Genomic DNA, 56,303 nt, shown 5'->3' on the forward strand with positions numbered 1-56,303 from the left:
CCAGGCTGGACGTTCAATAACAAACAGCCGTGCCTGGTGCGCTGAAAAGGCCCCCGACCTCCTGCGCAACCCCTGTGGGAGCGGGCTTGCTCGCGAAGGGGGCCTGCAGCCACTGTCAATGTCGACTGTCACACCGCTTTCGCGAGCAAGCCCGCTCCCACATCGGACCTGTGGTGATCCTGATTCAGGACCACCACAGCCATCGGCAACTAACCCTCCGGCCGCAAGATCAACACCGCCAACGGCGGCAGGTTCAGTTCCAGCGACAGCGCCTGGCCATGGCTGGGCACTTCCTCGGTGGAGGCTCCGCCACCGTTGCCATAGTTGGAACCGGCGTAAGTGTCGGCGTCGCTGTTGAGTAATTCCACCCAACGTCCGGCGAACGGTACGCCGACCCGGTAGCTCTCGCGCGGCACAGGCGTGAAGTTGGCGACCACCAATACCGGCCGTCCCTCCTTGCTCCAGCGCAGCCACGCATAGACGCTGTTCATCGCATCGTCGCCAATCAACCATTGGAAGCCTTGCGGCGCATCGTCCTGGTCATGCAGCGCCGGCTCCTCGCGGTAGAGGCGGTTCAAATCGCTGACCAGTTGCTGCACCCCACGGTGCTCGGCGTATTGCGTCAGGTACCAGTCCAATTGCTGGTCGTGGTTCCATTCGCGCCACTGGCCGAACTCGCAGCCCATGAACAGCAGTTTCTTGCCCGGATGGCCCCACATGAAACTGAGGTACGCCCGCAGGTTGGCAAATTTCTGCCAACGGTCGCCGGGCATCTTGTCGATCAACGAGCGTTTGCCGTGGACCACTTCGTCATGGGAGATCGGCAGGACGAACCGTTCCGACCAGGCGTATACCAGGCCAAAACTCAGTTCGTTGTGATGGTGAGCGCGGTACACCGGGTCCTGCTGGATGTAATGCAGCGAGTCGTGCATCCAGCCCATGTTCCACTTATACGCGAAGCCCAGGCCGCCCTGTTGCGTGCTCTGGCTGACGCCGGGCCAGGCGGTGGACTCTTCGGCGATGACCAGGGCACCGGGTGCCTCCAGCGCCACCACATCGTTGAGGTGCCGCAAGAAGTCGATGGCCTCCAGGTTCTCGCGTCCGCCGTGGCGGTTGGGCACCCACTCGCCGGCCTTGCGCGAATAATCGCGATACAGCATCGACGCCACGGCATCTACCCGCAGGCCGTCAACGTGGAAATGCTTCAGCCAGTGCAGCGCCGAAGCCAGCATGAAGCCATGGACTTCGGTACGCCCCAGGTTATAGATCAGGGTGTCCCAATCCTGGTGGAAGCCTTCCAGCGGGTTGCCATATTCGTATAGCGCGGTGCCGTCGAACTGGGCCAGGCCGTGGGTATCGGTGGGGAAATGCGCCGGCACCCAGTCGAGGATCACACCGATGCCGGCCTGGTGGCAGGCGTTGACGAATGCGGCAAAGTCATCCGGCGAACCATAACGCGCCGTCGGGGCGAACTGCGACAACGGTTGATAACCCCACGAACCGCCAAACGGGTGCTCCATGATCGGCATCAACTCGACATGGGTGAAGCCCAGCTCCTTGACGTAGGGGATCAAACGCTCGGCCAGTTCATGCCAGTTGTATTGGCGAGACACCTCCCCTGCCTCGTCGATTTCGCATTGCCAGGACCCGGCGTGCAGTTCGTAGATCGACAACGGCGCGCCGGGTAGCTGGCGCTCGCGTCGATGCTGCATCCATTCATCGTCCTGCCACTCGATCTTCAACGGCGTGGCCACTTTCGAAGCGGTATCGGGTGGCATCTGGCTGGCCAGCGCCACCGGATCCGCCTTGAGGGGCAGGATGCCGTGGGCGCCGAGAATTTCGTATTTGTAGGCTTCCCCGGCGCCCAGGCGGGGGATGAACAACTCCCAGACGCCCGACGGGTAACGGATGCGCATCGGATGGCGACGCCCGTCCCAGACGTTGAAATCCCCCACCACCGAGACCCGCCGCGCATTCGGCGCCCAGACGGCAAAGCGCACGCCTTCGATGCCATCGACGGTGGTCAATTGTGCACCGAGGCAGGAACTGAGGTCGCGATGATTGCCTTCGGCGAACAGGTAGAGGTCCATTTCCCCCAATAACGGCCCGAAGCTGTAAGGGTCCTCGGCCAATTGCTCGCCCCCGGCCCAGCGAGTGCGCAGCAGGTAGGCCTGGGCGCGGTCGAAATGCCCCACGAACAGACCCGGTGTTTCGGTCAATTGCAGTTCACCCAGTTCTTCACCTCCGTCACGGGCGACGACCTGCACGCTCAGGGCACCGGGCAGGTACGCCCGGATAAACTGTCCGCCAGCACCATCGCTGTGAGGTCCCAAGATGGAAAACGGGTCGTGGTGTTCGGCGCGCACCAACGCGTCGATGTCACGCAGGGACGGCAGCAATGACTCCTTGGCCTGCCCCTGTGGATCCTTGTTCGAGACACTCATGATTCTCTCCACTAATTCGGTCCGGCTAAGTCGGAAAAGGGTTTTAGCCCACTCAACAACCCGTACAGACCGTGCAACGGCACGGGCAGCCAGGCGGGGCGATTCTCGGCTTCATAGGCCACTTCATAGGCCGCCTTCTCCAGGCCGAACAACGCCAGCGCGGCGTCTTCGCCTTCAGCATCCTTCCACTCATGGGCAAGACTAGCTGCCGCCAGCCTATATGCCTGGACAAATGCCTGGCGGGCCTCTGTCAGATAACGATTGGCTACCCGTTGCCGGGCCGCGTCGGCATCGGCCGTGCTGTCGACGGTGTGCAAGTGAATCGCCATGGCTGCCGCATAGTCGAAAGAGCGCAGCACGCCGCTGACGTCCTTGTACGGGCTGTGCTTGCCCCGCCGCTCATGCAACGGCCGCGCCGGCTCGCCTTCGAAGTCGATCAGGTAAGCGTCGCCCTTGATGACCAGCACTTGCCCCAGATGCAAATCGCCATGGACGCGGATGCGCAAGCCACCGGCAGCCTTGCCGGCGAGTTCCTGTACATGGGCCAGAACGGTTTTCCTGTGTTCCAGCAAGCGTGCGACCATCGCCCGGTCCGTCGGGTTCAATTGGTCCTGGTGCTGTTTAAGCAGGCGCAGGGCATTTTCCACTTGGGCGGCCACGTCCTTACCGATGGCCTGGGCATCCTTGGCAGTGGTTTTCTGCGCAGCGAAATCCGGATTGTCGGTGGCCTGGGCCAGTACCTGGTGCATTTCCCCCAAGCGTTGACCGAGCATGCCGGCAAAATCCTTCAGTTCGCCCAGGGCGTTGTAATGCTGCTCCTGCTCGGAGACCGCATCGGCCAACTCATCGCGCAAGGCCCGCTCCAGGTTGTTCTGGGTCCATTCCCAGGCGTCACCCTGATTGCTCAGATAGCCCTGGGCAATCATCAGCAACGCATCCTCGCCCTGGGCGTCGCGGCGAATCACCGCCCCCAGCAGCGGCGAGATATTGCTGAAGCCCGCCGCCGTCAGGTACGCGCTCATCTCCAACTCTGGATGCACGCCGGACGCGACCTTGCGGATCAGCTTGAGGACGAGACTGCCGCCCACTACCACCGAGCTGTTGGACTGCTCGGCGGACAGGTAACGCACCTCCGGCACGTCCCCGAGGTTCAGCGCAGCCAGCCCTTCGGTGGGTTCGAAACGCAGCTCACCGTCCGTGCAGGGCAACACCGTACCGGCCTGCATGTTTTGCAGCACGGACCGTACGAAGGTTTCCAGGCTGAACGCATCGGTAATCAGCCCCACCTGGCGACCTCGACGAACCCGCGACAGCGCCAGTTGCTGCGGCAACGCCGCCCCCACCTGATCCTCGGCCAACAGGCCGAACGGCAATTGATAGCGCAGCGTCTGCCCTGCGCTGGTCACGTCGATTTCACTGAGCAGCACCGGATGCTGTGGCTCGCCAAAGCGCACGCCATAGACGATGTCGACTTTCTCGATAGCACTGTCCTTGCCGGCGAACCAACGCCGGTTTTGCAACCAGCTCGGCAGGATGGTTTGCTCCAACGTGGCGCGCGCCGGGGCTTCGAGCAATTCTTCCAGGCGTTTCTTCAGCACCAGCGTGGTGAAATCCGGCAGGCTTTGGGCCGGTTCCACATGCCAGCTCGGCATCTGGTTCTCCGCCGCCAGGGCAAACCAGTAGAAACCGTACGGTGCCAGGGTCAGTAGGAAATTCAGCTGGCCAATAGGCGGGAACGCGTTGCCTCCCAGCATCTCCACCGGGACCATGCCCGCATAAGCGGATAAATCCAGCTCGGCGGCCTGAGCGCTACGGGACACGTTGGCCACGCACAGGATGATTTCGTGCTTGCCGTCGGGCCCGGTGTACTCGCGGGTATAGGCCAGAATCCGGCGATTGCTCGGCGACAGCATCTTCAAGGTGCCACGACCGAACGCCTTGGATTGCTTGCGCACCGCCAGCATCCGCCGCGTCCAGTTGAGCAGCGAATGCGGGTCGCCGGACTGAGTCTCGACGTTGACCGACTGGTAGCCGTACAGCGGGTCCATGATCGGCGGCAGCACCAGGCTGGCCGGGTCGGCCCGGGAGAAGCCGCCGTTGCGGTCGATGGACCACTGCATCGGCGTGCGCACGCCATCGCGGTCGCCCAGGTAGATGTTGTCGCCCATGCCGATCTCGTCACCGTAATACAAGGTCGGCGTACCGGGCATCGACAACAGCAGGCTGTTGAGCAGCTCCACACGGCGACGGTCGCGCTCCATCAACGGCGCCAGGCGTCGACGAATCCCCAGGTTGATCCGCGCCCGCCGGTCGGCGGCGTAGTAGTTCCACAGGTAGTCGCGCTCCTTGTCGGTGACCATCTCCAGGGTCAACTCATCGTGGTTGCGCAAGAAGATCGCCCATTGGCAGTTGGCGGGAATTTCCGGGGTCTGGCGCAGAATGTCGGTAATGGGGAAACGGTCCTCCTGGGCCAGCGCCATGTACATGCGCGGCATCAACGGAAAGTGGAACGCCATGTGGCATTCGTCGCCGTTGAGGCCCTGGGCATCGACATCGCCAAAGTACAACTGGGTGTCTTCCGGCCATTGGTTGGCCTCGGCCAGCAGCATGCGGTCCGGGTAGTTGGCGTCGATCTCGGCGCGGATCAACTTGAGGACATCGTGGGTCTCGGGCAGGTTCTCGTTGTTGGTGCCGTCACGCTCGATCAAATACGGGATCGCGTCCAGGCGCAGGCCGTCGATGCCCATGTCCAGCCAGTAACGCATTACCGACAACACGGCCTTGATGACCTGTGGGTTGTCGAAGTTGAGATCGGGCTGGTGGGAGTAGAAGCGGTGCCAGAAGTATTGGCCGGCCACCGGGTCCCAGGTCCAGTTGGATTTCTCGGTGTCGAGGAAAATGATCCGCGTGCCGTCGTATTTGTGATCGTCATCGGACCAGACGTAGAAATCCCGCGCCGCCGAGCCCCGCTTGGCCTTGCGGGCGCGCTGGAACCACGGGTGCTGGTCCGAGGTGTGGTTGATGACCAGCTCGGTGATGACCCGCAGGTTGCGCTTGTGGGCTTCGGCAATGAAACGCCGGGCATCGGCCATGGTGCCGTAGTCCGGGCTGACGCCACGGTATTCGGCGATGTCGTAGCCGTCGTCGCGCCGGGGTGATGGGTAGAATGGCAGCAACCAGATGGTATTGACGCCCAGATCGGCGATGTAGTCGAGCTTCTCGATCAACCCGGGAAAGTCGCCGATGCCGTCGTTGTTTGAATCGAAATACGATTTGACGTGGACCTGATAGATCACCGCATCCTTGTACCAGAGCGGATCCTTGATGAATGTGGCGGACCGCGGTTTTTTCGCCATTTGCAACTCCTGATGAATTCAATAAGGCCGTTGGGGCACTAGGGCTCATTTGTGGCGAGGGGATACATCCCCTCTCCACAAAGGCCCTCGCTGGCATCTCTCGTTGCACAGCCTTACGCCGCGCTGATCCGCCAGATCCCGAACGGCTGGTAGGCCGGGTCGATGCGCATGAACTGGTATTTGCCGTACCAGGTCCAGCGGTGTCCATTCATCAAATCCTCGCCCTGGGTCTGGGCGTCGTCCGGCAAACCCATTTCCCACAGTGGCAACTCGAAATTCGCTTCCTGGGGGTTGTGCGGGTCCAGGCTCACCGCCACCAGGACAAAATTGCTGCCATCGGGCGTGCGCTTGCCGAAAAACAGAATGTTGTCGTTCCAGGCGTTATAGATTTTCAGACCCAGATGGGTGTGCAGCGCCGGGTTCTGACGGCGGATACGGTTGAGCTGGGCGATCTCGGCAATGATGTTGCCCGGCGCGGTGAAGTCCCTTGGACGGATCTCGTATTTTTCCGAGTCAAGGTATTCCTCCTTGCCCGGTACCGGCGCCGATTCGCACAACTCGAACCCCGAATACATGCCCCACAAACCCGAGCCCATGGTCGCCAGCGCCGCGCGGATCAGAAAACCCGGGCGTCCCGACTCATGGAGAAAGGCCGGGTTGATGTCGGGAGTGTTGACGAAAAAGTTCGGCCGGTAGCACTCGCGCAGGGGCGATTGGTTGAGCTCGGTGAAGTAGGTCGCCAGCTCGGCCTTGGTATTGCGCCAGGTGAAATAGGTGTAGCTCTGGGAATAACCGACCTTGCCCAGCCGCGCCATCATCGCCGGCGTGGTGAAGGCTTCGGCGAGGAAAATCACTTCGGGGTACTGCGCCCTCACATCGGCGATCAACCATTGCCAGAACGGCAGCGGCTTGGTGTGTGGGTTGTCGACGCGGAACATCTTCACGCCTTCTTTGACCCAGCCCACCACGATATCCCGCAGCTCCGTCCACAGGCTGGGGATGGCATCGGCCGCATAGAAATCGACGTTGACGATATCCTGGTATTTCTTCGGCGGGTTCTCGGCGTACTTGATCGTGCCGTCCGGCCGCCAGCTGAACCAGCCCGGATGTTGCTTGAGCCAAGGGTGATCCTGGGAACACTGGATAGCGAAGTCCAGGGCGATCTCCAGGCCGTGATCCGCGGCAGCCGCCACCAGGCGCCGAAAATCCTCCAGGGTGCCCAATTGTGGGTGGATCGCCTCGTGTCCGCCCTCCTCGCTGCCAATGGCATACGGACTGCCCGGATCGTCGGGCCCGGCGGTCAGGGAATTGTTCGGCCCCTTGCGGAAGCTGCGACCGATGGGATGGATCGGCGGGAAATACAGCACGTCGAAACCCATGTCACGGATCATCGGCAGGCGCGAATGCACGTCATTGAATGTGCCGTGACGGTTGGGATCGTCGGTTATCGAGCGGGGAAACAGCTCATACCAGCTGGCGAACTCGGCTTCTTTGCGCTCTACGTCCAGCGGGTACTCGGGACTGATGCTCAGGTAGGGTCGATGATCGGCCAAGGACATGAGATCGGCACTGCGTGGTGCGAGAAACAGCGCCACCTGCTCCTCGGGCAACAGGCCCGAAAGCTCATGGTGCAACGCTGCCAACTCCTCGCTCAATTCGCCGTCGCTACGCTCGGCGGCCAGTTGCACCTGGTTGCGCCCTTCCTGCAATTCGAGGCTGATGGGTACCCCAGCGCCGTACTTCTTCTCCAGTTCATAACGGAAGCTGGCGAACTGATCGAACCAGGCCTCGATACAGAACACGTAACGGCCCTGTTCGGGTACGTTGAACTGGCCTCGCCAGCTGTTGTTGCCAAGGTCGGTCATGACCTCGCTGTTCCAGACCTCATCCTCCAGCGCCCGCCAGCGGATCCGCACGGCCAGCTTGTCATGACCGTCGGCGAAGACCTTGCTGGTCACGGTCACATCCCGCCCGGCGACGACCTTGGCGGCGAATTGCCCACCGTCGATCACCGGCATGGTGTTCTCAATGGCGATACGTGGCAGCAACAAGGCGTGGGACAGTGGCAAGTGCGGGTTGTACGCCAAGTCAGTCGGGTGTTCAGCAGTCATCGAGCATCGCTCCTTTTACGCCCCATGGACGTGCTTGTGACGATAAAAAACTCACTTAACCTCCGAACCGGGCCGGCAACCAAAAGTTCAGCGAGATTTACCCGGGACACCTGGGGGGATCGAACCTGGTCCCGGATGGTCAACAAGGATAAGCACGACTCAAGCCATGTGCCTCACGGAGACCCGTCCCGATGAATATTCCCATCCCGGCCGAAACACCTGATCCGAACATCGACGACCCCACTTTGCCACCGCCTGGCCCCGACCCGGAGCCCATACCGGAAAAGGACCCGCCCCTCGACCCGCAGCCGCCCGTGGGCGACCCGCCGAACGAGAATTCGCCGGAGCGGGTTTGAGGCATCATTCATAAGCATCATGGGGCGTTAGCGGCAACGGACTGTCAGCCACCGTCAAGGACGGCTGGCAGGCCACGTCGCCAGCAGTTCTGTGCAAGATGGCCATGAAATCAGGGTTTGTCGTCCCGCTCCTTTTCCAGGGCCCGGACAATCACCGGCATCACGCTGAAGATCGCCAGTGCCAGCACCGTGCTCAATACCGCCGTTCCTTCCTTGCCCAGGCCCGCCGCCACGCCGATGGCCGCAGTCATCCACAAGCCGGCGGCCGTGGTCAGGCCCTTTACCTGGCCTTCGTCGCCTTCATTGTTTTTCAGGATAGTGCCGGCGCCGAGAAAACCGATGCCCGCCACCACGCCCTGTATCACCCGGCTCATCGCATCGGCCTGGGAACCGGACATCTGCGGTACCAATACGAACAGCGCAGCCCCCAGGGCAACGAGCATATGGGTGCGCACGCCTGCGGCCTTGCCCTTGTGTTCTCGCTCGAACCCCAGGATGCCGCCCAGCAGCGCGGCCATCACCAGGCGCACGGTGACCCGGGTCATCTGTTGTGTGTCGCCGATATCGGCGAATTCCGACTGCATAGTGATCCAGACCTGATGCCACCAGGTTTCCATAGGTGCCTCCTCTTTCAGTCCATGAACGATGGACCGCAAACGACGCCAGAGGTGCGCCCGACCGCTGATCCGACGCAACGAACCCTGCCTTGCCGGCGACGCCTAACGCTTATCAACGTGAAGGAGTGACACCATGACTATGAACATCACTGACGGCATCTGCGAATTCCAGACAGCCGACGGCACGCTGGAGTGTTCCGCCAGCGAGCTGACGATCATTACCGACGCCGATAAAGCCATGTCAGCCGTGGACCTCAACGGCAAACGGATCTACCTCACCGAGGCCGAAGTCGACGCATTGACTGTAGCCGGAGCGAACGATGGGCGCCGCAACCTCAAGGCCACCGACAGCGGTTCGGCCATTTGAGACCCCCTGCGGGGCTGCCCTTCTTCCCTGGCACCCGGGTGGCAGGCGCAAACAGGATGGCAGCCTCGAGCAGATCAATCAGGGTGCATCAAAGTGTCGCAGGGCCTGGGCTACAGGCCATCTGATCCGGTTTTAATCGAAATACCTGAGCCTGTTATGCAAACAGTTTCGTGGTCATAGTGCCCCGGCCAGATAACGGCTGATGAGCGACCGACCATGAGCGACCGAATCCCCGTCCAGTTGATACAGACCTTCGACCCCACTCCAGGCAAGATAAAGGCCCGGAGCACCGATAACCTGATCCACACCCGCAGCTTCACCGGTTTGTTCCGCACCTTGCGCATGAGCGGCGCCGGGTTTCTGTTCCTGCTGTTCTTCGGCACCGTATGGTTGAACTGGGGCGGCCGCCAGGCGGTGCTCTGGGATCTGTCGGAAAGCAAGTTCCACATCTTCGGCGCGACGTTCTGGCCGCAGGATTTCATCCTGCTGTCGGCGCTGTTGATCATCGCCGCCTTCGGCCTGTTTGCGATCACCGTGTTCGCCGGGCGGGTGTGGTGCGGCTACACCTGTCCGCAAAGCAGTTGGACCTGGATCTTCATGTGGTGTGAAAAAATCACCGAAGGAGATCGTAACCAGCGGATCAAGCTGCAAGCCGCGCCCTGGAGCCTGAACAAGCTGCTGCGCCGCTCAGCCAAGCACACGCTGTGGCTGGGCATCAGCCTGCTCACCGGCCTCACCTTCGTCGGCTATTTCACCCCGATCCGGCCTCTGGCCGAAGCGTTGCTGACGTTGCAGATAGCCGGTATCAGCCTGTTCTGGGTGCTGTTCTTCACCGGCGCGACCTACCTCAACGCCGGCTGGTTGCGCGAGGCGGTGTGCATGCACATGTGCCCCTACGCACGGTTCCAGAGCGTAATGTTCGACAAGGACACGCTGACCATTTCCTATGACGCCGCCCGTGGCGAGATCCGCGGCCCGCGCAAACGCGAGGTAAACCCGGCCAATATCGGCCTGGGCGATTGCATTGACTGCCAGATGTGCGTGCAGGTCTGCCCCACCGGCATCGACATCCGCGACGGCCTGCAGATGGAATGCATCGGTTGCGCGGCGTGCATCGACGCCTGCGATTCGATCATGGACAAGATGGGCTACGCCCGTGGCTTGATCAAATACACCTCCGAACATCAGTTGCAGGGCGGCAAGACACACCTGCTGCGACCTCGGCTGATCGGCTATACCGCCGTGCTGTTGGTGATGATCGCGGCGCTGACGATAGCGCTGGTGCAGCGGCCCATGGTTTCGCTGGACGTCAGCAAGGACCGCGGCCTGTTCCGCGAAAACAGCCAGGGCCTGATCGAGAACATCTACAGCCTGAAGATCATCAACAAGACCCAGCAGCGCCAGGATTACCACCTGTCCCTGGTGGACGGCGACGGCTTCGTCCTGCAGGGCAAGATGCAACTGAGCCTGGCGCCAGGGGAGATCGTCGACGTGCCGGTGTCGGTGGCGATGCTCAGCGAAAGGCCCCGCAGCGGCTCGCAGGAGATGACTTTCAAGGTGGTCGACAGTGACGAGCCCGAGATCTACAGCGTGGCCAAGAGCCGTTTTGTCGCGCCGATGAACCGGTGAGGCTTTAAGATGCGATGCCATTGTCTGTGGGAGCGGGCTTGCTCGCGAAATCGGTGTGCCAGGTTGTACCAATGCTGAATGTACCGCCATTCGCGAGCAAGCCCGCTCCCACAATTGGTGCGCAAGCCACGCACTACCCTGAACCGTACAAGACCGGACCCGCCATGAAGCGCTACGAAAAATTCGCCGACGACATCGCAGAACTGATCCGCTCCGGCATGCTGGGGCCGGGACAGCGCGTGCCGTCGGTGCGTTATGCCAGCCAGACCTATGGCGTCAGTCCTTCCACGGTGTTCCAGGCCTACTACCTGCTGGAACGACGCGGGCTGATCCGGGCCCGGCCGCGCTCCGGCTACTTCGTCAACCACCATGCGCCGAGTCCGTTTTCCGAGCCGGTGATCAGCAGCCAGGTGCACGAATCCACCGAAGTCGACGTCAGCGAGCTGGTGTTTTCCGTACTGGAGTCGATCAAGGACCCCGCGACCATCCCCTTTGGCTCGGCGTTTCCCAGCCCGACGTTGTTCCCGCTGCAACGCCTGTCCCGCTCGCTGTCCAGCGCCACGCGGGACATGGACCCGCGGGTGGTGGTCACCGACATGTCGCCTGGCAATCCGCAACTGCGCCGGCAGATAGCCCTGCGCTACATGGTCGGCGGGCTGATGCTGCCCATGGAGGAATTGTTGGTCACCAACGGCGCCCTGGAAGCCTTGAACCTGTGCCTGCAAGCCGTGACCGAGCCCGGCGACCTGGTGGCCATCGAGGCGCCGGCGTTCTACGCCAGCCTGCAGGTGCTGGAGCGGCTCAAGCTCAAGGCCGTGGAAATCCCCGTGCATCCGCGCGACGGTATCGATCTTGATGTATTGGAACAGACGCTGGAGCGCCATCCGATCAAGGCCTGCTGGTGCATGACCAGTTTCCAGAACCCCATGGGCGCGACCATGCCCGAGGAGCGGAAAAAGGCGCTGGTGGCGTTGCTGAGTCGTCATCAGGTGCCCTTGATCGAGGACGACGTCTACGCCGAACTCTATTACGGCCAGCAGGCTCCAAAACCGGCCAAGGCATTCGACACCGAAGGGTTGGTGATGCATTGCGGTTCGTTTGCCAAGAGCCTGGCGCCAGGCTACCGCATCGGCTGGGTCGCCGCCGGTCGCTATGCCCGCAAGATCGAGCGATTGAAGCTCATGACGTCACTGTGCGCCTCGATGCCCGCCCAGGCCGCCATCGCCGACTATTTGCAACACGGCGGCTACGACCGGCATCTGCGCAAACTGCGCTACGCCCTGGAGGAACAGCAGAGCGCGATGCTCGCCGCCATCGCCCGCCACTTCCCGGCCCAGACCCGCGTCAGCCAGCCGGCGGGCGGCTATTTTCTGTGGTTGGAATTGCCGGAGCAGATGGACTCTCTGAAACTGTTCCAGATGGCCCTCGCCCAGGGCATCAGCATCGCGCCGGGCCCGATCTTTTCACCGACCCGGCGGTTCAGGAACTGCATCCGGTTGAACTATGGCAGCCCGTGGACAGAAGCGTCGGAGAAGGCCATGGAGACGTTGGGGCGGATTATTCGCTCATTTTGATATTGGGTTGCCTGTGCCGGCCTCATCGCGAGCAGGCTCGCTCCCACATTTGAATCGTTTCGACAATGAATTTGCGGTTGCACGCGGTCCAGTGTGGGAGCGAGCCTGCTCGCGATGAGGCCAGACCAGACAACCTAGATCTCAACGCCCCCCACCCAGCTCCACGAACGTCCCGGTCGCATACGACGCCTTGTCCGACAGCAACCAAATGATCGCTTCGGCCACTTCGTCCGGACGACCACCCCGGGCCATGGGAATGGCCGACTCCAACTTGCTGACCCGGTCAGGATCACCACTCAGGGCGTGGAAATCGGTGTAGATGTAACCCGGACGCACCGCGTTGACGCGGATACCTTCGCCGGCCACTTCCTTGGACAGGCCGATGGTGAACGTATCCAATGCGCCCTTGGATGCGGCGTAGTCGACGTATTCGTTCGGCGACCCCAGGCGCGCCGCCACCGAAGAGACATTGACGATGCTGCCGCCCTGCCCGCCATGCCTGGGTGACATGCGCAACACCGCATGCTTGGCGCAGAGAATCGGCCCCAGCACATTGGTTTTCATGATTTTCAGAATGCGGAATTCGGACATTTCGTCGAGCCGGGACTTGTGGGCCACCGTCCCGGCATTGTTCACCAGGGCCGTCACGCGCCCCAGTTCAGCGTCCACCCGATGGAACAGGCCGACCACCTCGTCCTCGATGCTGACGTCGGCCCGCACGGCGATCGCCTGGGCGCCCTTGGCGCGGACCTGTTCGAGCACGTCATGCGCGGCGTTCTCGTCGGACTGGTAGTTGATGCAGATCCGATACCCCTGCTCGGCAGCCAGCAGCGCCGTGGCGGCTCCGATGCCTCGGCCGCCCCCGGTGATGACAATGACTTTATCCACGATTGCTTCTCCCGTTCCCCGGATAGACGTCCGGGCCAAGAATAGCGTTCACGCCGCGCTTTGCACAAACCGCTGCGCTTAACGGGCCAGGGCCCGCAGATCCAGCCGTCCGTCCAACAGTGGCGGGCACCAGTAGTAACCACCGGTGATCGGCCGACTCATGCGATACAGCCCGTCGGTGATGCCGTCCTCCAGGCCGCTCATGCGCCGCAGTTGGGCTTCGAAGGCATCGAGGGAGAAGCCGAAGGCCAGGAACATCAGGCCAGCACGGTCGCCTTCGATCCATGGCATGGAGCGGCGCACAACGAAGGCCTGCGGGGCGAAGCTTTCCTGGGCGGTGCGTTTGACATGAGCCGACTCCGGTGCATCGTCGAGTTCTTCGTTGTCGCTCAGGCGCCGGCCCATGATGTTGTCGCGCTCATGAGGTTGCATCGCGGCAAACCCGTCCAGATCGTGCTGCCACTGCTGGATCGCCGCGAAGCTGCCTCCGCGAAGCCCGTCGATACCCTGGGCCAGGGCTGCAGCGATGGCGGCTTCGTCGTGGGGGTTTTCGGTGCCGTCTTCGTAGCCCGTCAGGTCGTGGCCGGTCATGTGGCGGAAGGTTTCATTCATTTGCACCAGGCGCAACGCCGGCGCCAGCGCCGACTCGATGGCGCGGCTACGGTGCAGCAGTTCACCGCGGTCTTCGCCGTGCAGCCAGCACCACAGCGCATGCTGGGTCGACGGGTTATCAACCCCCACGCCGGCCAGGGCAGGAAATGCCCGCAGGCCTTCAATTTGCGCACCCAGCGCCTGAACCAGCGACTCCCCAAAACCAACCACCGCACGACCGTCCAGTTGCAGCGACAACCTATCGATCGCAGCCGGCAGCGCCTCGACCGATTCCAGGACGAAAAACAGATGACGGGCCTGAGGCGGGACAGGGGTGGCGAGAATGCCGGGCTGGTAGTAACTCATGTGATCTCCTCTGGAAAGAACGAGAGTTTACCCGCCGGCCGCAGGTTTGTGGTGACTGCCGTACGATGCCCGATACGCCTGGGCGACTCGTACCCGCTGTAGGAACGCTCTGGCAACACCGTCGGAGGACTCGGAACCAGGCCCGGCGTGAATGACCTCCCGTTGCCTGCTCATTGAAAAGTGCCTAGATTGACCACCCCTTCGGTGCACCGATCCACGGAGAACGGTCAGACATGTACATTGCCAAATCGCTACTGGCAGGCGCTTTCGTCCTGCTGTGTGGAATGTCGCAGGGCTTTGCCCAGGACCCTATCCAGGACACGGTCGACGCGGCGATCCGACCCTTGATGAAACAACAGGACATCGCTGGCATGGCCGTCGCGGTCACGGTGGGTGGCCAACCTCGTTATTTCAACTACGGTGTCGCGTCGAAGGATACGAAAAACCCTGTCACCGACCAGACCCTCTTCGAGATCGGCTCGGTCAGCAAAACCTTCACCGCAACCCTCGGCGCCTATGCCCTGGCCCAAGGCAAGCTCTCCCTCTCGGACCCGGCCGGCCGTTACGCCCCCGAATTGCAAGGCAGCGCCCTGGACGCCATTCCCCTGCTCAACCTCGCCACCTATACCCCAGGTGGGCTGCCGTTGCAGTTCCCCGATGAGGCCGACCACCCGCAGCGGATGTTCGATTATTTCAAGGCCTGGAAACCGCTCTACCCGACCGGCACCCAGCGCCTCTACTCGAATCCCAGTATCGGCCTGTTCGGCTACCTGGCGGCCCGCAGCCTGGATCGGCCGTTCGACGAGGCGATGGAAAACGTGGTGATGCCGGGGCTGGGCCTCAAGCACAGTTATCTGAATGTGCCGTCGGAGCAGTCGAGCCGATATGCCCAAGGCTATGCCAAGGACGGTAAACCCGTCCGGGTCGGTCCCGGCGCATTGGACGCCGAGGCCTATGGCGTGAAAACCAGTTCGTCGGACCTGATTCGTTTTGTCGAGGCCAATCTGCATCCTGAAAAACTGGACACCCACCTGCGCCAGGCCATCGCCACCACTCACACCGGGTTCTACCAGGTCGGCGAAATGACCCAGGGGCTGGGCTGGGAGTTCTACCCTTACCCGATCAGCCTGGAAGCGCTGCTGGCTGGCAACTCGCCACAGATGGCGCTCATGCCACAGAAAGCAGCCCCCCTCGATCCACCTCGCCCGGCGCCGGACAATGCCTGGATCAACAAGACCGGGTCGACGGGCGGGTTTGGCGCCTACGTGGCGTTCGTGCCGGCGCAAAACATGGGCATCGTGCTATTGGCGAACAAGAACTACCCGATCGAGGAACGGGTGAAAGTGGCATACCGGATCCTGACGGCGTTGGCGGAGAAATAGGAGCAAGGCTGTAGGAGCAAGGCTGTAGGAGCAAGGCTTGCCGGCGATGGCATCGACGCGCAATGCCTGATCGACCGCGGTGTTTGCATCGCGGGCAAGCCTTGCTCCCACAGACCGCCTCTCACAGCCTTGCTCCCACTGCTCAGTCATCCAACGGCTTCGGTGGCTCCGTCGATTTTGCGGGTTTGCCTGCCTTGCCGGGCTTGGCCCCCTTCGCATCCTTGGTCGGTGCGGGTTCCGGCGCGGGTGGCGGGGCTGGAGGAGTGGCTTCTTTTTCGGCTGCCGGCAATTTATCGACGGTGTCGAAAATGTCTTTCAGTGCAATGGCCCCGGAATGTTCAAGCTTCTTTTCCCCGTCCTTGCCCACCAGAATGATCTTGGTCTGGGCACCGGCACCCAATTTGAGTGAACGGATCAACGCCATGGTGCTCTGCGGATCCAGATCTTTACCGTCTCGCTGCCCTATCGTGTTGAGCACGGTGAAAAGCACCATGTTGCGTTCGGAAAAGCCTTGCTTGCCCGTTGGCTCTTCCAGGGCCTTTTTCAGGCTGACCCAGGTCGGGTCGACAGTGCTGGGGGCGATGACGATCAACGGGCGGGACTTGCCTGCCTCCGCCAACAAAGGGGAGTCGCCATCGGCAGCGAACAAGGGGCCGGCGACGGCCAGCAAGGTAGCGAAGGTCAATGACCGAATGAGCATGCGCCTCTCCTTTTGGTATTCACGCTGTACTGATTGCACAGGGCGGCGAATGTTCCGCGAGAGAGTCGCCCGATACTGCGCCTGTCTGCCTTGAAGCTTAGGCCAGCAGATTCATTGCGCAACCGGGGCGCGAGAAGGCAATTGCAATGCAGAGCCTGAGACGAATTCCTGTGGGAGCGGGCTTGCTCGCGAAGGCGGCGCGTCAGTGACATCTGCGCCAACTGACACACCGCATTCGCGAGCAAGCCCGCTCCCACATCGATCACTGAAACCTTGTGGATCTATCAGAACGCCAACTTGAACCCGATCATCGCCAGCATCACCGCCAGACACGGGCGCAGCAGGTCATCGGAGATGCGGCCCGACAAGTGACTGCCCAGGTAGATACCCGGCAACGAGCCGACCAGCAGGAAGCCAAGGATGTGCCAGTCCATGTTGCCCATGCTGGCGTGACCCAGGCCGGCAACCAGGGTCAGTGGCACGGCGTGGGCGATTTCCGTCCCCACCAGGCGCCTGGTCAGGAGAAACGGATAGAGGATGAACAAGGCGACGGTGCCCAGGGCGCCGGCGCCGATGGACGTCAGTGCAACCATCGTCCCCAACACCAGGCCGGTGACAACGGTAAGCAGGTTGAGTCGCGAGCCCGTGGGGTTGTAGTGTCCGCCGGCGCGGTCGTGGGCAAATTGCAGCAGGCGTTTCTTGAACAGGATCGCCAGTGCCGTGGCAAACAGCACGAAACCCAGAGCCTGCTTGATGACAGCGTTCATGGCGTCGGGCGAACTGTGCAGGCTGCTGAGAAACCACAGCGTCAGCCCGACCGCTGGCACACTGCCCAACGTCAACCAACCCGTGATAGCCCAATCGATATTGCGGTTCCTGGCGTGAACCAGGACGCCACCGGACTTGGTAATAGCCGCATACAGTAGATCCGTTCCTACCGCCGTCGCGGGATTGATGCCGAACCACAACAGAATGGGGGTCATCAGCGAACCACCGCCGACGCCGGTCATTCCGACAATGAAACCGACCATCAGGCCCGCTACGACTAAACCGACATTACCGAAATCCATCAAACCCGTCTCAGCGCAACCGCAAGGAAAAAACTGGCCGCGAGCATAGCGATTTTTCTTATAACGCCCCTATATCATTGTGATCTATCTTTATGCTTTTTCGGCTTTAAGCTATTGCACAGGCAAGAAGTTGAGAAACAGCAAGCTCTGGGCGTAGTTCAACCCAATCCGCCGGTAACGCTCATCCAGCATCTGTGTCAGCAGGTCCAACCGCGCAACGATTTTGCCGAACTCGACGGCGAAGCTCAGGTTACTGCCCTCTTCCGAAATCTCATTGGAGAACAGCAATGGCTTGCCGTCCTTATCCTGTCGCTGGCTTAGCAGCCAGGTGGCCTTCTCAATATTGCGCGCCGCGTTGCTGACAAAGCGCGGGTCGATGGTGTCGGTCATGTAGAACTCGAGCCGGTTGCCATGGGCCGTGACCAGCATGCTGCCGATGGCGTAGATAAAGGCACCCACCCGGTCGCCGAGAAATTCCGGGCTCATGGCATAGCTCAACGCTGCAAGATCCTTTTTTCCACCCAGGGTCGGCAGAGGCTGCTGTTGCTCGATCGCCATGCGCACCTGCTTTTCAGCGCTGCGCGCATCGAGGAAGCCCGACTTGCGCAGTTCTTCGGGATTGCGCAGGTACAACTTGTTCATCAGCAGATAAAGGCTCTGCAGGTTGTCATGCATCGACAGCGTGGCCATGCGGTCGACACTGGTCTGCAGAAACTCCTGGGGCTTGGTGTTGCTGAACTGCGTGACCATGTCCTGGCCCTGCTGATGAGTGCAACCGCCACTGAGCAACATGAGGACGACGGCCGATAGCACCGGACCGCAACGTCGTAATTCCCTCAAGGGATAAAAAACATCGGCCATCGACTCTCGATCTGAGCATGGGGAGGCGGTGGGGCTCGCCGCTTCCTGGCCATGGATAGAGCGGCAAAAATCATAAAAGTGCAGTGCCCGGCGAGGGGGCTCCTGCCGGGGCATGAATCGCGCCATCCAATTAGTCTGACTTTTTAGTTGAAAATTCTCGATTTATAGCTATAAATCGTTTCGATCCACACAAATAGAAAGACTACTGAACAGAAAAACCTTCAGCGCTGTCCGACCAGTAACGGACTCGACGCGCGTTCAAAACAACAACAAAACCACAGGAAGGTCACACCATGCTTGAATCCAGACAGCTGCTCACGGCCCTCGGAGTGTCTCTGATGATCGCCACCCCCGCCTCCCAGGCCGCCGGCCTGACCAACGAACACGGCGCATTCGGCAAGACCGACGACGGCACGCCGGTGGAGAAATATGTCCTGCGTAACAGTCACGGCATGGAGGCCACCGTCATTACCTACGGCGGGATACTCCAGTCACTGATCGTGCCGGACAAACATGGCAAGACCGCCGACGTGGTGCTCGGTTTCGATGATGTCCAGGGTTATCAAAAGAACGGCAACGTGTATTTCGGCGCCACCATCGGCCGCTTCGGCAATCGCTTGGCCGACGGTGCATTCGAGCTGGACGGCAAGCGTTACCAGGTACCGCAGAACGACCATGGCAACTCCCTGCATGGCGGACCGCAAGGCTTCGACAAACGCGTATGGAAGGCGGTGCCCCATGACGGCAAGGACTCGGTGGGCGTGACCCTGACCTACCTGTCGGCCGACGGTGAGATGGGTTTTCCCGGTGCACTGAAAACCGACGTCACCTACAGCCTCAACGAACAGAACGAGTTACGCATTGAATACAAGGCCACCACCGACAAGCCTACGGTGCTGAACCTGACCAACCACAGCTACTTCAACCTCGCCGGCGCCGGAAATGGCGACATCCTGAAGCAGGTGGCGACACTTCATGCCGCCCGCTACACGCCGGTCACCGGCAAGCTGATCCCCACCGGGGAACTGGCACCCGTGGCGGGCACCCCGATGGACTTCACCAAACCGACTGCCATCGGCACCCATATCAAGGCTGACCATCCCCAGCTCAAGTTCGCCGAACCGAAACAGGGTGGTTTCGATTTCAACTGGGTCCTCGATGCCAAGGGTGACGTAAGCAAACCGGCCGCCGATGTCTACGACCCGCAGTCGGGACGGCGTCTGGAACTCTTCACGACGGAGCCTGGCGTGCAGTTCTACACCAGCAACTTCCTCGATGGCACGGTCAAGGGCAAGCAAGGCAAGGCCTATCCGCACTGGGGCGCGTTTACCCTGGAAACCCAACACTTTCCCGACTCGCCCAACCAGCCGGCGTTCCCTTCCACACGGCTTGATCCAGGCCAGACCTATACCCAGACCATGGTCTTGAAGTTCTCGGCGAAGTAAACCTGATCGCTCCCGCAGGGTCCGGCGCAAGCCGCCACCTTGTGGGAGCGAGCCTGCTCGCACCCACCGATAATCGGCTTTGAACACTTGGTCTATCCTGCTGCCACACGTCTGAGGTTCAAGCACACAGGAGGCAGGCATGAACACACTCGAATTGGCAGGCATATCCGTACCGGTAATCGGCCAGGGCACCTGGCGCATCGGGGAAGAGCCATCCCAGCAAAAAAAAGAAGTCGCGGCCCTGCGCCTGGGCGTCGAACTGGGCATGACCCTGATCGACACGGCGGAGATGTACGCCGAGGGCGGTGCCGAGGCAGTGGTCGGCGAAGCGATCACCGGCCTGAGAGACCAGGTGTTTCTGGTGAGCAAGGTCTATCCCCACAACGCCAGCCGCAAGGGCATCCCGCAAGCCTGCGAACGCAGCCTGCGGCGACTGGATACCGACTACATCGACCTCTACTTGCTGCATTGGCGCGGCCAATACCCACTGGAAGAAACCGTCGAGGCCTTCGAACGCCTGCGCGAAGAAGGCAAGATCGGCCGCTGGGGCGTCTCGAACTTCGATGTCGCCGACCTTGAAGAACTGGCTTCCCCTGCCTGCGCCACCAATCAGGTGCTGTACAACCTGCAGGAGCGAGGTATCGAATTCGACCTGCTGCCCTGGTGCCAGCAACGCTCCCTGCCGGTCATGGCCTACTGCCCGGTCGGCCAGGGCGGGCATCTGCTCAAGGATCAAACCCTGAGCCAGATCGCCGAGCGCCACCGGGCTACACCCGCGCAGATCGCACTGGCCTGGTTGCTGCGCCAGGACAACGTCATCGCCATCCCTAAAGCCGTACAACCGGAACACGTACGCTTGAACGCCGAAGCGGCGAATCTCAAGCTCGCCCCCCAGGACCTCGCCGCCCTCGACCTGATCTTCCCGCAGCCCCAGGGCAAGCAGCGGCTGGCGATGGTGTGAATAAATAAATCCGTAGGAGCAAAGCTTGCTCGCAATAGCGGTGAGTCTGATTCCTCAAAGCTGTATGGACCGCCACCATCGTGAGCAAGCTTTGCTTCCACAGGGTCAATCCTCACCGACAGCAGCCACCCTGTGTTTCTCCCAAAATCCCGCGGCACTGCTAGGCTGGATCAACCGGTACCGACAAAAACAATAATCGCGGGAGAAACCTCATGCTCACGAAAACCCACCCCTTCAGCCGTTGCATCGCTCTCGCCGCAGCCCTGGGCGCTGCCACACTCGCACTCCCCGCCCTCGCCCTGGACACCGTGAAATTCATGGCCCCTGGCTCCGTGGGCGGAGGCTACGACCAGACCGCGCGGATCCTGGGCAAGGCGCTGGTCGAGGCCGAGGCGGCCAAGTCCGTCACGTTCGAGAACAAGGGGGGTGCCGGGGGTACGTTGGGCCTGGCGCAATTTGCCAACAGCACCAAGGGCGATCCCAACGCACTGCTGGTGGTAGGCGCGATCATGGTCACGGCGGTGGAGCAGAACAAACCGCAGATCACCTTGAAGGATGTGACCCCCATCGCCCGGCTGTTCACCGAATACAACGTGCTTGCCGTCCGCCAGGATTCGCCCTACAAGAACCTGGATGACTTGTTGAAAGACTTCAAGGCCAAGCCTTCCAGTATCAAGTGGGGCGGTGGCTCGAAGGGTTCGATCGATCACATCGGCATCGCTGATCTGGCGAGCAAAATGGACATTCCGGTCAATCAGGTGAACTACGTCGCCTATGCCGGGGGCGGCGAAGTCGTCGCCGCGACCCTGGGTGGACACATCACCGTGATCACCGGGGGCTATGCCGAGCTGGCCAAGTATGTGCAATCCAAACAGTTCCGCCTTTTGGCCATCGGTGCCCCCAACCGTGTCGAAGGCATCGACGCGCCGACCCTCAAGGAAAGTGGCTATGACGTCACCATCGGCAACTGGCGTGGCGTTTACGGCGCGGCGAATCTCACGCCGGAACAACGCCAGCAAGTCACCGACGCCGTACTGGCCGCCACCCATAGCAAGGTCTGGCAGGAGAACATCAAGGCCAACGCCTGGACACAGGTCATCCTGACCGGTGACGAGTTCGGCAAATTCGTCGATGAGGAGCATGCGCGCCTGCGGGCCATGCTGGTGAAGGTCGGATTGCTCTGACATGGCCCGCCCGAACGCAATAGTGCCAATCCAATTGGCCATCGGCGTCGGCGTGATCGCCATCGGTCTGGTCCTTGCGATTGGCGCCTTCCGCTTTCCCCCCGAAATGGGTTTCGTCATTCTGGGGGCTCACGTCTATCCCTGCGCCGTGGCCGTGTTCCTGGCCGGGGTGGGCGTGGTGCTGAGCTACCAGGCGATGACGGGCGGTTTTCGTGAGCTGTCGCGGGATCTTCAGGCCTCCAACCTGCAGGCCAACGGAAAGTCGGGAGCGGCCTGGGTAACCGCCGGCATTGTGGCGATCGCCCTGCTGATCAATGTCATCGGGTTCGTCTTGGCCGCGGCGCTGCTGTTCGCCTGCTCGGCACGCGGGTTCGGCAGCCGCCATCCCCTGCGTGACCTCGCCATCGGCATAGCCCTGACGCTACCGATCTACTGGCTGTTCAATGCCGGGTTGGGGGTCGCTTTGCCGCCCCTGATCAATGCCTGGATCTGATTTGGGTCGAAGGAGATCATGCAATGGACATTCTCTTGAGCCTGGCTTCGGGTTTTGCTTCGGCGCTGGATCCGATCAACCTGCTATGGGGTTTCATCGGTTGTTTGCTCGGCACCGCCATTGGTGTGTTACCGGGGATCGGACCGGCATTGACGGTGGCGTTGCTGTTGCCGATCACCGCCAAGGTCGACCCGACCGGTGCCCTGATCATGTTCGCCGGGATCTATTACGGCGCCCAATTCGGCGGCTCGACCACCTCCATCCTGCTCAATACGCCGGGCGAGTCGTCGTCGATGATCACGGCCCTGGAAGGCAACCTCATGGCCCGCAACGGCCGCGCGGGGCCTGCCCTGGCGACGGCCGCCATCGGCTCGTTCGTGGCCGGCACGGTCGCCACCCTCTTGCTGACGCTGTTCGCGCCCCTCGTCGCGACGCTGGCCCTCAGGTTCGGGCCGGCTGAGTACTTTGCCATCCTGGTGCTGTCATTCACCACGGTGTCGGCGGTCCTGGGCGCGTCCATGTTGCGCGGCTTCGCTTCCCTGGGCATCGGCTTGACCATTGGCCTGATCGGCCTGGACTCCACGTCAGGCATCGCCCGCTACACCCTGGGCGTGCCCGAGCTGGTGGATGGCATTGAAGTGGTGCTGGTGGCCGTTGGTTTGTTTGCCGTCGCCGAGGCGTTGTACAGCCTGCTCTACCAAGGGGAAGAAACGACCGGGCGGCATCGGATGACCTCGTTGTGGATGACCCGTGCCGACTGGAAACGCTCCGTTCCCGCCTGGATACGCGGAACGATGATCGGTTTTCCCTTCGGCTCCATCCCGGCCGGCGGCGCCGAGATCCCGACCTTCCTGTCCTATTCGGCCGAGCGCAAGTTGAGCAAGTACCCGGAAGAATTCGCCGCCAGCAAGGGCAAGGGCGCCATCGAAGGCGTGGCCGGCCCGGAAGCGGCCAATAACGCCAGCGCCACAGGTTCCCTGGTACCGCTGCTGACCCTTGGCATTCCCACTTCGGCCACGGCGGCGATACTGTTGGCGGCCTTTCAGAACTACAACCTGCAACCGGGTCCCATGCTGTTCCAGACATCGGGTGAGTTGGTCTGGACGCTGGTGGCATCGCTGTACATCGGCAACCTGATCCTGCTGGTGCTCAACCTGCCGCTGGTGGGGCTTTGGGTGAAGCTGCTGCAGATCCCGCGGCCGTACCTCAACGCGGGCATTCTCGTGTTTGCCTCCATTGGCGTGTACGGCATGCGCCATTCCTCGTTCGACCTGATGCTGATGCTGGCGATCGGTTGGGCCGGCGTGCTGATGCGGCGTTTCGATTTTCCCGTTGCGCCTGTCATCGTCGGCATGCTGCTGGGGCCGATGGCGGAGAAACAACTGCGCAACGCGTTATCCATCAGCCAGGGCGACTGGATGGTATTCCTGACCGAACCCATTTCGGCCACGTTTCTGGGGCTGACGTTGCTGGTGCTGGTGGTGCCTCATCTGCTTCATAGGCGCGGTATTCGCCTGCATGAGGATGATTGAGCAGCGGTGAACGCTTGTGGGAGCGAGCCCTCAGAACAACCCCATCTGCCCGCCCACCAGCGTCAGGAAATCATCCCCCACGAACGGCAGGATCGCATCCGCCACCGGTTGCAGCTGCCTGGTCACGTAGTGGTCGTAGTCGATGGGCGCGCTGCGGGTCTCCAGCGGCTCGGGGCCGGCGACAGTGATGACGTAACTGATCCAGCCGCCGCTCTGGTACTGCCGTGGACGCCCCTGGCGCTGGTTGAACTCGTCGGCAATCCGCGCCGCCCGCACATGGGGCGGAACGTTGCGTTCGTAGTCGTCCAGCGGCCGGCGCAGGCGCTTGCGGTAGATCAGCCGATCATCGAACGCCCCGGCGAGGGTCTGGTGCACGTAGTCGCGCACGTAATCCTGGTAAGGCTTGCGGTGGAAGATCCGCTCATACAACTCCTGCTGGAATTGCCGGGCCAGCGGCGACCAGTCGGTGCGCACGGCCTCCAGCCCCTTGTAGAGGATTTCGTCACTGCCGTCGTCGCGGGTCACCAACCCGGCGTAGCGTTTCTTGCTGCCCTCTTCGGCGCCCCGGATCGTAGGCATCAGGAAGCGTTTGAAATGCGTTTCGAACTGCAGCTCCAGCGCACTCTCCAGGCCGAATGTCTCATGCACGTACTCGCGCCACCACTGATTGACGTAAGCCACCAGTTCACGCCCGATATTGGCCGCCTCTTCCTGCCCGTGGGCACGGCGCAGCCAGACGAACGTGGAGTCGGTGTCACCATAGATCACCACATGCCCCCGCGCTTCGATCAACTGCCGGGTCTGCTGCATGATCTGGTGGCCGCGCAAGGTAATGGACGAGGCCAGCCGCGGATCGAAAAAGCGACAGCCACTGGAACCGAGCACGCCGTAGAAGGCGTTCATAATGATCTTCAAGGCCTGGGACAGCGGCGCATTGCGCTCGCGTTTGGCGGTTTCCCGGCCTTCGGCGACCCGTGCCACGATGGACGGCAGGCAATGCCGCGTGCGGGAGAACCGCGCGCCGCGGAAACCGGGCACCGACTCGCGGTCGTCCGGGTGACGCAAGCCTTCGATCAAGCCCACCGGATCGATGAGAAAGGTGCGGATGATCGATGGATACAGGCTCTTGTAGTCCAGAACGAGCACCGACTCGTAGAGCCCCGGCTGAGAGTCCATGACAAAACCGCCCGGGCTGGCCTGGGGCGGGCGTTGACCGAGATTCGGCGCAACGAACCCCTGGCGGTGCATGAGCGGCATGTACAGATGCGTGAACGCAGCCACTGACCCCCCGCTGCGATCCGCCGGCAGGCCGGTGACGCTGGCTCGCTCCAGCAGGAACTTGAGCAGTTCGGTCTTGGCGAAAATACGCGTCACCAACTCGCAGTCCTTGAGGTTATAGCGAGCCAGGGCGGGCTTGTCCTCGGCGAACATGCGGTTGATTTCATCCATGCGCTGGTAAGGGTTGTCGATCGACTTACCTTCCCCCAACAAGGTCTGTGCGACGTTTTCCAGGCTGAACGAAGGGAAACTCCACGTCGCCGAACGCAGGGACTCGATGCCGTCGATGATCAGCCGTCCGGTCGCCGAGGCAAAGAAATGGTTGTTGCGTGCGCCATGCTCGCGCCACTGCATCTCTTCACCCCCGCGTCCCAGGCGCAACGGTACCGCCAGCCGCCGGGCATGTTCGTGCAGCACGCGCAGATCGAACTGCACCAGGTTCCAGCCAATGATCGCGTCAGGGTCGAAACGGGCGAACCAGTCGTTGAGCTTTTTCAGCAGCAAAGTGCGGGACTCGCAGTATTCGAGCTGGAAATCCACGCCGCTATCATCGCCATTGGGCGGGCCGAGCATGTACACCTGACGCTCACCGCAGCCCTCCAGGGCAATGGAATACAACTCGCCCTGGGCAGTGGTCTCGATGTCCAGGGACACCAGACGCAACGCCGGACGGTAGTCGGGGGCGGGTTTCATCTGGGCGTCGAGCAGCAGGCCGTCGGCGGCGGGGGTGCCGCCGAACCAGACCGGCGCGGTGATGAAGCGCTCCATCAGGTAACGCTCCGGCGGTCGGATATCGGCCTCGAACACCTCTACCCCGGCCCGGCGCAGGGTGGTGTCCAGCCGCATCAGTTGAGCGTGCTGGCGGCAATACAGGCCCAGCACCGGACGATGTTCGAAATCCAGCAGGTCGAGGGGACGCAACTCGACGTCTTTTTCTCCCTGCAACAACGCTTCCGCCTGGCCGCGCTGGATCTGTGGCACGAACGCCACCGACGGCTGCACCGCCAGGCGCACACGCTGTGGCCCTGCATCGGTGGCCAGCCAGAACTCGACTTCGGTGCCCGCCGGGGTATCGCGCCAATGCCGGGTCAGAACGAAGCCCTGCTGTAGATCCACCGTTTGCAAACCTCGAATTTATGCGTATAGCCGGATTCTACCCGTGGCGAGGGGATTTATCCCCCTCGCCACCCTGGTGAAGGGCATGCGACTTCGCCGGCCATGACGCTTTTGGACGACTGGCCGCCGCTTTACCGCTTGCTCTGTGCCGCCGGGTCTACGATTCTTTTACCACCCGCAAAAAACACTCGAGGCCCTTCATGAAAACCGTCGCACAGTTGCTCCGGATGAAAGACGAGAAGAACCAGCAAGTACACACCGTCTCACCGGACGACATGGTGTTACAGGCGCTGATGCGCATGGCCGAAAAGAATGTCGGTGCCTTGCTGGTGGTAAAAAATGATGAGGTGCTGGGCATCATCAGCGAGCGCGACTATGCCCGTAAAATGGTCCTGCATGGTCGCTCGTCGGTGGGCACGCGGGTCAGCGAGATCATGGTCTCGCCCGTGATCACGATCGACCCGCACCAGAACGTCGAGACCTGCCTGAGCATCATGACCGAAAAGCACCTGCGCCACCTGCCAGTGGTGGAAGACGGCAAGCTGGTCGGCCTGCTGTCCATCGGTGACCTGGTCAAGGAAGCCATCGCCGAGCAGGCCGACCTGATCCGGCAGCTGGAGCAGTACATCCGCGGAGAATGATCGATCCCGGGCCGTGTGGGATAAATCCTCACATGGCCCGTCAGACGGGTTGCTCATTCTCGACGGACTTCTATATTGAAGGGGTTGTCCTGCCGAGCATCCCCATGGCCGATACCGACCGACTGATCATCTGCGAGCATTGCGATGCGGTGTACGAGCCGGTCGTACTCGTGGCGCACCAGAAAGCCTCGTGCGTGCGATGCCATGCGGTGATTCAGCGCTACAACGGCCTGACCATCGAAAAACGCCTCGCCCTGAGCGTGACGGCCGCCGTGCTGTGGGCCTTCACCAATGTCTATCCGGTGATGAACATCCGCTTCCAGGGTCTGAGCAACAGCGCCACGCTGTGGGACGCCATCGTGGCGCTGAGTCAGGGACCGATCACCTTCATCGCACTGGTCGCCGCGGTGGCAATCATCGTCGCGCCGGCCCTTCAACTGGTGCTCCTGCTCTGGGTGCTGGGCCACGCCTACGGCAACCGCCGGGCGCCGGGGTTCAACCTGTGCATGCGCAGCCTGGAAACCCTGCGGCCGTGGAGCATGCTGGAGGTCTGCCTGCTGGGGGCCCTGGTGGCGGTGATCAAGCTCGCCGGGCTGCTGGACGTGCTGCCCGGCATCGGCCTGTTCGCCCTGGCGGCCTTGAGCCTGCTGATGATCCGGATTGCCGGGCGCGACATCCGCGACCTCTGGGATCAGCTGTGAACGGCGAGCCATTGCGCCCCCCGCCCCAGGCCAGCGACCTCAACCTGTGCCTGTGCCATGGCTGCGGCCTGGCCTGCGACATGACCCACGAACCCCAGACGTGCCCCCGTTGCGACGCCGTCCTGCATCGACGCAAACCCGATCCCATCACTCGCACCTGGGCCTATATGCTGGCCGCGTTGGTGTTCTATATTCCAGCCAACCTGCTCCCGGTGATGAACACGCAGATGCTCGGCGACGGTGCCGACAGCACTATCATCAGCGGTGTCATCGAGTTCTGGCATAGCGGCGCCTGGGACATCGCCCTGATCATCTTCATCGCCAGCATCGCGGTGCCGGGCATCAAGTTCGTGGTTCTGACCCTGCTGCTGGTCACCGTCCAGCGGCGCAGCACCTGGGCTCAGCTCCAGCGGGCGAAGCTCTACCGGCTGGTAGAGGTCATCGGCTATTGGTCGATGCTCGACGTGCTGGTGGTGGCCCTGGTGGCGGCCCTGGTGAAATTCCAGGCACTGAGCGATATCGAACCACGACCGGGGATCCTGTTCTTCGGCCTCGTGGTGTTGTTTACCATGCTGTCGGCCATGAGTTTCGACCCACGGTTGATCTGGGACACCCCCCCATCCGAGGAGGCCATGGATGAAGTCACAAACCACTGACGGACACAAACCGTTACCGGGCCGCGCCCATGTCACCCGCCGCCGCTGGACGGTGTCGCTGGTGTGGGTGGTGCCAATCATCGCAGTGCTGGTGGGGTTGTCCCTGGTGGTCAATAACTGGCTGCAGGAGGGCCCGACCATCACCATTACCTTCAAGACCGGCCAGGGCCTGACCGCCAACAAGACCCAGGTGAAGTACCGCAACGTGGTGATCGGCCAGGTCACCGACGTGCAACTGAGCGACGATCAGAAAAACGTCACCGCGACGGTCAAGCTCGCCAAGACAGCCGACACGTTCACGCACGAGGACTCGGTGTTCTGGGTGGTACGGCCGCGCATCGGCGCTGGCGGCATCTCCGGGATCGACACTTTACTCTCCGGCGATTTCATCGGCGCCGATGCCGGCCAGTCCAAGGTGCGCGCCAAGTCGTTCACTGGCCTTGAGGCCCCGCCGCCGATTACCTACGGCGAACCGGGCAAGCGCTTTACCCTTCACTCCCAGGACCTCGGTTCCCTGGACATCGGCTCTCCCGTGTACCTGCGCAAGATCCCGGTAGGCCAAGTGGTGTCCTACGGGCTGGACGCCGACGGCAAAGGCGTCAATATCGACGTGTTCATCAACGCGCCCAACGATGTATACGTCACCGAAAACACCCGGTTCTGGAACGTCAGCGGCGTGGACCTGAACGTCGGCGCCAACGGATTTGCAGTCAAGACCGAATCGCTCTCGGCACTGCTGTTGGGCGGTATTGCGTTCCGGGCACCGGAATACAGCCCCAACGATACCTCCGCCAGCGAGGACAAAACGTTCGAACTGTTCGCCGACGAACAGAGTGCCCTGGCGCCACCCAACGGCAAGGCACAATACCTGGCGCTTCGTTTCGATCAGGCACTTCGCGGATTGCGGGTGGGTGCACCCGTCGAATTCCTGGGCGTAGAGATCGGTCGGGTGGTGGCCATCAACCTGGATTTTGACGAAAAACAGCGCAATTTCCCCCTCAACGTCGGCGTTGTGATCTATCCCCAGCGGCTGGGTAAAGCCCACGAGAAACTGCTCAAGGCGCTCAATCACGATCCGGAGGACGAAGCCGCCTCCGCCCGCCTGATGGGCAGTTTTGTCGAGCGGGGCCTGCGTGCCCAGGCGCGCAGCGGCAGTCTGCTGACCGGACAGTTGTACATTGCCCTGGATTTCTACCCCAAAGCCGAAAAAGTCGCGTTCGATCCGAATGCCCGTCCTGTCCGTATCCCGACCATCCCGGGAAGCCTGCAGCAGTTGCAGGAGCAACTGCAATCGGTGGTCGAACGGATCAACAAACTGCCGTTGGAAAGCATCGCCAGCAACCTGGATGGCAACCTGGTGGAGTTGCGCAAAGGCCTGACGCAGTTCAACAGCAAGACCCTGCCGGGGGTGCAGAACACCTTGCAGGACGTCAGCAAGACCCTGCAATCGGCCAACTCCACCCTGGCCGAAGATTCGCCGCAGCGCGAACAACTGACCCAGACCCTCGACGACCTGGGACGTATGTCACGCTCGCTGCGCGAACTGTCCGACTACCTGAGCCGCCATCCTGAATCGCTGCTTCGCGGCCGTCCCAAGGACGCTCCGGCACAGAACCTCACATTCCCGGTGGACGAATGATCACAGGAGCCCGTCCCATGCCGCCGATGCTGAAATCCGCCCTGGTTGCTGCCCTGCTGCTGCTCGGCGCCTGCCGCAGCGATCCGGTCCATTACCACACCTTGAGCCCGGCTCAACCGGCGAGCCAACCGCCCGCCAACGCCGACATCCGGATCGAGCAAGTGAGCGTTCCGCCCCAGGTGGATCGTCCCCAGATGGTCATACGCCAAGGCAACAGTGGCCTGGTCATCCTGGAAACCGAATGGTGGGGTGCCAGCCTCGCGGATGAGCTGCGCAGCAGTCTGGAGGAGCCACTGAGCAACCCTGGGGCGCCCCGATTATTGTTGCGGGTGGACGTGCAGCGCTTCGACTCGATCCCTGGCCGTTACGCCCGTATGGATGTGCAATGGCGCTTGCGTAGCGTTGGCAACGAAGCCTCTCCTCTCACCTGCCGCAGCGCACTGCAAACACCGGCAACAGCCGCACTCGATGATCTGGTGACAGCCCATCAGAACAACGTGCGGCAATTCGTCGACCTGGTCGTTCGGGCCGCTGCCCGAAAAACCTGCCCATGATCCTTTCGGCCGCGCCTACGACGGCCAGTGCTGCGACAACACCGGCGCAACACGCGGGTGATGATCGATTCGCTCCAATACATCGTGGAAGGCGGGCCGTGCGCGGAGCATGGCTTCTCGCGTTCCTTGCCACTTAGTGATGACAGCCGCGAGGATATCCAGCGCTCCTGGCTCATGCCCCCCCAGAAACGGCTGTGCCGGGAATTGATCGGCAAACAACGTCCAGTTGCGGTACAGCCGTTGCTGGGTGCCCGACACCAACTGCTGCCGGGTGTCGTCGTCCGCCTCCAGCCAACGCTCCGGAAAATCGATGATGCCGATGGGTGTATAGCAATTGGCTGCGATGTAGACCAGACCCCTTATGGCTTGTGCGCGCAGCCCGGGATCGTCCGGCAATAACTTCGATGCAGGAAAGGTCAACCCTAGATGAATCAATATGGCCGCGGCTTCGGTCAACACGGAGCCGTCCGGCAACTGCAGGGTCGGGACTTGTTTCAGCGGGTTCAACGCCTCGAGTTCTGTCGCCGCCTCGCTGTCTTCAGTCGAGTAGGCATCTATCCGGCGATAGGGCACGCCGCACAGGCACAACGCAATCTCCACGGCCGAGGAGCCGGATTGTCTGTGGCCGAATAACTGGTACATAAGCCAGCCTCCCTGTTGGGTTCAGACGATAGAACCCGGCGGCTGGCCGATGTTCCGTCCGATGGACGACAGGCGCTCTTTCCCGATCAGCTATCACTGCCGTCGATGGTCACCATCACGTCAATGAAGTTCTCTTGATGATTGCCCGGCGCAACAATGGCGCCACACCAACCCACAACACCCCGGAGCACACCATCATGAAACGCCAAATCATCCTCAGCCTCGCTTTCTCGGTTCTGGCCGCCAACGCATTCGCCGCTTCCTCCCATCCGGTCGTCGCCCAGGATGGCTCTGATCGACTGATCGAACGACGCGTCGCCGAAGGGGGTTCCGACCGCCTGATGGAAAAACGTGTTGCTCAAGATGGCTCTGATCGTCTGATCGAGAAACGTGTTGCTCAAGATGGCTCCGACCGCCTGATCGAGAAACGCTTGGCCGAAGGGGGCTCCGACCGCCTGATCGAGAATCGCGTTGCTGAAGGTGGCTCCGATCGCCTGATCGAGAAACGCTTGGCCGAAGGAGGTTCCGACCGTCTGATCGAGAATCGCGTTGCTGAAGGTGGCTCCGATCGTCTGATCGAAAATCGTGTAGCTGAAGGGGGTTCCGACCGTCTGCCGCAGAACCGCGTATGAGTTGTCTGACCGCAACACCCGAAAGCGTCCCAATAAAGCCCGGCCTAACCCGCCGGGCTTTTTCATGATCGTTGTCTAACGCCCGGATGACCGACTCACGCATCGCTGATAACGCTCATCCACCCGCTTGGCAAACCAAGCCGTGGTCAGTTTGCGAGTGATCTTCGGACTCTTTAGCACGATGCCCGGCAACACCGCACGGGGCAGCGGTTTACCTTCGGCTTTCTCAGCCAGCTCGAACACCCGCTTGTAAAGTTTGCTGTCCTCGAAGGCCAGGGTGTCACCCAACTCCAATTGGTCACGGATGGTCGGATTGCGCATCCCCAATGACTTTCCCAGGGTTCGCACTGCCAGTTCGGTGCTGCCGGGCATGATCGAATCATGCCGGATCAGGTCGCCGTCCAATGCCAGGGTAATCCCTGAGGCGCGACTCACTGCGTGCTGGAATGCCGCGTTGCGACTGGCATACCAGCCGGCATTGAAATCGGCAAAACGGTACAGCGGTTCGGTGTAGCTCACCGGGTACCCCAGCAAATGAGCGATGCCGAAATACATGCCGCCTCGACGACTGAACACTTCGCGACGAATCGAGCCGTCCACCGTATAGGGGTAGTTCCGGGCATTGGCCTGGGCAAAAGCAATGCTGACTTGCATCGGCCCGCCGGTATGCACCGGGTTGAAGCCGTCGAACAGCGTCTTGCCCAACGGCACCATACCGATGAAATCATCGAAGATGCCGCTCAATTCCTTCTCGCTGCGCGCCCCGTTGAGCCGGTCGGCATAGCTCTTGCCATTGGGGGACCGCACCTGGAGCGCGCCGCTGACCAATACATTGGGGATGTGCAACTTCGCCGCACGCCGGTCGATTTCCTGCCGGGCAATCCTGCCCAACCCCGGCACCGTCGGATCGGCCTGGAAAGTGGACTCTTGTTCGGTCACCGCCAGCACCGAGCAGATATTCTGTGTTGTGGGCGGGATCTGCTGAGCGGCAAACGCGACGTATATATCGGTGGCCCAGCCCTCTCGGTCTACCGTCCTGGCGGGCAGCAACTGAACGATCTGCGCCTTGACCTGCGCTGGCTGGCGTTCAGGCTCCTGGGCCTGACGACTGCCGCAACCGGCCAGGGCCAGCAAGGAAAACAGACCGATCAACCCTCGATTGAATCGCATAAAACTCCAGCAGTTTTGTTATTTCTGTGGCCAGATACCCTGTGCCGGGCACGTGGGAGCAAGGCAGAACTGGCTGCGATGACGGGGGCACATTCAACATCGATGCAACTGACCCACCGCTTTCGCGAGCAAGCCCGCTCCCACAGTAGATCATTGTTGGATGCAAAACCGTGAGCACCAAGGCCCCCTTGTGGGAGCGAGCCTGCTCGCGATGACGGTGGTACATTCAACATCGATGCAAACTGACCCACCGCTTTCGCGAGCAGGCTCGCTCCCACATCAGGTTTCGTGTGTTCGCAACTTCCCGACTCACAAAGTCAGCGAGCCGTCGATGCAGGTCACCACCGCGCCACCGATCCAGACCTCCTCACCTACCTGTTCCACATGAATCCGCCCGGCCCGGCCCATGGTCAACCCCTGGCTGACCACATAAGACGACGGTGCCAGCCCCTTGGCGAGCATCCATTGGGCGAGACCGGCGTTCAAGCTGCCGGTGGCCGGGTCCTCCGGCATTCCGTCGCCGGCAATGAAACCCCGGACTTCGAATTGCGCGTCGACACCATCGACGACCGGGTCCCAGGGCGCCACGACGCCTACGGCCAGATCCAGCAATTGGTGATAATCAGGCTTGAGGTTCAAGACTTGTTGCCGGTCCCGGAGCATCAAGGCCAGCCACCCCGCGCCGTTGTCGACCCATTGCGCCTCGACAATGGCCTCGGCCGCCAGCCCGAGCCCGTTTCGCGCCCGCTCAAGCACATCGGCCTCCAGCGGCCCGGATTTGATCAACGGCGGTGCCAGGAATGACAAGCCGTGTTCGCTGCGACGAATTCTGACAAGGCCAACGCCGCACTCCTGCACGATCTCCTGCCCTTTCGGCACGCCTCCCGCTTCCAGCCAGGCATGGCAACTGCCCAGCGTCGGATGGCCGGCAAAGGGCAGTTCGGTCGAGGTCGTAAAAATCCGGACCCGGTAATCCGCCTCCGGATGCCGAGGCTCGAGCAAAAAAGTGGTTTCGCTGAGATTCGTCCAATTGGCAAACGCGATCATTTGCTCATCACCGAGCCCATCGCACCCCAGCACCACGGCCAATGGATTGCCCTTGAGCGGTACTTCGCTGAACACATCCAGTTGCTTGAAATCGAATCGGTGGGCCATGGATGTATTCACTCCGGAATCTTCAGTCCGCGAATCACCGCCGGTCGCGCCAGGAAGCGCTCCAGCACCCGCGTTACATTCGGGAAATGCTGGATGCCCACCAGATCGCCCGCCTCATAGAACCCGATCAAGTTGCGCACCCAGGGGAACGTGGCGATATCGGCAATGGTGTAGCGCTCGCCCATGATCCAGTCTCGTCCTTGCAGGCGACCGTCGAGCACCTTGAGCAGGCGCTTGCTCTCATCGACATAACGATCACGCGGTCGCTTATCCTCATAGTCCTTGCCGGCGAACTTGTTGAAGAAGCCCAACTGCCCGAACATCGGCCCGATCCCGCCCATCTGGAACATCAGCCACTGGATCGTCTCGTAACGCGCCGCCGATTCCCGGGCCAGTAACTGACCGCTCTTGTCCGCGAGATAAATCAGGATCGCCCCCGATTCGAACAACGCCAACGGCTGGTCTCCAGGCCCATGAGGGTCGAGGATCGCCGGGATCTTGTTGTTGGGGTTCAGGGACAGGAACTCGGGAGAGAACTGGTCGTTGCTGTCGAAGTCCACTTTATGGGGTTCGTAAGGCAGGCCGATCTCCTCCAGCATGATCGAGACCTTTACCCCGTTGGGGGTTGGCAGAGAGTAGAGCTGGATCCACTCGGGATACTGGGCGGGCCATTTCTGGGTGATGGGGAATGGGGTCAGGTTGGGCACGGGGGGCTCCACAGCGACTTTAAAAGGATGGAGCATAATTCAGGATCGCCCTGGAGGCATCAGAGGTTTCCTCGCCCGGCTCGTCTTCGATGACGGGTTCCGGCCCCCATACACCGTCATGGGATTCACACCGACTCTTCTTAATTTCGCAACATCCTGTCGCTAACGTTCATCCCATCTCATGGAAGAAGCCGCCGCTGGATCGAACCAAAGGGCTTCAGAGGACTCTGAGCAATGCCCCGGGGAATCGAAGCGGGTGTAACGACAGGGAAAACACCCGAGGCCAAACGCTTCGCGGTGCCAGGGTTTGTCAGCCTGACTCGATGTTCGATTCGAGACAGCCGAAGACTACTATCGATGATCAAGCCACTGAATTTCGCCAGACATTTCAAACCCCGTTCATGGCTGGTGCTACCGACACTGCTGGTAGCCTGCGGTCTGGTGTTGTCACTGGAGTCCAGCGTCAGCCGCGCCCAGCCGGTGAATGGTGTCCAGACCCTGGTGTTCCTGCGCCACGCCGAGAAACCCGCCGGCGGCCTGGGCCAGCTCAACTGCCGGGGGCTTAATCGCGCCATCGATCTGGCTACCCTGCTGCCGGAAAAATTCGGCAAGGCCGATTACGTGTTCGCGGCCAACCCGACCCGCAACGTCGAAGAGGGTGAGCTGGATAATTCATACAGCTATATTCGTCCGCTGATGACCATCAGTCCCAGCGCCATCAAGCTCGGGCTCCCCGTCAATATCGAATATTCGGCCAATGACACCAGCGACCTCGCAAATGAACTGCTGGAAGACAAATACCACAACGCCACTATCTACACGGCCTGGTCACATGGCTATCTGCCCGAACTGATCAACAAGGTCGCCGGCGAAGCCGTGGGCAAGAAGCAGACCATCACCGAAGACTGGGCGTCGGGGGATTTCGATTCGCTGTACGTGCTGACGCTGACCTGGCACAACGGCAAGGCCAGCCTCTCCAGCCGGACTTACAAGCAAGGCCTCGACAATGGGCAAGAAACCTGTCCGACCTGACCTGTCGACACCTCCTACGGTCAGGGCAGGTCACGGACAGGGCAGGCTGAGGTATGATGCGCCCACTCTCCAGCTGACCGGACGCTTTTCATGTCTCCAACCTCTGCCGCCGACGACCGGAGCTGGTCGTTCTGGTGGAAACCCGCCCTGTTCCTGCTCGTGGCCGTTGTCGGGCTCTACTATGTCAAATGGTCGCCCTATTATCTGAAGGCGTTCGTCGCCGCCGATAGCCACAACATCGGCAACTCGATTCTCAACGATGCCCAGACAGCGCCACTGATGGCGGCACTGACCTATGCCAAGGTGTATTTCCTGGCCATCTGGAAAGCTGCCGTGCTGGCGGTGATCCTCGGCTCCCTGTTGCAGGTGCTGATCCCCCGCGACTGGCTGTTACGCCTGTTCGGCCAGGCCGGCTTTGCCTCGACCTTGCGCGGCGGGTTGTTCGCCCTGCCCGGCATGATGTGCTCATGCTGCGCGGCGCCGGTAGCGGCCAGCATGCGCCGGCAGAACGTCTCGGTGGGCGCGGCGCTGGCTTTCTGGATCGGCAACCCGGTACTCAACCCCGCGACCCTGGTCTTCATGGGGTTCGTGTTGGGCTGGGGCTTCACCGCTCTGCGCCTGGTGGCGGGTATCGTGCTGGTGTTTGGCGTGTCGATGGTGGCACAGCGCATCGCACGGCCAGAGATCCTGCCCGAAGCGGCGGTGGAAGCGGTGACCGAGGCCAGCGTGGTGGATGCGCAACCGTTCGCCGTCCGTTGGGCCCGCACCTTATGGCAATTGTTCTGGAGCACCATCCCGGTCTATGTGCTGGCCGTGCTGGTACTGGGCGCTGCGCGGGTCTGGCTGTTTCCTCATGTCGACGGGGCCATGGCCGACAGTCTGGTGTGGCTGGTACCGCTGGCGATCGTCGGCACGCTGTTCGTGATACCGACCGCGGCGGAGATCCCTATTGTCCAGACCATGATGTCCCTGGGCATGGGCACCGGCCCGGCCGTGGCATTGTTGATGACCCTGCCGAGCATCAGCCTGCCGTCACTGCTGATGTTGCGCAAAGATTTTGACGCCCGGGTGCTGGTGACCGTGGCGCTGCTGACCATCCTGGTAGGCATCGTCTTCGGATTGATCGGGGCAGCGCTGCTTTAACGCGTCTGTCGCCGCCCCTTGGCAGGACTCCCACCTCGGTCGATGTGGGAGTTGAACTTGCTCACTTTGTCCGGGCCGCTCGCTCACGCAGGTATTCCAGCACAGCGGCCTGCTCCCCGGAAAACTCGATCCGCCTGCCCTTCTTTTCCCGCTGGAATACGTACATCGGATCGTAGTACTCACGCAGCAGACCTTCGATCCAGCCACGATGAAGGTCGACGGCACCGCTATCGGCCTGCTCGGCCAAGGCGGCTTCCATGATCGTCATCAAGCGCCGATGGCGGTCACCGCCCAGGCGCTTATGGATGTTGTCCAGGCTCGCCAGCAACCGCTCGGAGAACAACATAAACCCCTCATCGCCGTGTACAGCGACAAATTCGGCGCTCAGGTTGATGACGTAGTCCCGCAAGATCCGCTCGACCCGTCGCTCCACGCTGTCTTCGAGCCAGACCATCGGAACCTGCTGCATACGCTGGTACAACGGCAACGGCAAGGCACAGCTGCCGACTGCGCGGCTCTCATCCTCGACCACGAACTGCTCGATGCCGGCGGCGCGCTTTTTCAGCACGTCCACCGCCAGGCGGTTCTCGAAATCGATGTTCGAAGGCTGTCCGGTAGCACGTTTGCCGAAGCTTGAACCCCGGTGATTGGCGAAGCCTTCCAGGTCGAGGCCGTTGTTCAACCGGGTCAGGACCTCCGTCTTGCCGGTGCCCGTCATGCCGCCCAGCAATACCAGGTCGCACTGGGCAACCGCCTGTTCGACGGTGTCCAGCAGGAAGGTGCGCATGGCCTTGTAGCCGCCGCCAACTCTGGGATATTCGATACCCGCTTCGTCCTTGAGCCATTGCTGGACGATCTGCGAGCGCAAACCACCACGGAAGCAATACAGCAGGCCGTCCGGGTGAGCCTGGGCAAACTCGGCCCAGGCCTGGATGCGTTGCGCCTTGATCTCACCAGACACCAATTGATGCCCCAGCACAATGGCCGCCTGTTGGCCTTGCTGCTTGTAGCAGGTACCGACCCGCTGTCGTTCGATGTCCGTCATCAGCGGCAGGTTGACCACGCCGGGGAACGCACCCTTGTGGAATTCGATGGGCGCGCGGGTATCCATCATCGGCCGGTCGTTGAGGAAAATCTCGCGGTAATCGGTAATGTCATTGGCCATCATGACACCTCGACCGCGTTGGTCTGTCGCTCGACCAGCTCGCCAATCGGTTCCAGCGCAAGGCCCAGCTCGGCGGCCACCGCCAGGAACGACTCGTTGCCCTCGGGACTGACCGCAATCAACAACCCGCCGCTGGTTTGCGGATCGCACAGCACACGCTTGTGCAGTTCCTGGACCCGACCGACCTTGCTGGCGTAGCTGTCGTAGTTGCGCAACGTGCCGCCCGGCACACAGCCCAGGTCGAGGTAATACTCGACCCCCGGCAACCGTGGCACGGCGTCATAGCGTATGCGTGCCGTGAGACCGCTGCCATCGGCCATTTCCACCAGATGCCCAAGCAGGCCGAAACCGGTGACGTCAGTCATCGCCGTCACACCGTCGAGCTTGCCGAAGCGGCTGCCGGGTTTATTGAGGGTACACATCCAGTCACGGGCCAGCCCCACGTCGGCGGTGCGCAGTTTGCCCTTCTTTTCCGCCGTGGTCAGGATACCGATGCCCAGGGGCTTGGTCAGGTAGAGAAGGCAGCCGGCGGTGGCGGTGTCGTTGCGCTTCATGTGGCGCTTGCTCACCAGCCCCGTGACGGCAAGGCCGAAAATCGGCTCGGGCGCGTCGATCGAATGACCGCCCGCCAGCGGTATGCCCGCCTCATCACACACCGAACGACCACCGCGAATCACCTCTCGGGCGATTTCCGGAGCCAGTACGTTGACGGGCCAGCCGAGAATCGCAATCGCCATCAACGGATCGCCGCCCATCGCGTAGATGTCGCTGATGGCATTGGTGGCGGCGATACGACCGAAATCGAACGGATCGTCGACGATCGGCATGAAAAAGTCAGTGGTCGACACCACCCCGCGCTCCTCATCGATGGCGTATACCGCAGCATCGTCCCGGGAGGCGTTACCGACCCACAGCCTGGGATCAAGATTCTGCGCGCCGCTACCGGCCAGAATCACCTCCAGTACCTGGGGTGAAATCTTGCAACCGCAACCGGCGCCGTGGCTGTACTGGGTGAGGCGAATAGGTTCGCTCATGGGCATACCTCGCGTAGGTCAAGGTGGGCGATTCTAGCAGCAACGCCGATGCTTCAGCGCTTGCAGCGATGGCGCAGCCCTTGCGTCTTACCAAAGGGAATTTTCCTTCACGCAGAGAATCACTTGAACATCAGTCGCGCATTCAGCCAGGAGATTGCGATGTCCCTGCCCCCTGCAACCGACCACGGCACACACCTTGACTACGGTCTCGATACCTTGTTTGGTCGAGAAACCAAAAGCGTCGAATGCCACTTCCACATCATGCGCCTCGACGACGATGAGCCGCCATGGTTCGCGCTGCGCGTGCAGCCGCCACTGCCCGAGGACCTGGAAAAGGCCCAGATCGTCGTGTTCAGGGCCGAGGGCCGGAAGATCAGTGGCATTGTCCGGCGCACCGAGCGCCTGGCCGACGACACTCTGCAACTGGACGTAGAGCCGGACTGAGGTACACAAGCCTGCCGGACACTGCTGGAGCCAGGTGATGACCCGTGGGATGATTGGCGCTTCACGCGCCTCACGGGAAGAGTTTCGATGTCACTGCTGAGTAAACACGCCGCCGCTCTGTTTCTGACGGCCATCGCAGGCCTGGTCATGGTGCCTGCCCATTCGGCCCAGCCCAAAACCGACGGTGACTTGCCGGCCCGGAAGGTTTCGATGCTGGGCGGCAAGTTTACCTTCACCCTGCCAAAGGGTTTCACTGTCACCCCGCTGCCCGCTGGTGAGGCGGCCCAGGGCACAGGGGGGGCATCGGGAACGATGTACAGCAACGCCATCCGCAAAACCGTGGTGATCACCGCTGAAAACACCATCATCGACGGGGCGAACGTAAAGGACGACGACGGTGCGTTTCTTGACGCGACCATGGCTGCCTACGCTGCCCAACGAACCAAAGCCTTGCCGGATGCCAGGATCCTGAGTGAAAAAAGCCTGACCCTGAAAAGTACCGGCCTGGGTTTGCGCCAGCTCGATACCCGCGCCACCCAGGGCGGCGGACCGACGCTCGACACCACGCTGCTGGGCGCCTCCGGCACGCGCATGGCGGTGGTGCAGATCATTTCCAGGGCCAGTGACAAGGAAGGTCATGAGGCGCTGGTGAAGCAGATTGCCGGTGGGAAATCGTCGTCCGGCAAATGAACCGCGTCGCGTCCATCGCGAGCAAGCTCGCTCCCACAATGGGACGCTGGTGAATGGACCTTCTGTGGGAGCGGGCTTGCCCGGAAGACGATGGCACATTCACCATCAATGCAGGCAGAGCCACCGCTTTCGCGAGCAAGCCCGCTCCCACGGGGGTGACCCATTTCAGGGATTGAGCCGTTCCAGCCAGGCCCGCAGGTCCTTCACCTCCAGAGCGCTGATGCTGTGGCCAACACCCGGGTAGGTATGGAATTCAGGTTCCAGGGCCAGGGTTTTCAGGAATGTATTGGCCTCGGTGCCGTCATGGTAGGGAATGATCGGATCCGCCGTGCCGTGGCCGATGAACACGGCCAGCGCCCGGCGCGACTCGTCGGGGGTCAGTTCGGCCCGCAGCCCGGACAGGACCCGCCCGCCCATCGCGGCGATGCCGCCGACAGCATCGGGGTGTCGCAGGGCCACTTCGTAGCTCATCATCGCACCCTGGCTGAAGCCCACCAGGAACACCTGACTGGCGTCGGTCGGGTATTTGGCCCGCGCCTTTGCGATGAAATCCAGCAGCAGTTGGCCGCTGGCCTTCAAATCCGAGGTGTCGCCGTCATAAGCACCCTCGCCCTTTTTCGCAAACCACTGGTAATGGCCCGGTTCCATGACCTTTGGCGCTCGAACCGAGAGGTAGTTGTAGTGCTCGGGCAACGCCTCCCTGAGCTCGAACAGGTCCTGTTCGTTGCTGCCGGAGCCGTGCAGGAAAATCACCAGTGGCCGGTCTCTCGTCTGCTCATCGGCGTCCGCCAGGTAGTTCAGCGGCAGGTCCGTGTGCAGTGCCGGTTGGGCCTGCGCCCCGGCAGACACCAGCAGCAGAAACAGCGTGAGGGCTCTGAGCATTCATCTTCCTCCATCGTTCGATAGCCGCACGGCAACCGCCGTGCGGTGAGGTAGACCGCAGTTATCAGTCGTTGATCAATTTCCCGCTGCGAATCAGTTCAGCCCCGGCCACTTTCGCCTGCCAGATACCCGGCTGGGTGTAACGTCCACGGTCCAGGGCAAACAACACACCGGCAGTGCCGGCCGTTACCGTGGTGACCCGATCATTCAGCGGATCGACCACTTCGAACACCGGATCACCCTGCTCCACCCACTCACCGGCCTCACGCAGGAAGCTCACCACACCATGGTGCGGTGCGAACAGGTATTGCGTGCCTTCGAACGGAAACCCTCCGCAACAGTGCGCAGGCGCCGCCGGCCAGTCGCCGCCGATAAAACCCTGCTCGGCGAGAAACCCCAGAATGGCTTCGCAATTGGCCCGGGCCTGGTCCACTCGGGTGTCGCCCATGCTCCCCAATTCCAGCGTGGTTGCCAGGTTGGCCAGCGGGATCGCGGCCTCGGGAAACGCCTTGGCCAGGCGCAGCCAGGGCGATGAACAGGACTCGTCGAACGAACTGCCGCCCGAGTCCTCGCACAGCAGTGCCACGCCGGCCTTCAACCGCGCCGCCAGGGAGCGCCATTGCGGCCAGTGTTGCGGCAAGGCATACAAATGAATGACCGCCTCGAAATCGCAGTGCAGGTCCAATGTGATGTCGGCGTCGCAGGCGTGTCGCAGCAGCAGGCGATGCAGCGCTTCGAGTTGCGAAGGTGGTGCCGGCAGTTCGTCCAGTACCTGCGTCATGGTCTGGCGGATCAGGGTGATATTGGCAGCCGGGTCGTCCCCCAGCCGGTCGCCGATGCGTTGCGCCACCGGGGCGCTGAGCTCCACGAAGGAGCGGTTGAAATTCTTGCCGCTGCCCAGCTCGAAACGCCCCATGTGGGCGCTTTGCAGATGCTGGTCCAGCCCGATGGGGTTGGCCACCGGCACCAACTCAACCACACCCTTGAGCAGCCCCTGGGCTTCCAGTTCGTTGAGCCGCTGTTTCAACTCCCATGCCGTGCGCATGCCAGGTAACTCATCCGCGTGCAGGCTGGCCTGAATGTAGGCCTTGCGCGGGCCGTGGCCGTAACGAAACACACTGAGCCGGCGCTCGGTTCCCAGGTGGCTCCATGGCAGGGTATGGTCGATGCGTTGCATGAAATCTCCAAATACGAAAGCGCTCAGGATGCAGGGTAAAACAATCGCCCATGAAAAAGGTGGCCGACCGCGTCAACGGAGGGCCACCTTGGCGTCCGCGGGATTAATGCCCGTAGACGTCGAAGGCGAAGTACTTGTCCTGCACCTTCTTGTACGTGCCGTTGGCGCGGATTTCGGTGATGGCGGCATTGAATTTCTCGGCCAGGGCCGTATCGCCCTTGCGCACGGCAATGCCGGCGCCGCCACCGAAATACTTCGCATCTTCGTAGGTCGGGCCTACGAAGGCGAAGCCTTTGCCGGCGTCGGTCTTCAGGAAACCTTCATCGAGGTTGACCGAGTCGGCCAACATGGCGTCGAGACGGCCGGCGACCATGTCCAGGTTGGCTTCCTGCTGGGAGCCGTAGCGCACCAGGTCGATGCCCGCCGGCACCAGCACCTCGGTGGCGAAACGGTCATGGGTACTGGCGCGCAGCACGCCGACTTTCTTGCCCTTGAGCTCGGTCAGCGGATCCTTGACCGTGGAGCCTTCCTTCATTACGAAGCGCGCTGGGGTGTGGTAGTACTTGATGGTGAAATCGACGTTTTTCTTGCGATCGTCGGTGATGGTCATGGACGACAGGATCGCGTCGATTTTCTTCACTTTCAGCGCCGGGATCAGGCCGTCGAATTCCTGTTCGACCCAGATGCACTTGACTTTCATCTGCTCACACAGCGCATCACCGATATCGACGTCGAAGCCGGCCAGCTTGCCATCGGCCGTCTTCATCGAAAAGGGTGGATAACCGGCTTCGATCCCGAGACGGATCGGTTTGGCATCTTCGGCTACAGCCGACAGAGACAACACGGACAGTGCCAGGGCACCGAACATTGCTAGCTTCTTCATGAACTCTCCTGCGTGCGCTGATTTTATTCTTTGACGGATCGGGCAGATTCGACGGCTTACCGGAGTGCAACATCAGGTCGGCAAAACCGAAGTGGCCGGCAGTCTAGAGGGGTGCTCAGGCGGGAAGTTATGTTGAAGCGACAAATAATTACAGAAATACTCGGACTCGTCCGCAGACTTACGGATTTACGAAAGACCTGACGGACCTGTGGTGGCGAGGGAGCGAGGCCCCTGCCACCGAAGGCTGTCAAACAGAGAAAAGGCTTCAGCAGTCGCAGCCGATCGCTGTGTCCGTCACCCGCTCCACCGAACCGGTCAGGCGAAAGCCTTCGTCCAGCCAGCCCATGATGCCACCGATCATTTCCTTGACCGGGTAACCCAGGGTCGCCAGGCGGACCGCCGCCTTGTTCGCCCCGTTACAGTGCGGACCTGCACAATAGACCACGAACAATGTGTCCGGCGGATACACCGACAATGCCTGGGCGGTAATCGACCGGGTTGGCAGGTTGACCGCCCCCGGCACGTGCCCTCGCTCATACGCCAGCGGCCCGCGCACGTCCAGAAGAATAAAATCGACCTGCCCGGCCTGCTGGCTGGCATGGACGTCGGAACAATCCGTTTCGAACGTCAGACGACGACTGAAATGCTGCAGGGCGACGTCGGACGGGGCAGCCGGTACTTCACTAACCAGACTGGTCATCAGGTGTACTCCATGGAGGATGAGGGCGTAGGCAGACTTTATCCGTCTGATACTAACCGCTACAGTGGCCCATAAGACACTCTGTGGGAATTTTCCGCCATATGCAGCCCTCCCCCGGCCTTGTCGCCGTCCTCGCCTACGATGGCTTGTGCACGTTCGAATTCGGCGTAGCCGTCGAGATATTCGGCCTGGCCCGACCGGAATTCGATTTCCCCTGGTATGAACATCGAATCGTTGCGGTCGATGACGGCCCGATGCGTGCCATGGGTGGTTTCCAGATCCTGACCGATGGCGGGATGGAACTGCTGGAGACGGCCCGGACGATTGTGATTCCCGGTTGGCGCAGTCGCAGCGAAACACCTTCCGAGGCCCTGCTCGACGCATTGCGCAACGCCCACGCCCGAGGGGCGCGCCTGCTGTCGATCTGCTCCGGGGCCTTCGTGCTGGCGGCTGCCGGCCTGCTCGACGGGCTGGGCGCCACCACCCACTGGCGCTACACCGATGAATTGGCCGAGAACTTTCCCGCCGTCCTGGTGGATCCGGACGTCCTGTATGTGGATTCCGGCCAGGTCATCACCTCGGCCGGCAGCGCGGCGGGCATCGACGCCTGCCTGCATCTGGTGGCGCGGGACTTCGGCGCCCAGGTCGCCAATGCGGTGGCCCGTCGGCTGGTCATGTCACCGCAACGCACGGGCGGCCAGGCACAATTCATTCCCTCGCCGGTCAGCCGCACGCCCCGTGGTGATCTGTCACGCGTGATGCAATGGGCCCGCGAACGCCTCCATGAACCCCTCGGCGTACGCGAACTGGCCAGTCAGGCCGCCATGAGCGAACGCACCTTCCTGCGCCATTTCACCCAGGCCTGCGGACAGTCGCCCAAGGCGTGGTTGCAACATGAGCGCCTGGCGCGAGCCCGCGAGTTGCTGGAAAGCACCGAAGACACCACCGACAACATCGCCCAGTTGTGCGGCTACCGTTCGGTCGAAAGCTTTCGCGTGGCTTTTCGCAGCGTGGTGGGGTTGGCGCCGTCGGTGTATCGGGAGCGGTTTGGACGGGGTATGAGGCCGTCCCGCTGAACAAGCGCCTGTAGCACCAGGGCTTGCCCGAATGCCGGTCAGTCAAACCCGTGGGAGCAAAGCTTGCTCGCGATAGCGGTAGGCCAGCCGACACCGTTGTACCAAACCCGGCCCAATCGCGAGCAAGCTTTGCTCCCACAGGTTGTGGCTTAACTGATCGGCATTAAGACATGCCCGCGAACTTTCAGGGTTTACGCAACAAATAGGTGTCCATGATCCATCCGTTAGCCTGACGTGCGACCTTGCGGGTACGTTCGATATCATCGGCCACCTCCCCCAACCGGCCTGCGATCAGGATTTCATCCGGCGTACCGAGATAGGCGCCCCAGTAGATGTGCGTGTCCAGGTCGCTCACCTGGCGGTACGCATCCTGCGCATCGAGCATCACCACCACGCTGGCCCCGTCCCCCACCTGGGTCTTCGCCAACCGACGTCCGGTAGTGATTTCCAGCGCACCGCCAATGCTGTTCAACGGCACCTTGTGCCTTGCCGCGAGGGCCTGGACACTGCTGATGCCGGGGATCACTTCGAATTCGAAGGCACAGCGTCCCGAATCAAGAATCGCCTGGAGGATGCGCACGGTGCTGTCATACAACGACGGATCGCCCCACACCAGGAAACCGCCACACTGTCCATCAGACAATTCTTCATTGATCAGCCTTTCGAACATCGCCTGCTTGGCACGGTTCAGTGCCTCGACACTGCGGGTGTAATCCAGCTCGCCGCGTTGGCGCTCGGGACTTTCAGCCTCGATGAAACGGTAGGTGTGATCGACAATGTAGCGCTCGCAGATTGCACGCCGCAAATCCACCAAGGAATGCTTGGCAGGCCCTTTGTCCATGAGAAAGAACACATCCACCCGGTTCAAGGCTTTCACGGCCTGCATCGTCAGGTGATCCGGATCGCCGGCACCGATGCCGATGACCAACAATCTCTTCATTGGTTTGGCTCCACGTCAGGCCCCAGGGTGCGCAATCGCCACACGCCGTTGAACCGCAACTCCAAGGCGGACAGCGGTTCGACATCGATGCGATTGAATGTGGTCGCCGGGCAGTGCAGGACATTCACCAGGGCCGCCCGGATCACGAGCGGATGAGTAACAGCCAGCACATGCCCGGGGGTGTTTTCCAGGCTGGCCAGCCAGTCTCCGACACGGCGACACAATCGGGTGATGGACTCGCCGCCATGGGGCGCTGCATCGGGATCGTCCAGCCAGGCTTGCAAGCGCTGCGGTTCGGCCTTGAGCAGTTCGTCGATAGACAAACCGCGCCACTGCCCCAAATCACAATCGGCCAGGGCTTGCTCCACCCGCAAGGTTTCGCCGTACAGCGCCGCCGTCTGGCGAGTGCGTAGCTCTGGACCACAAAGCAATTGCCGGACATTGCCAAAGCCATGGCCGACGTCCGGGCGCCTGGACAGCCAATCGGTATCCACCGGTTCGTCCAAGGCAAAGCGCGCCGCTTTCTGAGCGACGGTACGGGCATGGCACAGCAGGGTCAGACGAGTGGCTTGCACACAGGGCTCTACGCAACCGGAGGGATTAAAGGGACGGCCATGCTGGGGCAGTTTCTTGTACAACACCTTATATGAAATCAAATATCTAGGACAAAGTGACGTTATCTCTTACATGAAAAGGAGCATTGGCTGACACACAAATGCCGATCTACCAAGTCCCCGTCCTACAGGGGTTTCGCACCATTTTCGAGCATTTTAAACGGAACGTAAAAAGCGCTGGACATGTAGTACCCGCTACATAAATACTCTTTTCAGGAGTTATGAAAGAAATCCAACACCCATCCAGGCAAGGAGCACGGATGCCCCCCCTCAGAGACCTGATTACCGACCCCGGTCTGGATTTGACACCGTCGGAACGCAAGGTCGTGCGCGCTCTGCTCGATCACTATCCACGCAACGGCCTGGGGCCGATGTCGCGCCTGGCCGAGCATGCCGGCGTGAGCGACCCGACCATCGTGCGGCTGGTGAAAAAACTCGGGTTCGGTGGTTATGCCGAGTTCCAGGATGCGCTACTGGTCGACATGGATCATCGGCTGCGCTCTCCCCGGACACTGTTGCACCCCCGCGCCAAACTGCAACAGGGCGATACCTGGAGCCAGTACCTGGCCGCCAGCCATCAGACGCTCCTTGAAACCCAGGCCCTGACCCAGCCCGAAGATGTGCGCATTCTGATGCAGTGGCTCCTCGACAACCGGCATCAAGTGCATTGCTTCGGCGGACGCTTCAGCAGTTTCCTGGCCCAGTATCTGCTCAACCACCTGCGCCTGCTTCGCGCTGGCTGTTTTGCCCTCGAGGACAACGCCCAATTGCCCGACCGGCTGTTCGACGTGCAGCGCCAGGACGTGGTACTGATCTTCGATTATCGTCGCTACCAGGCCCAGGCCTTGCGCGTAGCCAATGCGGCCAAGGAGCGCCACGCCAGGGTCGTGCTGTTCAGTGATATCTACACATCGCCCTTGCGCGAACTGGCCGACCTGATCATCAGTGCACCGGTGGAATCGTCGGTCTCGGCGTTCGACAGCCTGGTCCCGGCCCTGGCCCAGGTCGAGGCGCTGATCGCCTGCCTGACCCTGCAATGCCCGGAGCTGGCCGAACGCCTGGAAGGCATCGATGCCCTGCGCACAGAGTTCAACACGCATCTGCTGGAGGAAAAATAAGGATGTTCTCACTCCCCCACCGCTCCCCCAGGGACCTGCCCTTCACCCGCGACCACACCGCCTTGCTGCTGGTGGACATGCAACGCGCCTGGCTGGAGCCGCAATTCGATGCCCACCTGGACGCCCCCGAGGCCGACTATTTCATCCGTCGTGCCCGCGACCTGGTGATTCCCAACCAGCAGCGCCTGCTGGCGGGGTTACGAGCAGTCCGGCAGAACGTGTTGCACACCCACATCGAAAGCCTCACCGCCGATGGCCGCGACCGCTCGCTGGACCACAAATTGTCGGACATGCACCTGCCCAAGGGCAGCCCACAGGCGCAGATCATCGCCGAGCTGGCACCGCTGGAGAATGAAATCGTCTTGCCCAAGACGTCCTCTGGCGTGTTCAACTCCACCAACATCGACTATGTATTGCGCAACCTGGAGACCCGGCACCTGATCGTCGCCGGCATCGTCACGGACCAATGCGTCGACATGGCCGTGCGCGACGCCGCCGACCGCGGCTACCTGGTCACCCTGGTGGAAGACGCCTGCGCCACCTACACCGAACAACGCCACCTGGCCTGCCTGAACGCAATCCAGGGCTATTGCTGGATCACCGATACCGACACCGTACTCGGACGCTTGCAGGAGATGCTGCCGTGAGCCGACTCGAAGGCGCTACGCCGCTGGCACCGCTGCCCGTAACCACGCTGGTCAGTACCGATCTGATCGGGGTGACCCGCGGCCGTTCGTTTCCCAGCGATGAACTGCCTCATTACGTCACCGCCGGTTGCGGCTGGGTGCCGGCCAACAGTGCCCTGACCCCCCAGGACATCATTGCCTCGGTCAATCCCTGGGGCGCTTATGGCGATCTGCGGCTGATCCCGGACCTGTCCAGCCGCGTAACCATCACCAATGGCCCCGATGCTCAGGCCCCCGTCCTGGATTTCATCCATTGCGACGTGCGGGAAACCGACGGGCGCCCATGGAGCACGTGCCCACGCACGCTGTTGCAGGACGAAGTGGAGCGCTACCGCGCCGAGCTGGGCTTGCAGGTCTTTGCCGCCTTCGAGCATGAATTCAGCCTTCAGGCTCCCCAGCTTCAACCCGATCGTCTGGCCTTCAGCCTGCAAGCCCAGCGCCAGCAGGCGGGGTTCGCCGGATGGTTGCTCAGTGCATTGCGGGCCGGTGGTGTCGAACCGGAGATGTTCCTGCCCGAATACGGCAAGCACCAATACGAAATCACCTGCCGCCCCGCCCTGGGCGTCGCTGCCGCCGACCGTGCAGTGAACGTGCGGGAAATCACTCGCGAAATTGCCCGGCAAATGGACCTGGCGGTGAGCTTCGCCCCCAAGACCTCGGAGAATGCCGTGTGCAACGGCGTACACCTGCACCTGAGCCTGCAAGACTTGAGCGGCGACCCGGTGCTCCACGACGCCACGAGCGCCAACGGTCTCTCCAGCGTCGGTCGGCATTGGGCGGCCGGTGTGCTGCACTATCTGCCGGCCCTGTGCGCGCTGACCGCGCCGACACCGGTGTCCTATGAACGTCTGCAACCCCATCACTGGAGTGCGTCCTACGCTTGCCTGGGACAGCGCAACCGCGAGGCGGCATTGCGTATCTGCCCGACCGTGAGCCTGGGCGCGAAACCGGTGGCGAACCAGTACAACCTGGAGTTCCGCGCGATGGACGCCACCGCCTCGCCGCATCTGGCCATGGCTGCATTGTTGATGGCCGGGCGCCTGGGCATCGAACAGCGCCTCGCGCTCAACGCTGTCACCGACGAAATACCCGACGATTTGACTAAGGCACAACGGGAGGCTCGTGGCATTATCGCCCTGCCGACCACCCTCACTCAGGCGCTGGACTGCTTGCGTCATAGCGGGGCACTGCTGGAAGCCTTGCCCGGCCCGCTGGTCGACACCTACTTCGCCTTGAAGGCCGAGGAGCTGGCCTTGACCCAGGCGCTATCACCTGCCGAGCGTTGTGAGCACTATGCGCGAATCTATTGAGTGTGCCGAGTCGGGTCTCTATACCGAGCCCGCCTACCGGTTGATCCGGGAGAACGCCGGGCATCCTCTGATACTGGTGTGCGAACATGCCAGCCGTTTCATCCCCGCCGCCCTGAATGACCTGGGCCTGGATGAAACGGCATCCCATGACCACATTGCCTGGGACATCGGCGCTCTGGACCTGGCCGAGCGCCTGGCCGAAACGCTCGGCGCAACCTTGATGGCGGCCAACTACTCACGGTTGCTGATCGACCTGAACCGCCCGCTCCATGTGCCGGACAGCATCCCGGCCCAGAGCGAGATTTATCAGATACCGGGTAATCAGTCCCTGGACGAGGCCACTCGCGCTTATCGGCAACAGTACCTGTTCCACCCGTTCCATGACCGCCTGCGGTCGCTGATCGACCAGCGCCTGGCCGACCAGCGGCCGGTGCGGGTGGTGGGCATCCACAGTTTCACGCCGGTGTTCTATGGCCAGCCTCGCGCCCTGGAGGCCGGTGTGCTGTTCGCCGAAGCGGTGGATTACGCCCAGCGTATCGTCGACGGGCTGAGCCGGCACTCGCTGCGTGTGGCGGGCAACCAGCCCTACCGGATCAACCCTTTGAGCGACATGACAGTCCCGGTGCACGGCGATGGCCGCGGCCTGGATTCGGTGTTGATCGAAGTGCGCAACGATCTGTTGCGCACCCCCGAAGCGGTACGAACCTGGTGCGACTACCTGGCGCCGTTGCTGTAGAAAGCCCGCGACAAGGCACAACGAAATCAATGATCGGCTGAAAAGGAGAACGGCTTGTGAGCATCGAGGTATTTGGCTACAAACAGGAATTGAAGCGCAGCCTGTCGCTGGCGGACCTGGTGATCTACGGGATGATTTTCATGATTCCCATCGCACCGTTCGGCGTGTACGGCTACGTGAATGCCGAGGCGCCTGGCATGGTGCCACTGGCGTACATCATCGGCATGGTGGCGATGCTGTTCACTGCGCTGAGCTATGGCAGCATGGCCCGGGCATTTCCGGTAGCCGGTTCCGTCTATTCCTACGCACAACGGGGCCTCAACCCACACGTAGGCTTCATCGCCGGTTGGCTGATGCTGCTGGACTACCTGCTGATCCCGCCGCTGCTCTATGTCTACGCCGCCATGGCGCTGAATCATCTATACCCGGAGATTCCCAAGGTCGGCTTCATCCTGGCCTTCCTGGTGAGCGCAACTTTCGTCAACCTGCGGGGCATCTCCTTCACTGCGCGCATGAATATCATCTTCCTGCTGGCGCAACTGGCGGTGCTGGGCATATTCCTGTTTTACGCCTGGAACGCCCTGCACGGCGGTGCCGGCAACGGCCAACTGACCCTGGCGCCGCTGTACAGCCCGGATCACTTCAACTTCGCCCTGCTGATGCAAGCCGTGTCGATCGCCGTGCTGTCATTCCTGGGGTTCGATGCCATTTCCACCCTGGCCGAAGAGATCAAGGGTGATCCGGGGCGCAGCGTCGGCAAGGCATCGATGCTGACCCTGCTGGTGATGGGCGCGATCTTCGTGGCGCAAACCTGGATCGCCACCGACCTGGCGGCCGGCATGGGTTTCAAATCCGCCGATACCGCTTTCTATGAAATCGCCGAACTGGCGGCCGGCAGTTGGCTGGCGACCCTGACCGCGGTTGCCACCGCCTTGTCCTGGGGCGTGGCCGTGGCGATCACCTCACAAGCGGCGGTGTCGCGCCTGCTGTTCGGCATGGCCCGGGACGGCAAGTTGCCCAAGGTGCTGGCCAAGGTCCATTCGAAACACAACACCCCGTATGTGAGCATTTATCTGGTCGCCGTACTGTCATTGCTGATCTGCTATCTGTTCATCAATGCCGTGGACACCCTGACCTCCCTGGTCAACTTTGGTGCACTGAGCGGCTTCATGCTGTTGCATATCACGGTGATCAATCATTACTGGCGCCGCCAGCGGTCCGGGCAAGTGATCCGTCACCTGGTCTGCCCTTTGATCGGCTTCGGCATCGTCGCAGCCATTCTGTACAACATGGGCGTGGACGCGCAAAAGCTCGGCCTGATCTGGGTCGCGGCGGGCATCGTCTATCTATGCGTGCTCAATAAATTCGCTGCCGGCACGGCCCTGCCCGACCCAGCGGGTCAATGAGGTCAAACGGTGGCTGCCGGCTGCCCGGCGCCGCCTTGATACAACACAACGGTTATAACGCGTGGACATCGACAGTGATCGTCACGCCCGGTGCGGCCACCGGGCTCTGGAACAGGAGTGCAATCCATGCTGGCCTTACGTCCAGTTCAATTGAGCGATTTGCCGCAACTGCAGCAGCTGGCCCGCGACAGCCTGGTGGGTGTCACTTCGCTTCCAGACGACACCGAGCGCCTGCGGGAGAAAATCCTCGACTCATGCGCCTCTTTCGAGGCCGATGTGCAAAGCCCGGGCGGGGAGAACTACCTGTTCGTCCTACAAGACCTGGCCTCCGGCCGCCTGGTGGGCTGTTCGGAGATTCTCGCCCGAACCGGTTGCAACGAACCGTTTTATAGCCTGCGTAACCGTCCGTTTTCCAGCTCATCCCGGGAACTGAACATCCAGCATGGTGTACCCGCGTTATCGGTGTGCCAGGACCTCAATGGCCAGACACTGCTGCGTGGTTTTCACATCGATGCCGAGCGGGTACGCACCCCGGAATCGGAACTGCTGTCCCGAGCCCGGCTGATGTTCATCGCCGCACACCCGCAACGCTTTGCCGAATCGGTCATCACTGAAATCGTCGGCTACAGCAGCGATGACGGCCAATCACCGTTCTGGGATGCCATCGGCCAGCATTTCTTCGCCCTGCCCTACGCCGAAGCCGAACGCCTATGCGGCCTGCAAAGTCGCACCTTTCTCGCCGAGTTGATGCCCCAGTACCCGATCTACGTGCCGATGTTGTCGCCCGAGGCCCAGGCGTGCATCGGCCGGGTGCATCCCGATGGACAGGAAGCCTTCGACATTCTGGAACGCGAGGGCTTCGAAACCAACAGCTACGTGGATTTATTCGATGGCGGACCAACGTTGCACGCCCGTGTCCCGTGCATCCGATCCATCGCCCAGAGTCGTGTGGCCCAGGCTTGCAAAGGCTCGCAGATCGACGCACGGGGCCGTTATCTGGTCAGTAACGACGACCTTGGAGGTTATCGGGCCATCGTGGCCGAGCTGGACGTCAATGCCGAGGGCCCCGTGGCCCTGACACCTGACATGCTCACGGCGCTGGAAATCACCGAAGGCGAGCGGATCCGGATGGTCAGATTATGAACGTCGCGGGAAGTCGGGCCCTGCCAACACCTCAAGGCCGACAGAATCAAGGAGCTGCATCATGATTGTCCGCCCGGTCGCCATCACCGACCTGCCCGCGCTGTTGGAACTCGCGCGTTGTGCAGGCCCTGGCGTCACCAGCCTGCCGGCCAACGAAGAGCGCCTGGCCCACCGTGTGCGCTGGGCCCAGCGCACTTTTGCCGGGCAAGTCGAACGCGCCGACGCCGACTATCTGTTCGTGCTCGAGGACGATGACCGACAGGTGGTCGGTATCAGTGCCCTGACCGGTGCGGTCGGGCTGCGGGAGCCGTGGTACAACTACCGGGTCGGGGTCACCGTCAGCTCTGCGCCGGAGCTGGGAATACAGCGTCAGATCCCGACCTTGTTCCTCAATAACGAGATGACCGGGCAATCGGAAGTCTGCTCGCTGTTCCTGCATCCGGCCCAGCGTCACGGCCATAACGGGCGCCTGCTGTCCCTGGCGCGGCTGTTGTTCGTCGCGGAGTTCTCCCAACTGTTCGGCGAAAAACTGATTGCCGAACTGCGGGGCCACGCCGACGAGCAGGGTTGCTCACCGTTCTGGGACAGCCTGGGCCGGCACTTTTTCCAAAAGGACTTCAGCTACGCCGATCAGTTGTCCGGGATGGGCAACAAATCCTTCATTGCCGAACTGATGCCGCGCCAACCGCTGTACACCTGCCTGCTCACCGAACAGGCCCAGGCTGTGATCGGCCGCGCCCACCCGAACACCGAGCCGGCCCTGAAGATCCTGGGTGCCGAAGGCTTCAGCCATAAGGGCTATATCGACATTTTCGACGGCGGCCCGGTGATCGAAGCATCGGTCTCGAAAATCCGCAGCGTACGCGACAGCCAATCGCTGGCCCTGGCCATCGGCACGCCGGATGAACAGGCGCCGGTGTGGCTGATCCACAACCGTCGCCTGGCGCACTGCCGGGTTACCAGCGCACGGGCCCATCTGCACGGTCATAGCCTGCTCGTCGATCGACTCACCGCCAAGCGACTGCAAATGCAACCCGGTGACACAGTACGAGCGGTGCCGCTGCTCAGTCAGGCCCGGCAGGCCGTAGCGGCGTAGCCTGAACATAAATACCTTATCCAAAGCAGTGGCCTGACCACGCTTTCCCTGCTTACCATCACCCCCTCACCAGACTCTTTTCGATCCCCTCAGCAACATGAGGGGACATGTTCTATACATCGAAAAAATGCCGAGCTGCATGATTGCTCGATAAGCACTTAGTTCATCGGCAATACTTATCGACAATTCCATAATTGCCACTCCCACAGTCAAAATCCATACTTCCCAACACCAACTCACTGCAACGAAAAGACGCTCATGATCAAGAATCTGATTTCCAATCCATTGCCACTGGAAGACATTATGAAAAGAATAAAAACATTAAACATGGCAACGGAAATCAATGAACTGATTACCACGCTGTGTGACAACGAGACACTTGCCACAGCACAATCCCGACGCGCAACCATTATGCGCATGGTCAACCCTCACACAAAAACCCTGACGTTGCATTGCACAGGGATCGGTAATATCACCCTCACGACCATTACCCATAACAGGCCCTCCCCACACCTGTTTTCGGTACCGGGGAAAAGTATTCTATTCGCACTTGACCACCCCTTCGAAGTCCAGCGATATGCACGTCACGATAATGAACTTGAAAAAACCGATGTCGTTACTGTCAGGCCGAACAAGCCACTGGTCATCGAGGGCAGTCGAACAGTCTTCGACTATGGCCAAGTACACCAGGCTTCAGCCCGACTGGCAGGCAGAATCAACCTGCTGAACAAAAGTTCGGACATCGGCGTGTTTGATCGCACTTCGCTGAAAAAAGTCGCCTGGCTCCCTCACGATGAAAGTGCCGCCCGGTACCTCGTGAGTCTGGAGCTGCTCGAAACGATTCGGGATCCCAAGGGGACCGCCGTGGCCGAGGAGCTGATCTACCACTATCACCCCGCCGTGGCATGGAAGGCCTTCCAGTTGCTTTATCAGGCTGCGCCACGGCATGCATTGAGCTACCTCCCACTGTTGAAACGACACCAAAACCCGCGACTGGACCAACTGTTGCTTCCATTGGAGATGGCAGCATGAAGCTGGAAACATTTGTTGCGCGGCTGGGCACTTATGATCTGCAGCGTGACAACACTCACATCATCGAAGACCTCCGGCAACTGGCAACCAATCGTTCCTTATTGAGCGACCATCTCCATGCCACGATCCAGCAGGACGGTTTTGCTACGCATAACAGTCTTTACAACGTTTATGCTTTTGTTTTGTACAGCAATGATCTATTCACCCTTCGCATGGGCTTCTGGTCGCCGGTTGATACTTACGACGAAAGCGAGACATTCATTTACGACCTGAATCATAGCCATGACTTTGAAATGTATGCCGTTGGCTATAGCGGCGACGGGTACACCACTGTCATACGCGAAATACTGGACGACCTGCCTCTGCAATCAGGCAGGACACCCCGACTAGGCAAAGAGCGAACAGTCAAACTCGCACCTGGCGAAGTTTTATACATGCCGGCGCTGAGAGAGATCCACAGACAAGTTGCCCCTGAGTCAATGTCCGCGTCATTGAGTTTGCTCATTCATCCCGAGACGTCAAAAAAGATCGACGAAGCCTGGTGTTTCGACGAGCACTACATGCCGCTTTACCCCGGCATTGCCGCGCAAGAAACAGCGTTATTTACACAGACGCTGTCATTGCTCAATCCCGGGCAGCCTTACGCTGCCCAATAAACTAAAAGGAAGAAACATGAACAATCTGATGAACAACTGGGACGAAGCCCCTTTGCTGCGAGCGGGAACCAATGTGGTCCATACCGCAACCCAATTGAGCAGCGAAATCTACTGCACCATTCCTGGCTTCCCGACACGTTTCAACGTCGGAAATATTCATGAGATCAAGAAAATCTGGAGCGTTCCGGCCCAAGGCTGAATAGCCCGGTAATGAAGGGTGCATGACCCAGGCCGCCGACCTCAGGTCCGCGGCCTTTTGATGCGCTGCCAACATAGCCCATGCACATTCGTCATCATCTGGGTGGTAGCCACGTGATAGCCTTTGGTACTTTCGGCGTTGACACTTTTGCTCAAGCCCTTCCATTCCATTGGTGGAACTTATATGTCCAGGCTTTCCCATCAAGATTTACGCCGTAACTTCCGCCAACTGCTGGCTTCCCAGACCTGCTACCACACCGCGTCGGTGTTCGATCCGATGTCGGCGCGCATTGCCGCCGACCTGGGGTTTGAAGTGGGTATCCT

The 56,303-nt window shown here is 61.3% G+C and carries 55 protein-coding genes (2 of these 55 only partly in view); 33 read left to right on the forward strand and 22 right to left on the reverse strand.

Going from position 1 to position 56,303, the window contains the following annotated elements:
• Positions 1-45, forward strand: partial view of a glucarate dehydratase gene (gene gudD, locus LCU97_RS24170; protein ID WP_232777977.1) — the 3' end only. Its footprint begins 1,299 nt before the window's first position; the window shows 45 of its 1,344 coding nt (coding positions 1,300-1,344); its start codon lies off the left edge, out of view; its stop codon occupies positions 43-45.
• Positions 46-209: 164 nt separating this feature from the next.
• On the opposite strand, the gene glgB is transcribed toward gudD, so the two are convergent.
• The 3 genes from glgB to LCU97_RS24185 all read right to left on the reverse strand — a co-directional run bounded on the left by glgB (position 210) and on the right by LCU97_RS24185 (position 7,911).
• The gene (gene glgB / locus LCU97_RS24175) at positions 210-2,444 is read right to left on the reverse strand and encodes a 1,4-alpha-glucan branching protein GlgB (RefSeq protein ID WP_053154447.1); all 2,235 of its coding nucleotides are present in this window, start codon (positions 2,442-2,444) and stop codon (positions 210-212) included.
• An 11-nt stretch (positions 2,445-2,455) separates the two neighbouring features.
• Positions 2,456-5,800, reverse strand: a complete 3,345-nt coding sequence (gene treS, locus LCU97_RS24180; protein WP_232777978.1) for a maltose alpha-D-glucosyltransferase — start codon at positions 5,798-5,800, stop codon at positions 2,456-2,458.
• Between the two features lie 113 nt (positions 5,801-5,913).
• Positions 5,914-7,911, reverse strand: coding sequence for an alpha-1,4-glucan--maltose-1-phosphate maltosyltransferase (locus LCU97_RS24185; RefSeq protein WP_232777979.1), 1,998 nt, complete (start codon positions 7,909-7,911; stop codon positions 5,914-5,916).
• A 191-nt stretch (positions 7,912-8,102) separates the two neighbouring features.
• Here LCU97_RS24185 and LCU97_RS24190 point away from each other — a divergent pair, with 191 nt between their 5' ends.
• Positions 8,103-8,267 carry a hypothetical protein gene (locus LCU97_RS24190; protein WP_165887612.1) on the forward strand — a complete coding sequence of 55 codons (165 nt, stop codon included), beginning with the start codon at positions 8,103-8,105 and terminating at the stop codon, positions 8,265-8,267.
• A gap of 110 nt (positions 8,268-8,377) precedes the next feature.
• Here the strand turns inward: LCU97_RS24190 and LCU97_RS24195 are convergent, their stop codons facing one another.
• On the reverse strand, positions 8,378-8,884 hold the full coding sequence (locus tag LCU97_RS24195) for an MgtC/SapB family protein (protein WP_053154456.1): 507 nt from the start codon (positions 8,882-8,884) through the stop codon (positions 8,378-8,380).
• A gap of 133 nt (positions 8,885-9,017) precedes the next feature.
• On the opposite strand from LCU97_RS24195, the gene LCU97_RS24200 reads away from it, so the two are divergent.
• The 3 genes from LCU97_RS24200 (at position 9,018) to mapR (ending at position 12,454) form a co-directional block, all read left to right on the forward strand.
• Entirely contained in the window at positions 9,018-9,251 is a 234-nt protein-coding gene (locus tag LCU97_RS24200) for a DUF3203 family protein (protein WP_053154459.1), read from the forward strand.
• Positions 9,252-9,467: 216 nt separating this feature from the next.
• The gene (gene ccoG, locus LCU97_RS24205; protein ID WP_232777980.1) at positions 9,468-10,880 is read left to right on the forward strand and encodes a cytochrome c oxidase accessory protein CcoG; all 1,413 of its coding nucleotides are present in this window, start codon (positions 9,468-9,470) and stop codon (positions 10,878-10,880) included.
• A gap of 164 nt (positions 10,881-11,044) precedes the next feature.
• The gene (gene mapR / locus LCU97_RS24210; RefSeq protein WP_232777981.1) at positions 11,045-12,454 is read left to right on the forward strand and encodes a GntR family transcriptional regulator MpaR; all 1,410 of its coding nucleotides are present in this window, start codon (positions 11,045-11,047) and stop codon (positions 12,452-12,454) included.
• 141 nt (positions 12,455-12,595) lie between these two features.
• Here the strand turns inward: mapR and LCU97_RS24215 are convergent, their stop codons facing one another.
• Positions 12,596-13,342: an SDR family oxidoreductase gene (locus tag LCU97_RS24215; RefSeq protein ID WP_053154465.1), complete on the reverse strand. Its 747-nt coding sequence runs from the start codon at positions 13,340-13,342 to the stop codon at positions 12,596-12,598.
• 78 nt (positions 13,343-13,420) lie between these two features.
• Positions 13,421-14,299, reverse strand: a complete 879-nt coding sequence (locus LCU97_RS24220; protein WP_232777982.1) for a Dyp-type peroxidase — start codon at positions 14,297-14,299, stop codon at positions 13,421-13,423.
• A 233-nt stretch (positions 14,300-14,532) separates the two neighbouring features.
• Between LCU97_RS24220 and ampC the strand changes: the two genes are divergently transcribed.
• Positions 14,533-15,681 (forward strand): class C beta-lactamase, encoded by a 1,149-nt coding sequence (gene ampC, locus LCU97_RS24225; RefSeq protein ID WP_232777983.1) that lies wholly within the window; start codon positions 14,533-14,535, stop codon positions 15,679-15,681.
• 142 nt (positions 15,682-15,823) lie between these two features.
• Here the strand turns inward: ampC and LCU97_RS24230 are convergent, their stop codons facing one another.
• The 3 genes from LCU97_RS24230 to LCU97_RS24240 all read right to left on the reverse strand — a co-directional run bounded on the left by LCU97_RS24230 (position 15,824) and on the right by LCU97_RS24240 (position 18,312).
• Positions 15,824-16,381, reverse strand: a complete 558-nt coding sequence (locus tag LCU97_RS24230; protein ID WP_053154473.1) for a DUF4174 domain-containing protein — start codon at positions 16,379-16,381, stop codon at positions 15,824-15,826.
• A gap of 284 nt (positions 16,382-16,665) precedes the next feature.
• Positions 16,666-17,451: a sulfite exporter TauE/SafE family protein gene (locus LCU97_RS24235; RefSeq protein ID WP_232777984.1), complete on the reverse strand. Its 786-nt coding sequence runs from the start codon at positions 17,449-17,451 to the stop codon at positions 16,666-16,668.
• Positions 17,452-17,562: 111 nt separating this feature from the next.
• The gene (locus LCU97_RS24240; RefSeq protein ID WP_053154479.1) at positions 17,563-18,312 is read right to left on the reverse strand and encodes a hypothetical protein; all 750 of its coding nucleotides are present in this window, start codon (positions 18,310-18,312) and stop codon (positions 17,563-17,565) included.
• A gap of 293 nt (positions 18,313-18,605) precedes the next feature.
• Here LCU97_RS24240 and LCU97_RS24245 point away from each other — a divergent pair, with 293 nt between their 5' ends.
• From LCU97_RS24245 to LCU97_RS24265, 5 genes are all read left to right on the forward strand, one after another.
• Positions 18,606-19,757, forward strand: a complete 1,152-nt coding sequence (locus LCU97_RS24245; protein WP_053154481.1) for an aldose epimerase family protein — start codon at positions 18,606-18,608, stop codon at positions 19,755-19,757.
• A gap of 139 nt (positions 19,758-19,896) precedes the next feature.
• Positions 19,897-20,718 carry an aldo/keto reductase gene (locus LCU97_RS24250; RefSeq protein WP_232777985.1) on the forward strand — a complete coding sequence of 274 codons (822 nt, stop codon included), beginning with the start codon at positions 19,897-19,899 and terminating at the stop codon, positions 20,716-20,718.
• A 212-nt stretch (positions 20,719-20,930) separates the two neighbouring features.
• Entirely contained in the window at positions 20,931-21,902 is a 972-nt protein-coding gene (locus LCU97_RS24255; RefSeq protein ID WP_053154487.1) for a tripartite tricarboxylate transporter substrate binding protein, read from the forward strand.
• Position 21,903: 1 nt separating this feature from the next.
• Positions 21,904-22,395: a tripartite tricarboxylate transporter TctB family protein gene (locus tag LCU97_RS24260; RefSeq protein ID WP_053154490.1), complete on the forward strand. Its 492-nt coding sequence runs from the start codon at positions 21,904-21,906 to the stop codon at positions 22,393-22,395.
• A gap of 23 nt (positions 22,396-22,418) precedes the next feature.
• On the forward strand, positions 22,419-23,927 hold the full coding sequence (locus LCU97_RS24265) for a tripartite tricarboxylate transporter permease (RefSeq protein WP_232777986.1): 1,509 nt from the start codon (positions 22,419-22,421) through the stop codon (positions 23,925-23,927).
• Positions 23,928-23,957: 30 nt separating this feature from the next.
• Here LCU97_RS24265 and LCU97_RS24270 read toward each other — a convergent pair whose 3' ends face one another.
• On the reverse strand, positions 23,958-26,321 hold the full coding sequence (locus LCU97_RS24270; protein WP_232777987.1) for a DNA polymerase II: 2,364 nt from the start codon (positions 26,319-26,321) through the stop codon (positions 23,958-23,960).
• Between the two features lie 200 nt (positions 26,322-26,521).
• Between LCU97_RS24270 and LCU97_RS24275 the strand changes: the two genes are divergently transcribed.
• From LCU97_RS24275 to LCU97_RS24295, 5 genes are all read left to right on the forward strand, one after another.
• Positions 26,522-26,962: a CBS domain-containing protein gene (locus LCU97_RS24275; RefSeq protein ID WP_053154498.1), complete on the forward strand. Its 441-nt coding sequence runs from the start codon at positions 26,522-26,524 to the stop codon at positions 26,960-26,962.
• Between the two features lie 104 nt (positions 26,963-27,066).
• Positions 27,067-27,663, forward strand: a complete 597-nt coding sequence (locus LCU97_RS24280) for a paraquat-inducible protein A (protein WP_053155377.1) — start codon at positions 27,067-27,069, stop codon at positions 27,661-27,663.
• A gap of 11 nt (positions 27,664-27,674) precedes the next feature.
• Positions 27,675-28,319, forward strand: a complete 645-nt coding sequence (locus LCU97_RS24285; RefSeq protein ID WP_053155379.1) for a paraquat-inducible protein A — start codon at positions 27,675-27,677, stop codon at positions 28,317-28,319.
• A complete protein-coding gene (locus LCU97_RS24290; RefSeq protein WP_053154501.1) occupies positions 28,300-29,958 on the forward strand; it encodes a PqiB family protein in 1,659 nt (552 codons plus the stop codon). Before LCU97_RS24285 ends, LCU97_RS24290 begins: the two co-directional genes overlap by 20 nt.
• Before the next feature lie 17 nt (positions 29,959-29,975).
• Positions 29,976-30,512: a PqiC family protein gene (locus LCU97_RS24295; protein WP_232777988.1), complete on the forward strand. Its 537-nt coding sequence runs from the start codon at positions 29,976-29,978 to the stop codon at positions 30,510-30,512.
• A 15-nt stretch (positions 30,513-30,527) separates the two neighbouring features.
• On the opposite strand, the gene LCU97_RS24300 is transcribed toward LCU97_RS24295, so the two are convergent.
• Positions 30,528-31,154: a glutathione S-transferase family protein gene (locus tag LCU97_RS24300; RefSeq protein WP_232777989.1), complete on the reverse strand. Its 627-nt coding sequence runs from the start codon at positions 31,152-31,154 to the stop codon at positions 30,528-30,530.
• A 197-nt stretch (positions 31,155-31,351) separates the two neighbouring features.
• Here LCU97_RS24300 and LCU97_RS24305 point away from each other — a divergent pair, with 197 nt between their 5' ends.
• Positions 31,352-31,786 (forward strand): phage infection protein, encoded by a 435-nt coding sequence (locus LCU97_RS24305; protein ID WP_232778003.1) that lies wholly within the window; start codon positions 31,352-31,354, stop codon positions 31,784-31,786.
• Positions 31,787-31,861: 75 nt separating this feature from the next.
• Here the strand turns inward: LCU97_RS24305 and LCU97_RS24310 are convergent, their stop codons facing one another.
• The 3 genes from LCU97_RS24310 to LCU97_RS24320 form a co-directional block, all read right to left on the reverse strand.
• Entirely contained in the window at positions 31,862-32,956 is a 1,095-nt protein-coding gene (locus LCU97_RS24310) for a DUF1615 domain-containing protein (RefSeq protein WP_232777990.1), read from the reverse strand.
• Positions 32,957-33,265: 309 nt separating this feature from the next.
• Positions 33,266-34,111, reverse strand: coding sequence for a PhzF family phenazine biosynthesis protein (locus LCU97_RS24315; protein WP_232777991.1), 846 nt, complete (start codon positions 34,109-34,111; stop codon positions 33,266-33,268).
• An 8-nt stretch (positions 34,112-34,119) separates the two neighbouring features.
• Positions 34,120-34,818, reverse strand: a complete 699-nt coding sequence (locus LCU97_RS24320) for a glutathione binding-like protein (protein WP_053154518.1) — start codon at positions 34,816-34,818, stop codon at positions 34,120-34,122.
• A gap of 357 nt (positions 34,819-35,175) precedes the next feature.
• Here LCU97_RS24320 and LCU97_RS24325 point away from each other — a divergent pair, with 357 nt between their 5' ends.
• Both LCU97_RS24325 and LCU97_RS24330 read left to right on the forward strand, forming a co-directional pair.
• Entirely contained in the window at positions 35,176-35,850 is a 675-nt protein-coding gene (locus LCU97_RS24325; protein WP_053154521.1) for a hypothetical protein, read from the forward strand.
• 90 nt (positions 35,851-35,940) lie between these two features.
• Positions 35,941-36,993, forward strand: a complete 1,053-nt coding sequence (locus LCU97_RS24330) for a permease (protein ID WP_053154524.1) — start codon at positions 35,941-35,943, stop codon at positions 36,991-36,993.
• Positions 36,994-37,054: 61 nt separating this feature from the next.
• Here the strand turns inward: LCU97_RS24330 and mnmH are convergent, their stop codons facing one another.
• Both mnmH and selD read right to left on the reverse strand, forming a co-directional pair.
• Positions 37,055-38,158, reverse strand: a complete 1,104-nt coding sequence (gene mnmH / locus LCU97_RS24335) for a tRNA 2-selenouridine(34) synthase MnmH (RefSeq protein ID WP_232778004.1) — start codon at positions 38,156-38,158, stop codon at positions 37,055-37,057.
• Positions 38,158-39,192, reverse strand: a complete 1,035-nt coding sequence (gene selD / locus LCU97_RS24340; RefSeq protein WP_053154529.1) for a selenide, water dikinase SelD — start codon at positions 39,190-39,192, stop codon at positions 38,158-38,160. The genes mnmH and selD overlap by 1 nt, the downstream gene beginning before the upstream one ends.
• Before the next feature lie 159 nt (positions 39,193-39,351).
• Between selD and LCU97_RS24345 the strand changes: the two genes are divergently transcribed.
• Positions 39,352-39,636 (forward strand): hypothetical protein, encoded by a 285-nt coding sequence (locus LCU97_RS24345; protein ID WP_053154532.1) that lies wholly within the window; start codon positions 39,352-39,354, stop codon positions 39,634-39,636.
• 87 nt (positions 39,637-39,723) lie between these two features.
• The gene (locus LCU97_RS24350) at positions 39,724-40,326 is read left to right on the forward strand and encodes a DcrB/PsbP domain-containing protein (protein WP_232777992.1); all 603 of its coding nucleotides are present in this window, start codon (positions 39,724-39,726) and stop codon (positions 40,324-40,326) included.
• A gap of 165 nt (positions 40,327-40,491) precedes the next feature.
• Here the strand turns inward: LCU97_RS24350 and LCU97_RS24355 are convergent, their stop codons facing one another.
• The 4 genes from LCU97_RS24355 to LCU97_RS24370 all read right to left on the reverse strand — a co-directional run bounded on the left by LCU97_RS24355 (position 40,492) and on the right by LCU97_RS24370 (position 43,968).
• A complete protein-coding gene (locus LCU97_RS24355) occupies positions 40,492-41,208 on the reverse strand; it encodes an alpha/beta hydrolase (RefSeq protein ID WP_232777993.1) in 717 nt (238 codons plus the stop codon).
• 64 nt (positions 41,209-41,272) lie between these two features.
• The gene (locus tag LCU97_RS24360) at positions 41,273-42,385 is read right to left on the reverse strand and encodes a M14 family metallopeptidase (protein ID WP_232777994.1); all 1,113 of its coding nucleotides are present in this window, start codon (positions 42,383-42,385) and stop codon (positions 41,273-41,275) included.
• 103 nt (positions 42,386-42,488) lie between these two features.
• A complete protein-coding gene (locus LCU97_RS24365; protein WP_053154544.1) occupies positions 42,489-43,268 on the reverse strand; it encodes an ABC transporter substrate-binding protein in 780 nt (259 codons plus the stop codon).
• A 265-nt stretch (positions 43,269-43,533) separates the two neighbouring features.
• Positions 43,534-43,968, reverse strand: coding sequence for a rhodanese-like domain-containing protein (locus LCU97_RS24370; RefSeq protein WP_053154547.1), 435 nt, complete (start codon positions 43,966-43,968; stop codon positions 43,534-43,536).
• Between the two features lie 101 nt (positions 43,969-44,069).
• On the opposite strand from LCU97_RS24370, the gene ftrA reads away from it, so the two are divergent.
• The gene (ftrA, locus tag LCU97_RS24375) at positions 44,070-45,044 is read left to right on the forward strand and encodes a transcriptional regulator FtrA (protein WP_232777995.1); all 975 of its coding nucleotides are present in this window, start codon (positions 44,070-44,072) and stop codon (positions 45,042-45,044) included.
• Positions 45,045-45,228: 184 nt separating this feature from the next.
• Here ftrA and cobF read toward each other — a convergent pair whose 3' ends face one another.
• Both cobF and LCU97_RS24385 read right to left on the reverse strand, forming a co-directional pair.
• Positions 45,229-45,984 (reverse strand): precorrin-6A synthase (deacetylating), encoded by a 756-nt coding sequence (gene cobF / locus LCU97_RS24380; protein ID WP_232777996.1) that lies wholly within the window; start codon positions 45,982-45,984, stop codon positions 45,229-45,231.
• Positions 45,981-46,559 (reverse strand): histidine phosphatase family protein, encoded by a 579-nt coding sequence (locus LCU97_RS24385; RefSeq protein ID WP_232777997.1) that lies wholly within the window; start codon positions 46,557-46,559, stop codon positions 45,981-45,983. The genes cobF and LCU97_RS24385 overlap by 4 nt, the downstream gene beginning before the upstream one ends.
• A gap of 299 nt (positions 46,560-46,858) precedes the next feature.
• Here LCU97_RS24385 and LCU97_RS24390 point away from each other — a divergent pair, with 299 nt between their 5' ends.
• The 11 genes from LCU97_RS24390 to LCU97_RS24440 form a co-directional block, all read left to right on the forward strand.
• Positions 46,859-47,716 carry a MurR/RpiR family transcriptional regulator gene (locus LCU97_RS24390; RefSeq protein WP_053154557.1) on the forward strand — a complete coding sequence of 286 codons (858 nt, stop codon included), beginning with the start codon at positions 46,859-46,861 and terminating at the stop codon, positions 47,714-47,716.
• A gap of 2 nt (positions 47,717-47,718) precedes the next feature.
• The gene (locus LCU97_RS24395; RefSeq protein ID WP_053154560.1) at positions 47,719-48,363 is read left to right on the forward strand and encodes an isochorismatase family cysteine hydrolase; all 645 of its coding nucleotides are present in this window, start codon (positions 47,719-47,721) and stop codon (positions 48,361-48,363) included.
• Positions 48,360-49,712: a type I glutamate--ammonia ligase gene (locus tag LCU97_RS24400; RefSeq protein ID WP_232777998.1), complete on the forward strand. Its 1,353-nt coding sequence runs from the start codon at positions 48,360-48,362 to the stop codon at positions 49,710-49,712. Before LCU97_RS24395 ends, LCU97_RS24400 begins: the two co-directional genes overlap by 4 nt.
• Positions 49,696-50,448, forward strand: a complete 753-nt coding sequence (locus tag LCU97_RS24405) for an N-formylglutamate amidohydrolase (RefSeq protein WP_053154568.1) — start codon at positions 49,696-49,698, stop codon at positions 50,446-50,448. Before LCU97_RS24400 ends, LCU97_RS24405 begins: the two co-directional genes overlap by 17 nt.
• Positions 50,449-50,504: 56 nt before the next feature.
• Positions 50,505-51,854: an APC family permease gene (locus LCU97_RS24410; RefSeq protein ID WP_053154570.1), complete on the forward strand. Its 1,350-nt coding sequence runs from the start codon at positions 50,505-50,507 to the stop codon at positions 51,852-51,854.
• A 126-nt stretch (positions 51,855-51,980) separates the two neighbouring features.
• Positions 51,981-52,997 carry an arginine N-succinyltransferase gene (locus tag LCU97_RS24415; RefSeq protein WP_232777999.1) on the forward strand — a complete coding sequence of 339 codons (1,017 nt, stop codon included), beginning with the start codon at positions 51,981-51,983 and terminating at the stop codon, positions 52,995-52,997.
• Between the two features lie 61 nt (positions 52,998-53,058).
• Entirely contained in the window at positions 53,059-54,093 is a 1,035-nt protein-coding gene (gene astA, locus LCU97_RS24420) for an arginine N-succinyltransferase (RefSeq protein ID WP_053154575.1), read from the forward strand.
• 258 nt (positions 54,094-54,351) lie between these two features.
• Positions 54,352-55,125: a hypothetical protein gene (locus tag LCU97_RS24425; protein WP_232778000.1), complete on the forward strand. Its 774-nt coding sequence runs from the start codon at positions 54,352-54,354 to the stop codon at positions 55,123-55,125.
• A complete protein-coding gene (locus tag LCU97_RS24430) occupies positions 55,122-55,781 on the forward strand; it encodes a hypothetical protein (protein WP_053154581.1) in 660 nt (219 codons plus the stop codon). Before LCU97_RS24425 ends, LCU97_RS24430 begins: the two co-directional genes overlap by 4 nt.
• A 16-nt stretch (positions 55,782-55,797) precedes the next feature.
• The gene (locus LCU97_RS24435; RefSeq protein ID WP_053154584.1) at positions 55,798-55,980 is read left to right on the forward strand and encodes a hypothetical protein; all 183 of its coding nucleotides are present in this window, start codon (positions 55,798-55,800) and stop codon (positions 55,978-55,980) included.
• 183 nt (positions 55,981-56,163) lie between these two features.
• Positions 56,164-56,303 carry the start of an isocitrate lyase/PEP mutase family protein gene (locus LCU97_RS24440; protein WP_053154586.1) on the forward strand. The gene runs 730 nt beyond the window's last position, so only the first 140 of its 870 coding nucleotides appear in the window; the start codon lies at positions 56,164-56,166; the stop codon falls past the right edge of the window.

The sequence above is a fragment of the Pseudomonas uvaldensis genome, from assembly GCF_021271205.1.
Lineage (GTDB): Bacteria > Pseudomonadota > Gammaproteobacteria > Pseudomonadales > Pseudomonadaceae > Aquipseudomonas > Aquipseudomonas uvaldensis.

What these genes read in the sequence shown, in the direction of transcription:
- glgB (WP_053154447.1), bottom strand. Translation starts at nt 2,444, where the DNA reads ATGAGTGTCTCGAACAAGGATCCACAGGGGCAGGCCAAGGAGTCATTG.
- treS (WP_232777978.1), bottom strand. Translation starts at nt 5,800, where the DNA reads ATGGCGAAAAAACCGCGGTCCGCCACATTCATCAAGGATCCGCTCTGG.
- LCU97_RS24185 (WP_232777979.1), bottom strand. Translation starts at nt 7,911, where the DNA reads ATGACTGCTGAACACCCGACTGACTTGGCGTACAACCCGCACTTGCCA.
- LCU97_RS24190 (WP_165887612.1), top strand. Translation starts at nt 8,103, where the DNA reads ATGAATATTCCCATCCCGGCCGAAACACCTGATCCGAACATCGACGAC.
- LCU97_RS24195 (WP_053154456.1), bottom strand. Translation starts at nt 8,884, where the DNA reads ATGGAAACCTGGTGGCATCAGGTCTGGATCACTATGCAGTCGGAATTC.
- LCU97_RS24200 (WP_053154459.1), top strand. Translation starts at nt 9,018, where the DNA reads ATGACTATGAACATCACTGACGGCATCTGCGAATTCCAGACAGCCGAC.
- ccoG (WP_232777980.1), top strand. Translation starts at nt 9,468, where the DNA reads ATGAGCGACCGAATCCCCGTCCAGTTGATACAGACCTTCGACCCCACT.
- mapR (WP_232777981.1), top strand. Translation starts at nt 11,045, where the DNA reads ATGAAGCGCTACGAAAAATTCGCCGACGACATCGCAGAACTGATCCGC.
- LCU97_RS24220 (WP_232777982.1), bottom strand. Translation starts at nt 14,299, where the DNA reads ATGAGTTACTACCAGCCCGGCATTCTCGCCACCCCTGTCCCGCCTCAG.
- ampC (WP_232777983.1), top strand. Translation starts at nt 14,533, where the DNA reads ATGTACATTGCCAAATCGCTACTGGCAGGCGCTTTCGTCCTGCTGTGT.
- LCU97_RS24230 (WP_053154473.1), bottom strand. Translation starts at nt 16,381, where the DNA reads ATGCTCATTCGGTCATTGACCTTCGCTACCTTGCTGGCCGTCGCCGGC.
- LCU97_RS24235 (WP_232777984.1), bottom strand. Translation starts at nt 17,451, where the DNA reads ATGGATTTCGGTAATGTCGGTTTAGTCGTAGCGGGCCTGATGGTCGGT.
- LCU97_RS24240 (WP_053154479.1), bottom strand. Translation starts at nt 18,312, where the DNA reads ATGGCCGATGTTTTTTATCCCTTGAGGGAATTACGACGTTGCGGTCCG.
- LCU97_RS24245 (WP_053154481.1), top strand. Translation starts at nt 18,606, where the DNA reads ATGCTTGAATCCAGACAGCTGCTCACGGCCCTCGGAGTGTCTCTGATG.
- LCU97_RS24250 (WP_232777985.1), top strand. Translation starts at nt 19,897, where the DNA reads ATGAACACACTCGAATTGGCAGGCATATCCGTACCGGTAATCGGCCAG.
- LCU97_RS24255 (WP_053154487.1), top strand. Translation starts at nt 20,931, where the DNA reads ATGCTCACGAAAACCCACCCCTTCAGCCGTTGCATCGCTCTCGCCGCA.
- LCU97_RS24260 (WP_053154490.1), top strand. Translation starts at nt 21,904, where the DNA reads ATGGCCCGCCCGAACGCAATAGTGCCAATCCAATTGGCCATCGGCGTC.
- LCU97_RS24265 (WP_232777986.1), top strand. Translation starts at nt 22,419, where the DNA reads ATGGACATTCTCTTGAGCCTGGCTTCGGGTTTTGCTTCGGCGCTGGAT.
- LCU97_RS24275 (WP_053154498.1), top strand. Translation starts at nt 26,522, where the DNA reads ATGAAAACCGTCGCACAGTTGCTCCGGATGAAAGACGAGAAGAACCAG.
- LCU97_RS24280 (WP_053155377.1), top strand. Translation starts at nt 27,067, where the DNA reads ATGGCCGATACCGACCGACTGATCATCTGCGAGCATTGCGATGCGGTG.
- LCU97_RS24290 (WP_053154501.1), top strand. Translation starts at nt 28,300, where the DNA reads ATGAAGTCACAAACCACTGACGGACACAAACCGTTACCGGGCCGCGCC.
- LCU97_RS24295 (WP_232777988.1), top strand. Translation starts at nt 29,976, where the DNA reads ATGCCGCCGATGCTGAAATCCGCCCTGGTTGCTGCCCTGCTGCTGCTC.
- LCU97_RS24300 (WP_232777989.1), bottom strand. Translation starts at nt 31,154, where the DNA reads ATGTACCAGTTATTCGGCCACAGACAATCCGGCTCCTCGGCCGTGGAG.
- LCU97_RS24305 (WP_232778003.1), top strand. Translation starts at nt 31,352, where the DNA reads ATGAAACGCCAAATCATCCTCAGCCTCGCTTTCTCGGTTCTGGCCGCC.
- LCU97_RS24310 (WP_232777990.1), bottom strand. Translation starts at nt 32,956, where the DNA reads ATGCGATTCAATCGAGGGTTGATCGGTCTGTTTTCCTTGCTGGCCCTG.
- LCU97_RS24315 (WP_232777991.1), bottom strand. Translation starts at nt 34,111, where the DNA reads ATGGCCCACCGATTCGATTTCAAGCAACTGGATGTGTTCAGCGAAGTA.
- LCU97_RS24325 (WP_053154521.1), top strand. Translation starts at nt 35,176, where the DNA reads ATGATCAAGCCACTGAATTTCGCCAGACATTTCAAACCCCGTTCATGG.
- LCU97_RS24330 (WP_053154524.1), top strand. Translation starts at nt 35,941, where the DNA reads ATGTCTCCAACCTCTGCCGCCGACGACCGGAGCTGGTCGTTCTGGTGG.
- mnmH (WP_232778004.1), bottom strand. Translation starts at nt 38,158, where the DNA reads ATGGCCAATGACATTACCGATTACCGCGAGATTTTCCTCAACGACCGG.
- selD (WP_053154529.1), bottom strand. Translation starts at nt 39,192, where the DNA reads ATGAGCGAACCTATTCGCCTCACCCAGTACAGCCACGGCGCCGGTTGC.
- LCU97_RS24345 (WP_053154532.1), top strand. Translation starts at nt 39,352, where the DNA reads ATGTCCCTGCCCCCTGCAACCGACCACGGCACACACCTTGACTACGGT.
- LCU97_RS24350 (WP_232777992.1), top strand. Translation starts at nt 39,724, where the DNA reads ATGTCACTGCTGAGTAAACACGCCGCCGCTCTGTTTCTGACGGCCATC.
- LCU97_RS24355 (WP_232777993.1), bottom strand. Translation starts at nt 41,208, where the DNA reads ATGCTCAGAGCCCTCACGCTGTTTCTGCTGCTGGTGTCTGCCGGGGCG.
- LCU97_RS24360 (WP_232777994.1), bottom strand. Translation starts at nt 42,385, where the DNA reads ATGCAACGCATCGACCATACCCTGCCATGGAGCCACCTGGGAACCGAG.
- LCU97_RS24365 (WP_053154544.1), bottom strand. Translation starts at nt 43,268, where the DNA reads ATGAAGAAGCTAGCAATGTTCGGTGCCCTGGCACTGTCCGTGTTGTCT.
- LCU97_RS24370 (WP_053154547.1), bottom strand. Translation starts at nt 43,968, where the DNA reads ATGACCAGTCTGGTTAGTGAAGTACCGGCTGCCCCGTCCGACGTCGCC.
- ftrA (WP_232777995.1), top strand. Translation starts at nt 44,070, where the DNA reads ATGCAGCCCTCCCCCGGCCTTGTCGCCGTCCTCGCCTACGATGGCTTG.
- cobF (WP_232777996.1), bottom strand. Translation starts at nt 45,984, where the DNA reads ATGAAGAGATTGTTGGTCATCGGCATCGGTGCCGGCGATCCGGATCAC.
- LCU97_RS24390 (WP_053154557.1), top strand. Translation starts at nt 46,859, where the DNA reads ATGCCCCCCCTCAGAGACCTGATTACCGACCCCGGTCTGGATTTGACA.
- LCU97_RS24395 (WP_053154560.1), top strand. Translation starts at nt 47,719, where the DNA reads ATGTTCTCACTCCCCCACCGCTCCCCCAGGGACCTGCCCTTCACCCGC.
- LCU97_RS24405 (WP_053154568.1), top strand. Translation starts at nt 49,696, where the DNA reads ATGCGCGAATCTATTGAGTGTGCCGAGTCGGGTCTCTATACCGAGCCC.
- LCU97_RS24415 (WP_232777999.1), top strand. Translation starts at nt 51,981, where the DNA reads ATGCTGGCCTTACGTCCAGTTCAATTGAGCGATTTGCCGCAACTGCAG.
- astA (WP_053154575.1), top strand. Translation starts at nt 53,059, where the DNA reads ATGATTGTCCGCCCGGTCGCCATCACCGACCTGCCCGCGCTGTTGGAA.
- LCU97_RS24425 (WP_232778000.1), top strand. Translation starts at nt 54,352, where the DNA reads ATGATCAAGAATCTGATTTCCAATCCATTGCCACTGGAAGACATTATG.
- LCU97_RS24430 (WP_053154581.1), top strand. Translation starts at nt 55,122, where the DNA reads ATGAAGCTGGAAACATTTGTTGCGCGGCTGGGCACTTATGATCTGCAG.
- LCU97_RS24435 (WP_053154584.1), top strand. Translation starts at nt 55,798, where the DNA reads ATGAACAATCTGATGAACAACTGGGACGAAGCCCCTTTGCTGCGAGCG.